This window comes from Streptomyces sp. NPDC008317 (assembly GCF_042955955.1).
Taxonomy (GTDB): Bacteria; Actinomycetota; Actinomycetes; order Streptomycetales; family Streptomycetaceae; genus Actinacidiphila.
Genome location: NZ_JBIBFQ010000009.1, coordinates 252,247 through 307,629, shown reverse-complemented (window position 1 = coordinate 307,629; position 55,383 = coordinate 252,247). Strand labels below are relative to the sequence as shown.

Genomic DNA, 55,383 nt, shown 5'->3' with positions numbered 1-55,383 from the left:
GGGAACGGCAACGGCCCGGCGTTCATCGAGCAGGTGAGCAACAACGGCCTGTTCCTGACGTTCGCCGCCCTGGCGGCCACGCTCCCGTTCTTCCTCCCGATGGCGATCGGGGTGATCGCGGGCGACTCGATCGCGGGCGAGGCCAGCGGCGGCACGCTGCGCTATCTGCTGGTGGCCCCGGCGGGCCGCACCCGCCTGCTGCTCGCCAAGTACGCGTCCGTGCTGGCCTTCTGCCTGGCGGCCACCCTGGTGGTCGCCGTCTCGGCGCTGATCGTCGGCTTCGCGCTCTTCCCGGTCGGAGACGTCACGCTGCTGTCGGGCACGACGATCTCCCTCTCGGACGGCATGCTGCGCTGCCTGCTGATCGCGGTCCTGGTCGCGGCCTCCCTGGTCGGCATCGGCGCGCTGGGCCTGTTCATCTCGACCCTCACCGACAGCGGCATCGGCGCCATGGCCGCCACCGTCGGCCTGCTCATCACCGTCCAGATCATCGACAACATTCCCCAGCTCCACGCCTTCCAGCCCTACCTCTTCCCCCACTACTGGCTCAGCTTCGCCGACATCCTCCGCGACCCCGTCACCTGGACCGGCATCGCCAAGAACCTCGGCCTCCAGGCCCTCTACGCCGCCGTCTTCGGCTCGGCCGCCTGGGCCCGCTTCACCACCCGCGACGTGACGGCCTAGGACAGGCCCCTAGCGCCCGTCAGGCGGGCGTACGCTGCCGGTATGGAGACCGGGGTCGGCGGGGGGCTGGGGGAAGGCGTGGACGTGCTGGCCGGGTTCCTGGCCGGGCGGCCGGCCGTGGTGCTCAGCGGGGCGGGGCTGTCGACGGAGTCGGGGATTCCGGACTACCGCGGGGTGACGGGGCGGCGGCGGACGTCGGCGCCGATGACGTATCAGGAGTTCGTCGGGGAAGAGGCGGCCAGGCGCCGGTACTGGGCGCGCAGCCACCTCGGGTGGCGGACGATCGCGCGGGCGCTGCCGAACGACGGGCACCGGGCGGTGGCGCGGCTCGTGCGGGCGGGCGCGGTGACCGGGGTGATCACGCAGAATGTGGACGGGCTGCACGCGGCGGCCGGTACGGCGGAGGCGATCGACCTGCACGGCAGGCTGGACCGGGTGGTGTGCCTGGACTGCGGCGACCTCAGCGACCGTACGCGGCTGGACGAGCGCCTGGACGAGGCGAACCCCGGCTTCCGCGCCACCGCCGTCGCCCACACCAACGCGGACGGCGACGCCGAACTCCCGGCGGGGAGCACCGAGCGGTTCCGGCTCGTGCCCTGCGAGGTCTGCGGCACCGGCACGCTCAAGCCGGACGTGGTCTTCTTCGGCGAGAATGTGCCGCCCGAGCGGGTCCACCGCGCCTTCGCCCTGGTCGACGCCGCCCCCGCCCTGCTCGTCCTGGGCTCGTCCCTCACCGTGATGTCGGGGCTGCGCTTCGTCCGCCGCGCCGCCCGCCAGGGCACCCCGGTGGCGATCGTCAACCAGGGCCCCACCAGGGGCGACGACCTGGCCGCGCTCACCCTCGACCTGCCCCTCGGCCCCACCCTCAGCGCCCTGACGGAGGCGTTGGGCGCGGCGGCCGTCTGAGCGGCGGGAGAAGGACATGGGCACCTGGCACGTCGGCCCCTTCGACAACGACACCGCGTGGGACCTCAGCGACACCCTCGACGAGGCGAGCCCCGACGCGCGCCCCGGCATCGTCCGCGACGCCCTCGTCCGCGTGATCGACACGACGGGCGACCTCGACGCGGACATCTCCGAAGAGGCCGTCGCCGCCGCCGCGCTGGTCGCCGCCCAGTGCCCCGGCGGTGAGCCCATCGACCCCGACTACGGGCCTAAGCAGCCGCTCGCGGACCTCACACCGCTGCGCGCCACGGCCCTCAGGGCCCTGGACCGGGTCGTCACCGAACCCTCCGAGCTGCTGGAGCTCTGGGACGAGCCCCCTGACGGCCCCTGGCGGGCGACCGTCACCCGCCTCCAGCACACGCTCACCCCTCAAGCGCCCACCTGATGCCGTAACCCGGCCCGCTCAGCGGCCCCCAGTGCTCGTCATCGACACCGACGGCTCGGGCACCGACCCGGCCGACCGGGGCCACCGCCTCCTGGGAGCCCTGCCAGGGGAACAGCGGTGACCACCCATCTGCGGGCGCCCGCAGCCCCGTTGGTGACGGCGCACGCCAAACGCGTCGTCGCCGATACCGGGGTCCTGAACCATCCGTACTTCCGCACGCTGGTCGACGGCAGCATGCCGTTGGCCCGCCGACATGGCGAAGGCCCCCGGTGGCGACTCCGGGGGCCTTCGCGTGGCGCGTGGTGCCTTAGTGAGCGAACTCGCCGTTTCGCGTACCCGCGAGGAAGGCGGTCCACTCGGTGGGCGTGAAGTAGAGGCTCGGACCGGCCGGGTCCTTGCTGTCCCGCACGGCCCGCCCTCCGCCGGCCGTGGCGGCGACCTCCACGCAGTTGTTTTCCGCCCCGGAGTACGAGGACTTCCGGAAGGGCCCTATTACCTTAGGGGTCACTTTGTGTCGTCCTTGCTTCTCTGTAGTGCGCCTCGGATGAGCCGCGCGCTTGCATCCGGGGCCAGTGCTGCCGATCGTAGTTGATCAAATGCGAGAGCGTAAGCGGTCAAATCCTCGGCGGCTTCCAGGATGGAGGCCCCCCGGAGATTGTCCAACGTGACTGCCTCGACCACGGGTTCGCTGTCGAAGGAGAAGCTCGAAAACGCGGCGGGCATTGACGCCTTGACTCCGGCTGAAATCGATAGCACCTGTAGCGTCACGTTCTGCCTTTGGCCGACCTCAAGAATATGGGCCAATTGCTGTTGGTAGACCTCGGGTTTGACGATCGAGTGGATGATCACCGGTTCCCAGATGATGACCGTGTAGTTCGCCGAGCCCTCGACCTCGTCGATTTTTACCTGACGGTCCTGCCGCACCTTGACGAGCTGCGAGACCCGCTCCGGGTCGATGAAGTGCGGAGCACTTGTGATCACCGCCTCCGCGTACGCGGGGACTTGGAGCAGTCCGGGGATCAGGTTGGGCTGCCACTCGCGGATGTACGTCGCGTCATCCTCAAGCGAGATGTGGTCCAAGTAGTCCGCGCGTAGGTGCGCAGCGTGCTCCAGCCACCAACCGCGCCGGTTCGACCCCTTGGCCAACTCTTCGAGCCGAGAACGCACTTCGGGATCGGTCACGCCGTACGCGTCGAGGAGCAGGCGCAGTTCGATGACGCGGGTGCTGATGTGGCCGGTTTCGATGCGGCTGATCTTGCTGGCGCTGACCGCGATCACCTCGGCGGCCTGTGGTTGATCGAGCTGAGCTGCGGTTCTGTACTTTTTCAGGGCCGACCCGAGTCGCCTGCTGCGCACGGTCGGCCGTCCCCCTGCGGGCATGGGTCGGCTCCCTCCTCGGCACGCCCGGTCACGTACCGGGCACAACTCTAGGGCCACGCGACGCCGTTGACGCACCGGATTGCACGCGTGCGCCTGTTCTGGTTGCGGCGCGGCCAATTCCGCGCCTACTCTCGTACTACGCGCTACTTCGCACCGCGATGCGGCGCGGTGCTTGGCGCTGCCAAGTACGTACCGATTCCCGTCGCGTGGGTGCCGCGCCCCGCGACGGGTGGCGAGGACCCCCGTGCGGCGCCACTCCCCGTGGGCGCCCGGGTGAGTCCTCCGTCGGGGCCCCCGACGTGGCGACAAGGGGGCCCCGGCGTCAATGGGATTCGGCGACGAGGGAAGGCACGGCCATGCACCGAGAACCACCTGGACAGTCCGACGAATCGGCGGGCGAGCCGCCCGGTGCCGAATCCCGAACGGTCGCCCGGTTGTGGCCGCGTACGCCGCGTTCGGTGGGGCGGGCGCGGCACGAACTGGAAACGGCCCTCAAGGGCTGGGGACTGGAAGACCTCACGGATTCCGCCGTCTTGATCCTGTCGGAGTTATTCACGAACGCCGTCGTGCACGCGCGGGTCGCCGGGCGCGATGTGCAGACGCGGTACGTGCGGACGCCGGGCGGTGTGCGGATCGAGGTGCACGACGCGGGGGACGGGCGGCCCGAGCCACGGGTCGCGGCGGAGAGCGACGAGGACGGGCGCGGGCTCGCGCTGGTCAACGCGGTCGCGGGGCCCGGGCATTGGGGCGTCGGGGAGCGGGACGGCGTCGGGAAGATGGTCTGGGCGGAGTGCGGCCTCGGGCGGTGACGCGCGGGTGAACGTGACCGCGCCCGCCGGGAACCGTACCGGCGGGCGCGGAGCCGTACACGAAGGCAGGGGTCAGCGGCGGCGCTTCCGCGCGCGGGTGGCGGTCACCGCGAGGGCCCCGGCGGCGACGAGGCCGCCCGCGACCATGGCGAGGGGACCGTCGGCGCCCGAGGCGGCCAGTTCGGGGCCGGTCTGCTGCGGCTGCGGGTGGTTGGCCGGGGGAGCGGGGTGCGGCTTGGGCGGCGTCGGCGTCGGCTTCGGCCTGGTGACGTCCACGCTCACCTTCACGAACTTCGGCTGCCCGTCCTTCGCCGTCACCTTGTAGATGAAGGAGTCCTTGCCCGCGTAGCCCTTGTCGGGCGTGTAGACGAGGTGGTCTCCCTCGACCGCGACCTTTCCGTGGTCCGGCGGCTCGGGGACGGTGACCGGGGTGTGGGGCGCGCGGTCGGGGGTGACCGGGACCCGGACCGGGCCGCCGTTCCCGGGGACGGTCACCGGCGGCGCGGGCTCGGGCGTACAGCCGATCCGGAAGTCGGCGCCGCGCACGTCACCGCCCGAGGTGTCGGCGGTCCGGCTGGTCGCGCCGGTCGCCGTGTACCCGGCGGGCACCGGCAGCACGACCCGGAAGCGGCCGGTGGCCACGCCGGAGAAGGAGTACGCGCCGTCGGCGTCGACGGCCGCCGCCACCGGCTGGCCCGCGCTGTCGAGCACGGCGGCGCCGGTCGCGGTGCGCAGCCGTACCGACGTGCCGGGCGGGATGCCGCAGTCCGAGGCGACCGTGCCGCTGATGTCGGCGTCCGGGGCGGCCATCCAGATCTGGTAGACCGGCGATCCGCTGAGCACGCTGTAGGTGAAGGAGACCGAGGTCACCGGGGCCGTCGGGCGGAACCAGCCGGAGGCGCCGTTGGTGTCGAGCACGTTGCCGCGCAGCGTCGAGGTCGCGGGGTCCCAGGTGGGCACGTCGGTGTTCGGGCCGGAGCCGCACGAGGACGGCTTCGGCGTGCCCACGCAGTAGTTGAAGGTCGACTGGAAGCCGAGCTGCGCCGCCGTCAGCCGTACACCGCCCGCGCCGGTCGCGCTGATCCGCACCTGGTCGGCGTCGATGTCGCCGAGGGTGAAGCCCCAGCCGACCGGGGTGGCGGCGGCGAAGGTGACGGTGGTGAGGGACGGCCGGCCGTTGGTGCCGCCGGTCGAGGGGCGCAGGGCGAGGTAGTTCTGCCCGCGCGAGCTGCCGTACTCGGCGCCGAAGGGGGTGGAGCCGTTGAGGAAGGTCGAGGTGCCGCCGGGGATGGACGGCGAGCTGCTGTCGGTGCTGAAGGTGGCATCGGGGAAGCCGGTCACGGGCACGTGCAGCACCTCGGGACTCCAGCTCCCGTAGGCGGAACCCGCCGCCACGGCCGGGCTCGCGGCCAGCGGGATCATGACGGCGGCCGTGGCCGCCGCGGCCAGCCCCCGGGCCGTTCTCGTGGTGAGTCTGTTGGCCGGCATGCGCACGACGCGTTCTCCTGCACTTCGGGCGGCCCGGCGCCTGACCGCCGGACGAGTACGTCCTTCGCATGACCCCTCGTCAGATCACCCAATCGGCGGCGGTGTCCGTGTCACCCGAGTGGACGTCGGCGCTCGCCCGTACGGCTCAGCCGGGCAGCGGGGAGTCGGTCGCCTCCGGGGACTCCACGACCGCCGGGGCCTGGCGCGCCGCGCGCGCTTCCGTACGCCCGCGGTGTGCGCCCCTGATCGCGTCCCAGGTGAGCAGGACGAGCGCCGCCCACACCATCAGGAAACCGGCCCAGCGCTCGGGGGGCATCTCCTCGTGGAAGTGGAGCACGCCGATCAGGAACTGGAAGACGGGCGTCAGATACTGCATGAGGCCGATGGTGGACAGCGGGAGCCGGGTCGCCGCCATGCCGAAACAGACCAGCGGCCCCGCCGTGACCAGGCCGCAGGCGGCCAGCAGGGCGGCGTGGCCGGGGCCGTGGTGGGTGAAGGTCGAGTCGCCGCGCGCGCCGAGCACGACGAGGAAGACCAGCGCGGGCAGGAACTGCACCGAGGTCTCGGCGGCCAGCGACTCCAGGCCGCCCATGTTGATCTGCTTCTTCGCCAGGCCGTAGACGCCGAAGGAGAAGGCGAGCGAGAGGGCGATCCACGGCAGCCGCCCGTATCCGACGGTGAGGACGACGACGGCCAGCGCGCCGACGCCGACCGCCGCCCACTGCACCGGGCGCAGCCGCTCGTGCAGGACGAGGACGCCGAGCGCGATGGTGACCAGCGGGTTGATGAAGTAGCCGAGCGAAGCCTCCACCACATGGCCCGCGTTGACGGCCCAGATGTACAGGCCCCAGTTGACGGAGACGAAGACGGCGGCGACGGCGATCAGGCCGAGCCGCCCGGGCTGCCTGACCAGTTCGGATATCCACGCCCAGCGGCGCATCGCCAGCAGGATCACGGCGACCACCACCAGCGCCCACACCATCCGGTGGGCCAGGATCTCCAGCGCTCCCGCCGGTTCGAGCAGCGGCCAGAACAGCGGGAACAGGCCCCACATGCCGTAGGCCGCGAAGCCGTAGACCAGTCCCGCGCGCCGCTCGTTCATCCCGACCCCTTCCCGTACCGCCCCGGCCGTACGACCCGCCGTCGGCGCGCGACGTGACGACGGTAGCGGCAGCCGCCCCGGCCTGTCATGTCCGTTCCGCTCCACGGTCATGACAGGCCGGTGGCCGGGGCCGGGCGGCACCGCCTTACGGCAGGAGGGCGGTCAGGCGGCGGCCGAGGACCGGGGCCAGCGCGTCGGCGTACGTCTCGGACATGTGGCTGTCGTCGCGGTAGACCAGGGTGTCGCCCGCGAGCACCGGGCAGGCACCGTCCGTGGCGCACAGCCAGGGCGCGGGGTCGATCACGGCGGCGCCTGCCGCCGTCGCCGCCGCCCGTACCGCGCCCTGCCGCGCCGGGTCCCGGAGCGCGTCGGGCAGCCGGCTCGCGCAGTGGCCGAGCCGCAGCGGGTGGGCCGCCGCGCACTCGACGGCGTCGGAGGCGGGCCAGGGGGTGTCGAGCAGGGCGGCGACCCGCGCGCCCGAGGCCGCGAGCGCGGTGAAGGTGGCGCGGAAGCCGTCCGTCCACTGCCGTACGGGATCGGCGGCCGGGTGCAGCGGGCGGCCCGCGTCCGAGGACGAGACGAGGACGAGACCGGGGCGGAGCGCGGCGATCCGGGCGACCGCCGCGCGGCGCCAGGTGTCGCAGACGGCGGGGCCGCCCTGGTAAACGGTCGTCACCGTCGCGGCGTTGCACGACGCCTTCGTCAACGACACCAGTTTCCAGTGCCGTTCGCGCGCCAGCCGGTCGAGCGCGGGGAACCACTGGGCGGCGTGCGAGTCGCCGAAGAGGACGACGGTGGTTGCCGCGGACGGGTCGCCGTAGACGCACGGGGGTGTGCTCGTACGCGCGTAGCCCGCGTGGCAGCCGTCCCGGTAGACCGCCGAGCGCACCGGCTTGACCTCGGCCAGGGGCGGGGTGAGATTGCTCGGCAGGCTCGGACCCGAGGTCCGCAGGAGCTGCCCGAGCCGCAGCGCGGGGTCGCGCGCCGCCGTCAGCTCCCGCCGCAGGTCGGGCGCGGGTCTGCCGGAGTCGACCGCGGGCGGGAAGTGGGCGGCGGTCAGCACGGCCACCGCGGCGCCCGCCGACAGGCCGCCGCCGAGCCGCAGCGCCAGGGCCGGACGGCGGCGGAAGGCGGCGTGGAACCGTATCGGGTTCTCCACCAGCCGCAGCGTCGCCCAGGCCAGTGCCAGCGCGACCGCGCACAGGGCCAGGGCGAGACCGGTGGAGGGCGCGGTGTTCAGCGCCGCGGGTCCGATGACCAGCAGGGGCCAGTGCCACAGGTACCAGCCGTAGGAGAGGCCGCCGAGCCGGGCGACCGGCCGCCGGGCGAGCAGGAGTCGGGCGCCGTAGCGGGCGGGGGAGGGGGTGTGGGTGTGGGTGCGGGTGCGGGTCGGGGAGTGGCCGTGGGCGTGGGTCGGGGAGTGGCCGGGGGATCGGCCGCCCGCGAGGACGAGGAGGGTGCCGACGACCGGCAGGAGCGCGTAACGGCCGGGGAAGGGCGTGGCGTCGTCGTACGTCAGCGCGGCCACGACGATGCCGGTCAGGCCCGCCCAGCTCAGGGCCGCCGCGAGGGGGGCTCGGATGTCCAGCCGGTGCGCGCCGAGGGCGAGCAGCGCGCCCGCGCCCAGCTCCCAGAAGCGGGCGGGGGAGCCGAAGTAGGCCCAGGAGGGGGAGGAGCGGGTGAGGGCGAGACTCAGCGCGAAGGAGGCCGCGCTGAGGGCGGTGAGGGCCAGGGCCGCCGGGAGCGCGGGGCGGCGGCGCCACCGCAGGCACAGGACGAGCAGCAGCGGCCAGAGCAGATAGAACTGCTCCTCCACCGCCAGCGACCAGAAGTGCTGGAAGGGGGAGGGCGGTTCGCTCGCGCCGAGGTAGTCCGTACCGGCGGCGGCCAGCCGGAAGTTGACGGCGTAGAGCGAGCTGCCGAGCGCGTCCCCCGCGTACTGCGCGAAGCGGATCTTCGACAGGAAGAGCCGGCAGCCCGCGAGCGTGCAGAGCACGACGAGGGTCGCGGCGGGCAGCAGGCGCACCGCGCGGCGGGCGTAGAAGTCCCTGACCGATATGCGGCCGGTGGCGCGGGACTCGCGGGTCAGCAGCGAGGTGATCAGGAAGCCCGAGACGACGAAGAAGACGTCGACGCCGACGTATCCGCCCGCGACCGCGCCGACGCCCGCGTGCGCGAGGACGACGAGGGTGACCGCGACGGCGCGCAGCCCCTGGATGTCCAGGCGCGGCGGGTCCCGCGGGTGCGGCGGTGCGGTGGCCGTGGTCACGGTGGGGTCCTCGGGGCGCTGCGTCGAGGCCGCCCCGCCGTCTGTTCACGAGGACGCGCCGTCCCGCGAAGACAAGCAACGCTCCGGGGCGGGGGCGTGAACGGGGGAGGTCCCCGGCCGGAACAGCCGGGGACCTCTGTCGTGTGCGGGGGTGGTGCAGGCCGGGGGCAGGTCGTGGTCAGGTCGTGGTCACGCCGGGTCAGGCCGTGGTCACGCCTTGGGTGTGTCCTTGGACGTGTCCTTGAGGGTGGCGGCCAGGGTCTCGCGGATCGGGGTCGTGGGGCGGCCGATCAGCCGGGACAGCTCGCCGTTGGTGCGCGCGAGCAGGCCGCGCTCGATGGCGTGGTCCACGTCGACCAGGATGGCCGCGAAGTCCGCCGGGACGCCCGCGCCTTCGAGGATCGACTGGCGCGTCTCGGCCGGGACGTTCTTGTACGTGATCTCCCTGCCGGTCAGCTCGGCGACCAGTGCCGCGTACTCGGCGAAGCTCCACGCCGTGTCGCCGCTCAGCTCGTACGCCGTGTTCTCGTGGCCCTCACCGGTCAGGACGGCGGCGGCCGCGGCGGCGTAGTCGGCGCGGGCCGCGCTCGCGACCCGGCCGTCGCCCGCGTTGCCGATGACGGCGCCGTGCTCCAGGACCGGGGCCAGATTCTCGGTCTGGACCTCGCTGTACCAGCCGTTGCGCAGGAACACGTAGGGCAGGCCCGAGGCCAGGATGTACGTCTCGGTCGCCTTGTGCTCGTCCGCCAGCTTCAGGTCGGCGTCCGGGCCGCCGAGGATGCCGGTGTACGCCAGCAGCGCCACGCCCGAGGCCGCCGCCGCGTCCACGACGGCGCTGTGCTGCGCGATGCGGCGGCCGACCTCGCTGCCCGAGATCAGCAGGACCTTGTCGCCCGCGTTGAAGGCGTCCTTCAGCGTCTCGGGGTGGTTGTAGTCCGCGATCCGCAGCTCCACGCCGCGCTCCGCCAGGTCGGCGGCCTTGGCCTCGTCCCGCACGACGGCGGCCACGTCCGTGGCCGGGACCTGCTTGAGCAGCTCGTCGATGACGAGGTGGCCGAGGTGCCCGGTGGCTCCTGTGACGACGATGCTCATGTCTTTTTGCTCCCTGTTTGCGGTGGTCCGGTGTATTCGGCTCCACCGTACGCCGGGCACTAACTCTTGGAAAGTACCCACCTTGAAGTAAGGTACCGACATGGACGTAAGTTGCCCCGAGCGGCTCATTCTCGAACACGTCACCTCCCGGTGGGGGGTTCTTGTCCTGTGCGAGCTGCTCGACGGGGCGGCGCTGCGCTTCAGTGAGCTGCGGCGGGCCGTCGGCGGGGTCAGCGAGAAGATGCTCACCCAGACGCTGCGCACGCTGGAGCGGGACGGCTTCGTCCTTCGCCGGGCTCTGCCCGTCATCCCGCCGCACGTCACCTACTCCCTCACCCCTCTCGGCCGTGAGGCCGCCGGTCAGGTCCGCGCCCTCTCCGTCTGGACGGCTGCCGCCGTCCCCGCCGTCCTCTCCGCCCGCACCGCCTACGACGCCGCCCACCCCCCGGTCGGCTCGCCGACCCTCTAAGACTCGCCGGGGCCCTGCCCGGCCCGCCCCCCACCGGGCTTTCAGCCCGAACGCAACCGCGTCTGCCCCGCTGGGGCCGGTTTTTTGGCGGTGCCACGGTCGTGGCTGGTCGCGCAGTTCCCCGCGCCCCTGAAGTCGGGCCCTTGCGTGGCGTGAACGCACCGGGGGGGTGGGCCGGTTTTTTGGCGGTGCCACCGTCGTGGCTGGTCGCGCAGTTCCCCGCGCCCCTAAAAGCAAGCCCCTGCGTGGGGTGAACGCGCCGGGGCGGTGGGCCGGTCTTTTGAGGGGCGCGGGGAACTGCGCGGCCCGCCCCCCGCCGGGCTTTCAGCCCGAACACAACCGCGTCTGCCCCTTTGGGGCCGGTGAGCGCGCAGTTCTCCGCGCCTCTGAAGACGGGCCCTTGGGGGGGTGGTGCCACGTGGTGCCAGGGTGGTGTCAGGGAGGGGGTTGCGGGTGGTGCCAGGGTGGTGCCACTATGGCGTCATGGACCTGACGCCGTATGTCGAGAATCTGCGCCGCGAGCTGGCGGTGGCCGCCGAAGCCGGAGGCGAAGAAGCGAGGGAGCTGGCGGAGCGCCTGACGGCACCGCTGGAGTCGGCGACGCGGTTGACGATGCTGAATGTGCTGTCGGCGGCCATGGACGAGATCACGCGGGACCTGGCACCGGGCTCGGTGGACGTGCGGCTCCGGGGCCTGGACCCGGACTTCGTGGTGACGCGGCCGTATGCGCAGGAGGAGGCCCCGGCACAGGCGCAGGCCCCGGCGCCGCCCGCACCGGTCGAGGGCGACGACGGCAGCACCGCCAGGGTGAATCTGCGACTGCCGGGCCACCTCAAGGCGCGGGCCGAGGAGGCCGCGACCCGAGAGGGCCTGTCGGTCAACGCCTGGCTGGTGCGAGCCGTCTCGGCGGCGGTCGGCGACGGCGGCGGCCAGCCGCGTACGACGGAGAAGACCCGTACCACCAGAACCGTCGGACAGAGCTTCAAGGGCTGGGTCCGCTAGCCGCGAAGCACGAAAAGCGCGAAAAGCGCGAGAAGCCCACCGCCTCCCACCTGCGGAGACGTCACAACGACCCAAGAGGACGGGACAACCATGCCTTCTTTCACCCCCTTCGACACCCCGGAACCCATCTCGGTGACGAGCACCGTGGAAGCCGGATCGATCCAGTTCACGGCCGAGGACCGCCTCGACACCCTCGTGGAGGTACGGCCCCGCGACCCGAAGCGGGACCAGGACGTCAAGGCGGCCGAGCAGACCGAAGTGCGTTACTCCGGCGGCCTGTTGACCATCAGGACCCCCAAGGGCCGCCGCCTCATCGGGCCTTCGGGCGCTGTGGACGTGGCGGTCGAACTGCCCACGGGCTCGGCGGTCGAGGTGACCGGCGCGTGGGCGCAGGTGCACGGCGAGGGCAGGCTCGGCGAGGTGCGGGTGAAGGTCTCGGTGGGCGACGTGCGGTTCGACACGACCGGGCCGCTCAATCTGGCCGTGTCGCACGGCAGCGTCACCGTGGACCGGGTCGAGGGCCCGGCCGAGATCGCCACCAGCTCCGGGAGCCTGCGGATCGGCACGGTCGACGGGACCGCCGTGCTGAAGAACTCCAACGGCACCACGACCCTCGCCGCCGTCACCGGCGAACTGCGGGTCAGCGGCACCAACGGCGGCATCGACATCGCGCGCGCCGAGGCGTCGGTCACCGGCACCACGTCCAACGGCCACCTGCGCGTCGCCGAAGTCGTACGCGGCGAGGTCCAGTTGGAGACCTCCAACGGCCCCATCGAGGTCGGCGTCCGCGAGGGCACCGCCGCGTGGCTCGACGTCAGCTCCAGCCACGGGCAGGTGCGCAACCGGCTCCCCGCCTCCGAGGCCCCCGGCCAGAGCGAGGACACCGTCTCGGTCCGCGCCAGGACCAACTGGGGCAACATCGAGATCCTCCGCGCGCGCGGCTGATCCGCCCGCCTCCCCTCGCCACGTACGGCCCGACGCACCGGGCCGCTTCACCGCGCACCGCCGATCGCGCGCCGATCGTCCACCGCCGATCGCCCACCCTTCACCGCGCACCGCGCATCCTTCACCGCGCGCCCCCCACCCCGCTCCTCTCACCACGCCCCGAAACGGGAGAGCTCCATGCCTTCTTCTGTCATGCCCATGCCCAGAAATGCCCGGGGCGCCGACCCGCGCCCGCCCGCCGTCTCCACCGCCGACCTGCGCAAGTCCTACGGCGACAAGACCGTCCTCGACGGCATCGACCTGCGCATCCCGGCGGGCACCGTCTTCGCGCTGCTCGGCCCCAACGGCGCGGGCAAGACCACCACCGTGCAGATCCTGTCCACCCTCATCTCCGCCGACGGCGGCCACGCCCAGGTCGCGGGCCACGACGTGGCCGGCTCACCGGACGGCGTCCGCGCCGCGATCGGCGTCACCGGACAGTTCGCCGCGCTCGACAACCTGCTCACCGCCGAGGAGAACCTGCTCCTCATGGCCGACCTGCTGCACCTCGGCAGGGCCGAAGGGCGGGCGCGGGCCCAGGAGTTGCTGGCCCGCTTCGACATCGCCGACGTCGCCAAGCAGCGCGCCGCGCTCTTCTCCGGCGGCATGCGGCGCCGCCTGGACCTGGCCATGACGCTGGTCGGCGACCCGAAGGTGATCTTCCTGGACGAGCCGACGACCGGCCTCGACCCGCGCAGCCGCCGCACGATGTGGGACACCGTGCGGTCACTGGTCGCGAGCGGCGTCACCGTCTTCCTCACCACGCAGTACCTGGAGGAGGCCGACCAGTTGGCCGACCGTGTCGCCGTGCTCGACGGCGGCCGGATCGTCGCCGAGGGCACCCCCGACGAGCTGAAGGCGCGTATCCCCGGCAGCCACGTACGCCTGCGGTTCACCGACCCCGAGCAGTACGAACGGGCCGCCGCCGCCGTCCCCGGCGCGGTCCGCGACGACGGGGAGCTGGCCCTGCGCGTGGCGGGCGACGCCGGACTCGACGCGCTGCGCTCGCTGCTCGACCGGCTCGACGCCGCCGGCGTGCGTACCGCCGACTTCTCCGTGCACACCCCCGACCTGGACGACGTCTTCCTCGCCCTGACCGGCGACGGTTCCGCCCCTCACCCCAAGGAGACCTCGCGATGAGCAGCACCCTCACCTACGCCGTGCGCGACTCGACGACGATGCTGCGGCGCAATCTGAAGCACGCGATCCGCTACCCGGCGGTCGGCTTCGGCACGGCCGCGATGCCCATCCTCATGCTGCTGCTGTTCGTGTACGCCTTCGGCGGGTCGATCGGCGCCGGACTCGGGGCGGGCGGCGGCCGGAGCGTGTACCTGGAGTACCTGACGCCCGGCATCCTGATCATGGCGGTGGCCGCCGGGGCCATGTCCACGTCGATCGCGGTCTGCACCGACATGACCGAGGGCATCATCAACCGCTTCCGCACGATGAACATCTCGCGGGCCTCGTTCATGACCGGCCATGTCGTCGGCAGCGTCATCCAGACCATGACCAGCCTCGTCCTCGTCATGGGCGTGGCGCTCGCGGTCGGCTTCCGGCCCGACGCGAGCCCGCTGGAGTGGCTGGCGGCGGCCGGGCTGCTCGCCGCCGTCGCCTTCGCGGTGACCTGGCTGTCGGCGGCGCTCGGCCTGATCTCCAAGACGGTCGAGTCGGCGAGCAACAAGCCGCTGCTCGTCCAGTTCCTGCCGTTCCTGGGCTCGGCCTTCGTACCGGCCGACTCGATGTCCCCCGGTCTGCGCTGGTTCGCCGAGTACCAGCCGTTCACGCCGATGACCGAGACCCTGCGCGGGCTGCTGACCGGCTCGGCGATCGGCCACGACGCCTGGATCTCGCTCGCCTGGTGCGCCGGTATCGGCCTGGCCGGGTACCTCTGGTCGCGCTCGCTGTTCAACAGCGGGACCACGCGGTGAGCACGGGAGAGACGGACGAGGGCGGGGCGCGCACCGATGAGGGTGCGCGCCCCGCCCTTGTGCGGTCCCGTGCCTCAGCCGACGACGGTCCAGGTGTCCCGCCCGGTCAGCAGCCCGGCGAGGTCGCCCTTGCCCTGCTGCACCACGGCCTTTTCGAGCTGGTCCGACATCTCCGTGTCGTACACCGGGCGCGTCACGTCCCGCAGCACACCGATCGGCGTGTGGTGGAGCGTGTCGGCGTCCGCCAGCCGCGACAGCGCGAAAGCGGTCGTCGGGGACTGGGTGTGCGCGTCGTGGACGAGCACTCCCGCGCTGCCCTCCACGGTCACGTCGATCACCTTCAGGTCACCGGTCGCCGGGTCGCGTACGACGCCCTTCGAACCGAGTCCGTCCTCGGCGGGGGCGCCGAAGCGGATCGGCTGCCCCTGCTCCAGCCGGATCACGGCGTCCTGCGCGGTCTCGCGCTCCTTCAGGACGTCGAAGGCGCCGTCGTTGAAGATGTTGCAGTTCTGGTAGATCTCCACCAGCGCCGTGCCCTCGTGCTCGGCCGCCGCCCGCAGCACCGACTGGAGGTGCTTGCGGTCGGAGTCGATCGTGCGGGCCACGAAGGACGCCTCGGCGCCGATCGCCAGCGACACCGGGTTGAAGGGCGCGTCCAGCGAACCCATCGGCGTCGACTTGGTGATCTTGCCGACCTCGGAGGTGGGGCTGTACTGACCCTTGGTGAGCCCGTAGATCCGGTTGTTGAACAGCAGGATCTTCAGGTTCACATTGCGCCGCAGCGCGTGGATCAGGTGATTGCCGCCGATGGAGAGCGCGTCGCCGTCACCGGTGACGACCCACACGCTCAGGTCGCGGCGCGAGGCGGCGAGCCCCGTCGCGATGGCCGGGGCGCGGCCGTGGATGGAGTGCATGCCGTAGGTGTTCATGTAGTACGGGAAGCGGGACGAGCACCCGATCCCGGACACGAACACCACGTTCTCGCGGGCCAGGCCCAGCTCCGGCATGAAGGACTGGACGGCGGCCAGGATCGCGTAGTCCCCGCAGCCCGGGCACCAGCGCACCTCCTGGTCCGACTTGAAGTCCTTCATGGACTGCTTCGCCTCGGCCTTGGGCACCAGCGACAGCGCCTCAATCATTCGCACTCTCCTCCACGAGGGCCTTCGCGAGCTGTTCCGACTTGAACGGCAACCCGGTGACCTGCGTGTACGAACGGGCGTCGACCAGATACTTGGCGCGCAGCAGGTGGGCGAGCTGGCCGAGGTTCATCTCGGGCACCACGACCTTGTCGTACGCCCGCAGGACCTCACCGAGGTTGGCCGGGAAGGGGTTGAGATGGCGCAGATGGGCCTGCGCGATCGTGCCGCCCTCGCGCCGGATGCGGCGCACGGCCGCGGTGATCGGCCCGTACGTCGAACCCCAGCCGATGACCAGGGTCCGCGCGGCGCCCTCCGGGTCGTCCACGATCAGGTCGGGCACCTTGATGCCGTCGACCTTGGCCTGCCGGGTGCGGGTCATGAAGTCGTGGTTGGCCGGGTCGTACGAGATGTTGCCGGTGCCGTCCTGCTTCTCGATGCCGCCGATGCGGTGTTCGAGGCCGGGCGTGCCGGGCACCGCCCACGGGCGGGCCAGCGTCTCCGGGTCGCGCAGATACGGCCAGAAGTCCTCGGTGCCGTCCTCGGCCGTGTGGTTGGGCCCGGTCGCGAATTGCACCCGCAGGTCGGGCAGGTCCTGGACGTCGGGTACCCGCCACGGCTCCGAGCCGTTGGCGAGATAGCCGTCGGAGAGCAGGAAGACCGGGGTGCGGTACGTGACCGCGATCCTGGCCGCCTCCAGCGCCGCGTCGAAGCAGTCCGCCGGGGTGCTGGGCGCCACGATCGGCACCGGCGCCTCGCCGTTGCGCCCGTACATCGCCTGGAGCAGGTCGGACTGCTCGGTCTTGGTGGGCAGCCCGGTCGAGGGGCCGCCGCGCTGGATGTCGATGATCAGCAGCGGCAGCTCCAGGCTGACGGCGAGCCCGATCGTCTCCGACTTCAGCGCCACACCGGGACCCGAGGTGGTGGTGAGGGCCAGCGACCCGCCGAAGGACGCGCCGAGCGCCGCGCCGATCGCGGCGATCTCGTCCTCGGCCTGGAAGGTGCGGACGCCGAAATTCTTGTGCTTGGACAGCTCGTGCAGGATGTCGGAGGCCGGGGTGATCGGGTACGAGCCGAGGAAGAGCGGCAGTTCGCTCTGCCTGCTCGCGGCGATCAGGCCGTACGACAGCGCCAGATTCCCGGAGATGTTGCGGTAGGTGCCCGCGGGGAAGGCGCTGGAGGCGGGCTGCACCTCGTAGTTGACCGCGAAGTCCTCGGTGGTCTCGCCGAAGTTCCAGCCCGCGCGGAAGGCCGTGACATTGGCCTCCGCGATGTCCGGCTTCTTGGCGAACTTCCTGCGGAGGAAGGACTCGGTGCCCTCGGTCGGCCGGTGGTACATCCACGACAGCAGGCCGAGCGCGAACATGTTCTTCGCCCGTTCGGCGTCCTTGCGCGCCAGGCCGCTGTCCTTGAGCGCCTCGACGGTGAGCGTCGTCAGCGGCACCGGGTGGATCGCGTACGCCTCCAGGGACCCGTCGTCCAACGGGTTGGCGGCGTATCCGACCTTCGCCATCGCGCGCTTGGTGAACTCGTCGGTGTTGACGATGATCTCGGCGCCGCGCGGGAGGTCGGCGACGTTCGCCTTCAGCGCGGCCGGGTTCATCGCGACCAGCACGTCGGGCGCGTCGCCGGGCGTGAGGATGTCGTGGTCAGCGAAGTGGAGCTGGAACGACGACACGCCCGGCAGGGTGCCTGCGGGGGCCCGGATCTCGGCCGGGAAGTTCGGCAGCGTCGAGAGATCGTTCCCGAAGGACGCGGTCTCCGAGGTGAAACGGTCCCCGGTGAGCTGCATTCCGTCCCCGGAGTCACCGGCGAACCGGATGATCACCCGGTCGAGGCGTTTCGTCTCTTTCGCCGGTTTGCGCTGTTCGCCCAGGACATCGCCGATCACCGGCGGATGCGCGGGCTGCTCCGTGGGCACGGGGCTGCTGCTGCTGACCTGGCTGGTCACTGAAACGGACCTCCCTAGAGGCGGCGGCTCACCGGTCATCGTACGTCGGTAAGGGTCGCCTTCCCCGTACGTCCCGGAATGTGGATGCGGGAGCGCGGCCCCGACCTGCGGACTGCCGGACATGTGTGTGGCATGTGCATGTAACGGAGCGGTGCCCGTGGGGCCCGCGCCGTCAGGCGTCTGCTGTGAGACAGAGTGTCAACAGATCAGGAGTTCAGATAGGTGAGCACCGCCAGGACACGACGGTGATCCCCGTCACTCGGCGCCAGGCCCAGCTTCAGGAAGATGTTGCTGACGTGCTTCTCCACCGCGCCGTCGCTCACCACGAGCTGCTTGGCCACCGCCGAATTCGTCCGGCCCTCCGCCATCAGCCCCAGCACCTCGCGCTCGCGCGGCGTCAGCCCCGCCAGCACGTCCTGCTTGCGGCTGCGGCCCAGGAGCTGCGCGACCACCTCGGGGTCCAGCGCCGTGCCGCCCTCGGCGACCCGCACCACCGCGTCCACGAACTCGCGGACCTCGGCCACCCGGTCCTTGAGCAGATACCCCACCCCGCGGCTGCTGCCCGCCAGCAGCTCGGTCGCGTACTGCTCCTCCACGTACTGCGACAGCACCAGCACGCCCACGCCGGGGTGGTCCCGGCGCAGCTGCACCGCCGCCCGCACCCCCTCGTCGGTGTGCGTCGGCGGCATCCGTACGTCCGCCACCACCACGTCGGGGGCCGCGCCCTCGTCCGCCAGCTCCCGTACGACCTTGATCAGCGCCTCGGCGTCACCGACGCCGGCCACCACATCGTGACCGCGATCGGTCAGCAATCGGGTCAGTCCCTCCCGAAGCAGCACCGAATCCTCGGCGATGACCACCCGCACCCTGTCCTCCACCCGTTCCAGCCCCCCACATCCGACCCTGTCTTCCCCAGCATCCCAGCAACGACGCGCTGATGGGGAATACGGTTCCGGTGGGCAAGGTTGCGCCCGGAAGGTCGGCGGGGGTCGCGCGTCAGCGGCTCACAGGCAAGAGGAGAGCGTGTGCGCGCGGTCGGATTCGACGTCAACGGTGGCCCGGAAGTGCTCCGGCCGGTGGAAATCCCCGTCCCGGAACCGGGCCCCGGGCAGGTGCTGATCCAGGTCGCGTACGCGGGCGTCAACCACGGCGAGGTGCTGCACCGGCTCGGCGACTACGGTCCGCCGGACGGGATCGCCGTGCCCGGCCTCGAGGTCTCCGGCGAGATCGCCGCGCTCGGCGCGGGCGTCACCGGGCTCGCCGTCGGCGACCCCGTCGCCGCCTATCTGCCCGACGGCGGCGGATACGCCGAATACGCGGTCGCGCCCGCCGACTTCGCCTTCCCGCTCGACGGGATCTCCCTCCGGGACGGGGGCGGGGCGGCGCTCGTCCTCACCACCGCGTACGGGGTGCTCGCCGGGGCCGCGCGGCTCACCGCGGGGGACACCGTCCTCATCCACGCCGCCGCGGGCGGGGTCGGCTCGGTCGCCGCGCAGATCGCCCGCGCGCTGGGGGCCGCCGCCGTGTACGGGACGGTCCGCACGGCCGAGAAGGCCGAGTACGCGAAACGTTTCGGCTACGACGCGGTGCTGCTGCGCGAGACCTTCGCCGAGGAGCTGGCCGCCGCCCGCACCGAGATCGACGTGCTGCTCGACCCCATCGGCGGGGGGACGCGGCTGGCCGGGCTCTCCCTTCTGGCGCCCTTCGGCCGTCTGGTCGCCTACGGCGAGGCCGCCCGGCAGCCCGACCTCACGCTGCCGGTGCTCCCCTTCTCCGAGCGCAACCGCGCTCTCACCGGCTACTCCATCCACGACCTCGCGCTCCGCGCCCCGGCCGTTCTGCGCGGCCACGCCCTCGCCGCCCTGTCCCTCCTGGCCTCCGGAGCCATTCGGCTCGACATCACCGCCGAGTTGTCGCTTGCCGCGGCCTTCCAAGCCCATCAAGCCCTCCAGGCCGGCACCAACCGCGGCAAAGTCCTCCTCACCCTGACCTAGCCGCCCCCTGCCGGGCGGACGCCGATCTCTCAGGGGCGCGGCCCCGGTGGGGCAGACGCGGTTGTTTTCGGGCTGAAAGCCCGGTGGGGGCTGGTCGCGCAGTTCCCCGCGCCCCTGAAAAGATCGGCGGACCGCCTCTTGGAGGGGCGAGCCGTTTTGGGCGGGGCGCGGGGAGGGGTAAGGGGACCGGCCCGGAGGGGTTAGACGCGCCAGGGGAGTTCGGTGGTGATGTGGGTGGGGCCACCGGGCGGCGAGGCCACGGCGAGGACACCGTCGACGGAGTCGAGCCGCTCGGCGAGCCCGGCGAGCCCGGACCCACCGGACACGGCGGCGCCCCCGCGCCCGTTGTCGGACACCTGCATCATGAGCCGGTCACCGACCCGCCACACCTCCACGGTCGCGCGCGAAGCGCCACTGTGCTTGCTGACGTTCTGCAGCAGCTCGGACACCGTGAAGTAGGCGATGCCCTCAATGGCCGGCACCGGCCGCGCCGGCAAATCGACGGTCACGGCGACCGGCACGGTGCAGCGCGACGCGACCGACGACAGGGCCGCGTCCAGCCCGCGGTCGGTGAGGATCGCCGGGTGGATGCCCCGCGCCAGATCCCGCAGCTCCTGAAGCGCGATCTTCACCTCCCCGTGCGCCTCCTCGACCATCACGGCCCCGGCCGACGGATCTTCGAGCAGCTTCTCCTTGGCCAGGCCCAGGTCCATCGCCAGCGCCACCAGCCGCGCCTGCGCCCCGTCGTGCAGGTCGCGCTCGATGCGCCGCAGGTCCGCCGCCGCCGTGTCGACCACGACCCCGCGGTCCGACTCCAGCTCGGTGACCCGCTCCGCCAGCCGCGAAGGCCCGAGCAGACCGCTCACCAGAATCCGGTCCACGTGCGCCATGCCCCGGTAGACCCACGGGCTGCTCAGCACGAGCGCGCCGCCGACCACGACGCACAGCAGCATGTCGGCCGGGGTGTGCAGCCACCAGCCGTGCCCGTGCCCGTCGCCGTACATCTGGAGGCCGTCCTGCCCGAAGTAGACCGGGAAGACCCAGCGCCACAGCGGATACGTCAACAGGCCCCAGCCGTACGTGAAGAAGCTGATGGCGACGGAGAAGGTGAAGATCCCCCACGGGAAGTGGATCAGGGTGTAGGCGGCGTGCCGCCAGTTGACGCCGCTGCCGAGCTGCGCACCGAGCCGGGACAGGAAACCGCCGTTCCTGCCGCGCACCGGCCGCGGGTCCTCCACGTCCAGCCAGAGCAGCGACCGCGCGCGGGCCCGCTCCACGGCGCCGATCGCGCGGCAGCCGCCGAGCGCGAGCACGAGCACCGGCAGCCCGATGAAGGTGACCAGCAGCCCGGCGCCGAGCGAGAACATCGTCACGGTCCAGACGAAGCCGACGATGCACATCGGCAGATTGATCAGCAGGTAGGCGAACTCGCGCCAGGCGCGTGCCTCGACCGGCGCGCGCAGCGCCGTCGGCAGGCGGTGCTCGCGCTCGCGCTCGTGCGCGCGCTCGGCGGGCGGGAAGCCGTAAGCCATGGTCGGTCCGTCCTCTCTGCTTTTCTCTGTGACTCCATGCTGGCTGGTGCGTGCACCCATCCCCATGGTGCGGATCGGCGTCTTGGGGGTGGGGCTAGCCCCACCGCCCCGGCTTCCGCGCTCAGCGCCCCGCCCGGTGCTTGACTCCGCTCAGCGCTTGGCCGCGCTCAGCGCCCCGCTCGGTGCTTGACTCCGCTCAGCGCCTGGCTCCGCTCAGCGCCTGGCCCCGGCCTTGCGGAACTCCCGGTCGCGCCACGGCAGTTCGGCCGTGACCACGGTCGGCCCCGCCTCCGGTGAGCTGACCACGAAGAGCCCGTCCACCGACCGCAGCCGTTCGCCGAGCCCGGCCAGACCCGTACCGCCCGACACGTCCGCGCCGCCGCGCCCGTCGTCCCGTACCTGCACCATCAGCCGGTCGTCGGCGCGCCACACGTCCACCGAGGCGTGCCGTGCCCTGCTGTGCTTGCTGACGTTCTGCAACAGCTCGGAGACCGTGAAGTACGCGATCCCCTCGATCGCCTCCGCGGGCCGCGCGGGCAGGTCCACGGTCACCGCGACCGGCACCGTGCAGCGCGACGCGACCGACGACAGGGCCGCGTCCAGGCCGCGGTCGGTGAGGATCGCCGGATGGATGCCGCGCGCCAGATCCCGCAGCTCCTGAAGGGCCACCTTCACCTCGCCGTGCGCCTCGCCCACCATCTTGGCCGCCGCCTCCGGGTCCTCCAGCAGCTTCTCCTTGGCCAGGCCCAGGTCCATCGCCAGCGCCACCAGCCGCGCCTGCGCCCCGTCGTGCAGGTCGCGCTCGATCCGCCGCAGGTCCGCCGCCGCCGTGTCGACCACGACCCCGCGGTCCGACTCCAGCTCCTCGATCCGCCGCTCCAGCTCGTCCGACGGCTGGAGCAGCCCGCGGACCATCGCCCGGTCGACCATCGTCAGCCCGCGCGCCAGGAACGGCAGCACCGGCCACAGCACGAACAGCGAGACCAGCGTCAAAGTGAAGGTGAGGATGCCCCACGGCAGCCGGATGCCGTAATAGAGGGCGTGCCGCCACGCCACCGGGTCCTTCAGCGACGCCCACAGCCACGGCAGGAAACCGAAGGTGCCCCGCTTCAGCGGGCGCGGCTCGTCGATGTGCACGCCCAGCAGGTCGCGCGCCCGGCTCCGCTCCACCCGCCCCAGCAAACGGCACCCGGCGAGTCCGTACGCCAGCAGGGGCAACCCGATCACCGTCACCGACAGGCCGAGGCCCACCGTCACGACCGTCACGACGTAGACGAAGCCGATGATCGACACCGGCAGATTCAGCAGCAGATACCCGATCTCCCGCCACGTCACGCGGTCGTACGCGAAGCGCACGGGTGGCAGCGGGGCGGGGGCGGCGGGCTGACGGGACGCGGGCGAGGTGTTCATGAGTCCAGCCTGCCGGGGAAGCGGCGGGGCGCGCCATGGGGTGCGTAGGTCAGGCGGCGGTGGGGTTATCCCCCGGTACGGGCGAGGGCGTGCGACGGGGCCGCCGCCGATGCGCGCACCGGTGCCCGCACGGGGGGCGTGCGCCTGTGAGGCCAGGGCCTAGACTCCCTCCCGTATAGATCGTCTAAAGAGATCCACAAGGATCGCTGGACACCACCGGTCAACGAGTGAACGAGGGGCGGACGGACGTGGACTACTTCCACGGCTACTCGGTCGTCGGCCTGGTCGCGGTCGTCGGTGTGCTCTTCGTGACCGTCGCCTTCGCGTCCGGCCGCCTGCTGCGGCCCGTCGTGCCGACGCGCGAGAAGATGCTCACGTACGAGTGCGGGGTCGACCCGGTCGGCGAGGGCTGGGCGCACACCCAGGTCAAGTACTACGTGTACTCCTTCCTCTACGTCATCTTCGCGGTCGACGCGATCTTCCTGTTCCCGTGGGCCACGGTCTTCGCCGCGCCCGGCTTCGGCGCGACGACGCTGGTGGAGATGTTCGTCTTCATCGGCTTCCTCGCGATCGGGCTGCTCTACGCATGGAAGAAGGGCGTCCTCGAATGGACGTGAACCCGCAGGCGATTCCCGAGGCCCCTGCGCAGGACCTTCCCGAGCCGCGCCGTCTCGGCGTGCTGTCCCGGCTGGCGCCGGAGCCGATGAAGGTGGTGCTCAACTGGGGCCGCCGCTACAGCCTGTGGGTCTTCAACTTCGGCCTCGCCTGCTGCGCCATCGAGTTCATCGCCGCGTCGATGTCCCGGCACGACTTCATCCGGCTGGGCGTCATCCCCTTCGCGCCGGGACCGCGCCAGGCCGACCTCATGGTCGTCTCCGGCACCGTCACCGACAAGATGGCGCCCGCCGTCAAGCGCCTGTACGAGCAGATGCCCGAGCCGAAGTACGTCATCTCCTTCGGCGCGTGCTCCAACTGCGGCGGCCCCTACTGGGACTCGTACTCCGTCACCAAGGGTGTCGACCAGATCATCCCCGTCGACGTCTACGTGCCCGGCTGCCCGCCGCGCCCCGAAGCGCTCCTCCAGGGCATCCTCAAGCTCCAGGAGAAGATCGCGCGCGAGTCGCTGGCGGAGCGGTACGGCTCCGCCGCGGGCCCGCGCCCGTCCGTCGCCGCCTTGACGAGCGGCCTCGTCACTCCGCCGGAGGGGCCGAGGTGACCGGTTGGCTGCCGCGGGAGGCCGCGGAGATCTTCGGCGAGGGCGCCGTCGCGCAGGAGGCGTACGACCTCCTGACCGTCGATGTGCCGGCCGGTGAGTGGGTCGCCTCGCTCACGGCCGCGCGGGACGCGCTCGGCTGCACGTACTTCGACTGGCTGAGCGCCGTCGACGAGCCCGGCACCGGCTTCCGGGTCTGCGCGCACGTCGTCGCGCTGGACGGCGGCGTCCGGCGGCTGCTGCTGCGGACGACCGTGCCGCACGACGCGCCCGTCCTCGCCACCGCCACCGGCGTCTACGCGGGCGCGGCGTGGCACGAACGCGAGACCCACGAGATGTTCGGCGTCGACTTCACCGGGCACCCGGGCCTCGCGCCCCTCCTGCTCCCCGACGAGTTCGAGGGGCACCCTCTCCGCAAGGACTTCGTCCTCGCCGCCCGCGTCGCCAAGGCGTGGCCCGGTGCCAAGGAGCCCGGCGAGTCCCACGACGGCGGCCCCAAGCGCCGCCAGATGCAGCCCCCCGGCGTCCCCGACCCCAACGACTGGGGCCCCCAAAAAGGCCAACTCCCCCCGCCCCCCGCCCGCCCCGCCCGCGGCCCCCGCCCAACGGCCTCCCCGGCCGACCGCCCGGCGCGTACAACCCCGTCGGCCGACCGCCCGGCCCGCCGCACCCGCAGCGTGACCGAAGGCTCCACCAGCCAAACCCCTGCCGGGGCCCCCTCCGGCCACACCCCCGCGCCCCCACGCAAGCGCGTCCCCGACGCCCCATGGGAACAACCCCCAACCGCCACCCCCGCGGGGCGCGGCGACGCTGCGCCGACCAAGAAGCCCACCGCAAGCGAACCGCCCGCCCCAGGCGGCACCCCTGCTGCGGTCAGCGAGCCCGCCGCTGGCGGCAGTTCCGCCAGTGGCGGCGAGCCCGCGCCCTCTGAGACGCCCGCTGCGAGCGAACCGCCCGCCGCAGGCGAGAGGCCCACCGCAGGTGGCACCCCTGCCGGGGGTGGCGAGCCCGCGCCGTCAAAGAAGCCCGCAGCAGGAGGCAGTTCGGCCGGGGGCGGCGAGCCTGCTGCGAGCGAGCCGTCCGCCGCAGGCGAGGGGCCCACCGCAGGTGGCACCCCAGGCCGGGGTAGCGAGCCCGCGTCGTCCGACGAGCCCGCCGCAGGCGAACCGCTCGCTGCGAGCGAACCGCCCGCCGCAGGTGGCACCCCAGGCCGGGGTAGCGAGCCCGCGTCGTCCGACGAGGCCGCCGCAGGCGAATCGCCCGCTGCAAGCGAGGGGCCCGCCGCAGGCGAGAAGCCCACCGCAGGTGGCACCCCCGCTCGGGGTGGTGAGCCCGTGTCGTCCGACGAGGCCGCCGCAGGCGAGACGCCCGCTGCAAGCGAACCGCCCGCTGCGAGCGAGAAGCCCGTCGCAGGTGGCACTCCCGGTCGGGGTGGGGGGTCCGCGTCGTCTGATGAGCGCGCCGCAGGCGAAGACGGTGGGCGGGGAGGTGAGGGACGTGGGTGACGTGGTGGACGTCGGGCTGCGGCTTGTGGGCGTGCTCGTTGTGTTCCTGGTGTTTCCGCTGGTGGTGGGGCAGGCGGAGCACAAGGTGATGGCGCATATGCAGGGCCGATTGGGGCCGATGTATGCGGGCGGGTTCCACGGGTGGGCCCAACTGGTGGCGGACGGAGTGAAGTTCGCGCAGAAGGAAGACGTGGTTCCGGCCGACGCGGACCGGCGGATCTTCCAACTCGCCCCCGCCGTCGCGCTCCTGCCCTACCTCGTCGTGCTGATCGCGATCCCGGTGGGACCGCACGGCTTCGTCGGCCAGGCCCTGGACGCGGGCCTGATCTTCGTCCTGGCCATGATGGGCATCGGCGTGCTCGGCTCGCTGATGGCGGGCTGGGCGTCGGCGAACAAGTTCTCCCTGCTCGGCGGCCTGCGCACGGCGGCGCAACTGATGGCGTACGAACTGCCGATGCTGCTCACCGCCGCGTCGGTCGCGATGGCGGCGGGCACGCTGTCACTGCCGGTCATCGTGGGGGAGTACCACTGGTGGTGGACCCCCTGGCAGCTCATCGGCGGCCTCGTGTTCTTCACGGCGGGCCTCGCCGAGCTGCAACGGCCCCCGTTCGACATGCCGGTGGCCGACTCCGAGATCATCTTCGGCGCGTACACCGAATACACCGGCCTGCGCTTCGCCCTGTTCCTGCTCGCCGAGTACGCGGGCATCGTCGTGCTGTGCGCCCTGACCACGGTGCTGTTCCTCGGCGGCTGGCACGGCCCCTGGTCCGGCAGCGTCGGCTGGCTGTGGACGCTGGTCAAGACCGGCCTCCTGGCCTTCGTCGTGATCTGGCTGCGGGTCAGCTACCCGCGCCTTCGCGAGGACCAGCTCCAGAAACTCGCCTGGACCGTACTCATCCCGCTCGCCCTCGCCCAGATCGCCCTGACCGGCGTCGTCAAGGTGGTGATCTCCTAGCATGGCCATCCCCGGAACCGGCCTCGCCAAGGGCCTGGCCGTCACCCTGCGGACGATGACGAAGCGTTCCGTCACCGACCAGTACCCGGACGCGCTGCCCGCACTCCCGCCGCGCTCGCGCGGTGTGATCGCGCTGTTCGAGGAGAACTGCACGGTCTGCATGCTGTGCGCCCGCGAGTGCCCCGACTGGTGCATCTACATCGACTCCCACAAGGAGACGACACCGGCCGCCGCCCCCGGCGGGCGCGAGCGCAGCCGCAATGTGCTGGACCGCTTCGCCATCGACTTCTCGCTGTGCATGTACTGCGGCATCTGCATCGAGGTGTGCCCCTTCGACGCGCTGTTCTGGTCGCCGGAGTTCGAGTACGCCGAGACCGACATCCTCGAACTCACCCACGAGCGCGACAAGCTGCGCGACTGGATGTGGACGGTGCCCGCGCCTCCCGCGCTCGACCCGGCCGCCGAGGAACCCAAGGAGATCGCCGCCGCCCGCAAGGCCGCCGACAAGGTCATCGCTGCCCAGGCCCAGGCAGAAGCCCAGGCCCAGGCCCCGACGGCGGCCGACCCGGCGACCGAAGGACCCTCCGCGCCGGGGGAGGGCGACTCGTGATCGTCCACGAAACCATCCACAGCCAGGGCGGCTTCCTCTCGCCCACCGGCGTCGAGATCGCCTTCCTCCTCATCGGCCTCGTCACCCTCGGCGCGGCCGTCCTGACCGTCACCACCCGGCAGCTCGTGCACGCGGCCCTGTGGCTGGTCGTCGCCCTCGGCGGCCTCGCCGTCGAATACCTGCTGCTCACGGCCGAGTTCATCGCCTGGGTGCAGGTGCTGATCTACGTCGGCTCCGTCGTCGTCCTCCTGCTGTTCGGACTGATGCTGACCAGAGCGCCCATCGGCCGCTCGCCGGACGCCGACTCCGAGAACCGCTGGGTCGCCCTCGGGGTCGCCGTCGCCGCCGCGGTCACCCTGGTGTGGGTGGTCGTGGACGCCTTCCGCTCCACCTGGATCGACCTGCACGGCGTGGTCCAGGGCTCCTCGCACGCCACCGGGCAGACCCTGTTCCGCTTCTGGGTGCTGCCCTTCGAGGCGCTGTCGGTGCTGCTGCTCGCCGCCCTCGTCGGCGCGATCGTCCTCTCCCGCCGCGAGACCGCCGAGGACCGCGCGGGCACCGGGACCGCGAAGGACACCGGGACCGCTAAGGGCGCCGGGACCGGCACGGGCGGCCGCACCCCCACCGGCACCCCCACCGGCAGCCCCAGCGGCACCCCCACCGGCCAGGGCAAGGAGAACTGATGCACCTCGTCTACCCGGCCGTCCTCGCCGCCCTCCTCTTCTGCGTCGGTGTCTACGGCGTCCTCGCCCGCCGCAACGCGATCCTCGTCCTGATGTCCGTCGAGCTGATGCTCAACGCCGTCAATCTCAACCTGGTCGCCTTCGACGTGTGGCTGCGCGACACCCTCCACTCCGGCCAGGCCCTCACCCTGTTCACCATCACGATCGCCGCCGCCGAGATCGGTCTCGGCCTGGCGATCGTGCTGCTCGTGTACCGCAACCGCGGCAGCTCCGACATCGACCGGCTCACCGACCTCGCCGAGCCGCCCGAGCACGCGTCAGCCGAGCACGCATCAGCCGAGCACGCATCAGCCGAGCACGCGTCGTCCGAGCACACCGCGTCCGACCCGGACGGCACGGCCGCCGACAAGAAGGCCGAGGCCGCCGCGTGACCCTGACCGCCCTTGCCGCGCTCGTCCCCCTCCTGCCCTTCCTCGGCGCGGTCACCGGACTCCTGCTCGGCCGGCGCGCACCCGGCTTCGTACGCCCGCTGGCCGTACTGCCCACCGCCACCGCCTTCGTGCTGGCCGCGGTCGTCGCCGCCCGCCAGGGCACCGGCGCGCCGACCGACGCCGTCCACAAGCTCACCGACACCGGCTCCGCGCCCGTCTACCTCGCCCTGCACCTGGACGGCTTCGCGGTCCTGATCGCCGTCCTCGTCGGCCTCGTCGCCACCTGCGTCCAGCTCTACTCCACCGCCTATCTGCGCGACGACCCGCGCTATCCCTCGTACGCCGCCCTCGTCTCGCTGTTCACCGCCGCCATGTTCCTGGTCGTCTACTCGGGCGACCTGATGGTGCTGCTGGTCGGCTGGGAGATCATGGGCATCTGCTCGTACTTCCTGGTCGGGCACTACTGGGAGACCGAGGCCGCCAGGACGGCGTCGATCAAGGCGTTCCTGGTCACCAAGCTCGGCGACGTCCCCTTCCTCATCGGGGTGTTCGCGCTCGCCGCCGACGCCGGGACCTTCCGGATCAGCGGCATCCTCTCCGCCGCGGCGGACGGCCGGCTCCACCACCCCACGGTGATGGCGCTGCTGCTGCTCGCCGGGGTCGCGGGCAAGTCCGCGCAGTTCCCGCTGCACACCTGGCTGCCCGACGCGATGGCCGGTCCCACCCCGGTCTCCGCGCTGATCCACGCCGCCACCATGGTCGCCGCCGGCATCTATCTGGTGGCCAGGCTGCTGCCGGTGTTCACCGCGTCCGCCGCCGCGCTGGCCGTCCTCGCCGTGATGGCCGCCGTCACCATGATCGGCTCGGGCCTGGCCGCCCTCGCCCAGGACGACATCAAACGCGTGCTGGCGTACTCCACCATCGGCCAGCTCGGCTACATGGCGGGCGCCCTGGCCGTCGCCGACCGCGACGCCGCCGTTTTCCACCTCCTGTCGCACGGCGCCTTCAAGGCGCTGCTCTTCCTCGGCGCGGGCGTCGTTATCCACGCGGCGGGCACCAACTCGCTCACCGCGATGTCCCGCATGGGCTCGCTCGCCAAGCGCGTCCCCGACGCCATGTGGACGATGGGCATCGCCCTCGCCGCCCTCGCGGCCCTCCCTCCGCTGTCCGGCTTCTTCTCCAAGGAGTCCGTGCTGCGCGCCGCCGAGCACGCCTCGGCCGGGCACACCGCGCACGTCCCCTCGGCCGTCGGCTGGACCGTCTTCGTCGCGGGCCTGACCGCCGCCGTCCTGACCGCCGGATACGCCACCCGGCTGTTCCTGCTGGCTTTCCGCGGCAGCGGCCCCGAGGCCCCCGACCACGGCAGGCAGCCGGTCGTGATGACCTCCGTGCTGTGGGTGCTCGCCGTCCCCACCATCGCCTTCGGCGGCCTCGCCTACCGCGAGCTGCCCGACTGGTTCGGCGGCGCCCCGCTCGGCCCCACCCTGATCACCTCCGTCCTCGGCACCGGCCTGGCCCTGGTCGGCGTCCTGATCACCTACGGCGCCTGGAAGGCGGCCACCGCCACCCGGCTCGCCGTCCCCGTCGGAGCCGTCGTCACCGCCGACGGCGACCCCGGCGCGGAACCCGCCCTCGTCGAGGCCGAGGCCACCGCCACCCACGAGGCGATCTACGGCGACATCGCGTCCGCCGACGACCCGGGCGACCCCGGCCGTCTGCTGCTGGGCAGGCTGCACCGCCACGCGGCCCACGGCTTCCACCTCGACGCCCTCTACACCGCGCTGTTCGTCCGCCCGGTGCTGGCCGCCGCGCAACTCGTCCGCTTCCTGGACCGCGAGGTCATCGAGACCTACGTCCGCGGCGCGGGCGGCACCCCCCGGCTGCTCGGCGCGGCCGTCCGCAAGGCCCAGACCGGAAACGTCCAGACCTACCTCAGCGCGCTGCTGGCCGGTGCGGTCGTCCTCGCCGTCCTCGTCGCCGTCGGAGGCTGAGCCCGAAGTGAACGACACCGCCCTCCAGTACGTCCTCGCGGCACTCCTCGTGCTGCCGCTGCTCGGCGCGGTCGGCGCCCTGCTCCCGCCGCCGCCCGGCCTGAAGGGCCGTGACCCCGGCCAGGCCGTCCTGCGGCACGGCGTCACCGTCACCGGCGCCGTACTCGTCCTGGCGATCGTCCTCGCGGCCGGCTTCGACCACGACCACCCCGCCAGGACCCAGGCCACCACCGACCTCAACTGGATCCCCGCGCTCAAGATCCATCTCCACCTCGGCGTCGACGGCATCTCGCTCCCCCTCCTCGTCCTGACCGCGCTGCTGACCTTCCTCTGCGCGCTCTACAGCTACTTCAAAATGCCCGCGGGCCCCGGCCCCAAGGCGTTCGTCGCCCTGCTGCTGCTCCTGGAAGCGGGCACGCTGGCGACCTTCGCCGTGCTCGACCTGATGCTGTTCTTCCTCGCCTTCGAGACGGTCCTCATCCCGATGTACTTCCTCATCGCCCGCTGGGGCGGCGGGGACCGCGAGCGATCCGCACTGCGCTTCATCGTCTACACCCTCCTCGGCTCCGTGATCATGCTGCTCGGCCTGCTCCTCATCGGCGTGAAGGCGGGCACATTCGACATGGTGGCACTCGCCACTGACAACGGGTCATCACTCAGTCACTCCACGCAACTGATCGCGGTCCTCGCGATCGGCCTCGGCCTGGCCGTGAAGGCCCCGATGTGGCCGCTGCACAGCTGGCTGCCCGACGCCCACACCGCCGCCCCCACCGTCGGATCGGTGCTGCTCGCGGGCGTGCTGCTGAAGATGGGCACCTACGGCCTGGTCCGGATCGTCCTGCCGATGGCCCCCGACGGCATCCACACCTTCGCGCCCTACCTGGCCGCCTTCGCCGTCGTCGGCATCGTCTACGGCTCGCTCGCCTGCCTCGCGCTGGCCCGCCGGGGCAACGGCGGCGACCTCAAGCGGCTGATCGCGTACTCCTCCGTCGGCCACATGGGCTTCGTCCTGCTCGGCATCGCCTCCCTGACCCCCACCGGCGTCAACGGCGCGCTCTTCGCCAACATCGCCCACGGCCTCATCACCGGCCTGCTGTTCTTCCTGGTCGGCGCCCTGAAGGACCGATACGGCTCCAGCGACCTCGACACCCTCGCCGGCGCCACGGGAGCCGCGCTCTACGGCAAGGCGCCGCGCCTGGGCGGCCTGGTCGCCTTCGCCGCCGTCGCCTCCCTCGGACTGCCGGGCCTGGCCGGATTCTGGGGCGAGATGCTGTCGATGTTCGGCGCCTTCAAACCCGCCGCGGGCCTCAGCCGCCCCGCGTATCTGACCTTCACCGCCGTCGCCGCCTTCGGCACCCTGCTCACCGCCGCCTACCTGCTGGTCGTGGTCCGCCGGGTCTGCATGGGCGACCGCGAGACCGTCGACGCGCAGCCCGCGCTCGCCGACGTCCAGGCGTACGAATTCGCCGCCTGGACGCCGCTCGCCGCGCTCACCGTCCTGGCCGGACTGTGGCCCGCCGTCCTGCTCGGCCTCACCGATCCGGCCGTGCACACCCTCCTCGGAGGCAACTGATGCCGTCCCTCGTGCAGTCCGTCGACTGGACGGCGCTCGCCCCCGCCGCCATCCCGGCGGTCCTCGCCCTCGTCGTCCTGGTCGCCGACCTCTTCCTGCCCAAGGCCCGCAAGGAACTGCTGGCCTGGATCACCGTCGCGGGACTCGTCCTGGCCGCACTGGCCCTGATCCCGCTGCGGGCGGGCCGCCACGCCACCTTCTGCGTGACGGTCGTGCACCCCGGCACCGCCGCCGACCTCCCCGCGGGCGGCGGCGGGTGCTCGTACGCGGCCGACCACTTCACCCTGGTCATCCAGGCCCTGGTGCTCGGCGGCGCGCTGCTCACGGCCCTGCTGTCGGTCAACACCCAGGACGACCTCCCGGCGGGCGAGTACTGGTTCCTGCTGCTCGCCTCCGCCTCCGGCGCCGCGCTGCTGCCCGCCTCCCGCGACCTGGCGACCCTGATCGTCGCCCTCGAGGTCGCCACCCTGCCCGCCTTCGCGCTGGTCGGCCTGCGGCGCGGCGACAAGCTGTCCAGCGAGGCCGCGCTCAAGTTCTTCCTGTCCTCGGTGACCGCGACCGCCGTCTCGCTGCTCGGCATCAGCTTCGTCTACGCGGCCACCGGCACCATGCACCTGGCCGCCGTCGCCGACGGCCTCACGCACGCGCCCGCGCAACTCGTCACCGTGGCGAAGGTCGGCGCGGCCCTCACTCTGGTGGGGTTCGCCTTCAAACTCGCCGCGGCCCCCTTTCACTTCTGGGTGCCCGACACCTACGCGGGCGCGCCGCTGCCGGTCGCCGCGTATCTGTCGGTGGTCGGCAAGGCCGCCGGTTTCTCCGGCCTGATCCTGGTGTCGGTCATCGCCTTCAAGCCCTACCACGACGTGTGGGGCCCGGCCTTCGGCGTACTGGCCGCGCTCACCATGACCGTCGGCAACGTCGGCGCGCTCCGGCAGCGGCCCGGCGTGCCGCGCGGCGCCGTACGCCTGCTGGCCTGGTCGTCCATCGGTCAGGCGGGTTATCTGCTGGTGCCGCTGGCCGCCGCGTCCTCCGCCGCCGACCCGGCGCACGAGATCGGCACCACCGTCGCGTACGCCCTGATGTACGCGGTGGTGAACCTCGGCGCCTTCGCCGTGGCCGCCCTCGTCTCGCGCACCGCCCCGCAGGGCCGGCTCAGCGACTACCGGGGCCTGTACGCGACCCGCCCGCTGGCCGCCCTCGCGCTCGGCTTCTTCCTGCTGTGCCTGGCCGGACTGCCGCCGGGCGTCATCGGCCTGTTCGCCAAGGTCGCCGTCTTCTCCTCCGCCGTCGGCACCCAGCACGGCTGGCTCGCGGTGATCATGGCCGTCAACGTCGTCATCGCGCTCGTGTACTACCTGCGCTGGACGGCGCTGCTCTTCACCCGCCCCGAGGGCGCCCCCGAGCAATCCCCGAGCGCGGTCACGACCGGCGGCGCGAGCGGCGTCACGACCGGCGGCGCGCTCGCGGCCGTACCCGTCGCCCGTACGCCCGTCGGCCTCGTCGCCGCCATCACGCTGACCGCGCTGGCCGGGGTCGCACTGTCCGGCGCGCCGCAGCTCGTCCTGCGGTACGCGCAGGGCTCGCTGTTCTGACCGGGCCCTCCCTCCGGCCCTCTGACCAGCACGTCCGTCCCCGGCCCCGACCGGCCGGGGGCCGTATCCGTACGCCCCGCGCCGGTAGCGCTGCGTGCGCATAAGGGAACTAGCGGCGCTCGGGTGGCGTTGTTGTGGGCAGGAGGTTCTCCTAGGGGGAGAGGTTCCCCCCGACGCACACTTTGGAGGGCGCACCGTGCACCGCCGGCACAACGGGTTGAAGACCGCCGTACTCCTCGGCGGTCTGTCGGCCCTCATCCTGGTCATCGGCAGCTTCTTCGGCCGGACCGGACTCATCGTGGCCCTGGTCATCGCGGTGGGGACGAACGCGTACGCGTACTGGAACAGCGACAAGCTGGCTCTACGCGCGATGCGCGCCCGCCCCGTCAGCGAATTCGAGGCGCCCGAGCTGTACCGGATCGTGCGCGAGCTCTCGACCACCGCCCGCGAGCCCATGCCCCGGCTGTACATCTCGCCCACCGAGGCGCCGAACGCCTTCGCGACCGGCCGCAATCCGCGCAACGCGGCGGTCTGCTGCACCCAGGGCATCCTGGCCATCCTCGACGAGCGCGAGCTGCGCGGCGTCCTCGGCCACGAGCTGAGCCACGTCTACAACCGCGACATCCTCATCTCCTCGATCGCGGGCGCGCTCGCCTCCGTGGTGATGTTCCTGGTCAACTTCGCGTGGCTGATCCCGATCGGCCGCTCCGACGACGACGAGGGCCCCGGCATCCTCGGCATGCTGCTGCTGATGATCCTCGGCCCGCTGGCCGCCTCGGTCATCCAGTTGGCCGTCTCCCGCTCGCGGGAGTACGAGGCCGACGCCTCGGGCGCGCGCCTGACCGGCGACCCGCTGGCCCTGGCCTCCGCGCTGCGCAAGCTCGAAACGGGCACACAGCAGCGGCCCCTCGCGCCCGAACCGCGCCTGGAGACCGCCAGCCATATGATGATCGCCAGTCCATTCCGCGCGGGCGACGTCTCCAAGCTCTTCTCGACCCATCCCCCGATGGCAGAACGCATCTCCCGCCTCGAAGACATGGCAGGCCACCGGTGAAGACCATCCTGAACGTCATCTGGCTCATCCTCTGCGGTGTGTGGATGTTCCTCGGCTACGTCCTGGCAGGGGCAATCCTCTGCGTCACGATCATCGGCATCCCGTTCGGCATCGCCGCCTTCCGCATCGGCGTCTACGCGCTCTGGCCGTTCGGCTACACCGCGGTCGAGCGCCGGGACGCGGGCACGGGCTCCTTCGTCGGCAATGTGCTGTGGGTGATCCTCGCGGGCTGGTGGCTGGCCCTCGGCCACATCGTCACCGGCGTGCTGCTCTGCGTCACGATCATCGGCATCCCGTTCGGCATCGCCAACTTCAAGCTGATCCCGCTGTCGCTCATGCCCCTGGGCAAGGAGATCGTGCCGACCGACCGGCCGTTCGCCTCGCGCTGAGCGCCTTCCGGCCGTCCGCCGCGCCGAGCGCCTTCGGGCCGCCCCTCGGACCGAGTGCCTTCGGGCCGAGCGCCTTCCGGCCGTCCGCCGTACCTGACGGCCGGTCAGGTGGCCGTCCCTGCTACCCTCACCTGCGGAGGTGCCGGGTGGACGACTACGCGCTCAGTGTCGAGACGGCGGACGCCGAACTGCCGCCCGCCCTCGCCGTCTACGCGGCGCATCTTCTGCGCCGCGCACACATCCGTGCCAACCGGGTCGCCGATCACCTCGCCCCGGAGTTCGGCGTCGCGGCGGGCCAAGGCGCCTCAGGCGCGCGCGACTTCCAGATACTCGACGCGCTCGACGCCCCCGTCACGTACTCCCAGCAGGATCTCGGCGAGCGGCTCGGCATCAACCGCACCACCATGGTCAAGCTGATCGACCGGCTGGAGCAGGCGGGCCAGGTCACCCGCGCCCGCAACCCCGGCGACCGCCGCTCGTACGTCCTCGCCCTCACCGACGACGGCCGCAGCGCCGTCAAGGCCATGGAACCCGCGATGGCCGCGGGCGACGACCACCTCACCGCGGCCCTGACCGCCGCGGAACGCGTCCGCCTCGACGCGCTGCTGAGCACCCTGCTGGCCCGTACCCCGCCCGAGCGCGGTGTACGGCGTACGAGCCCGCTGATCGCCCAGGCCCACCATTTCGTACGGCGCCGGATCGAGGACGCGCTGACCGACGTCGGCCTCCAGGCGCGGCATTTCGGCGCGCTCACCGTCCTGGCCGACGAGGCGAGTTCGCAGCAGCGGCTCGCCCGGCGGCTCGGCATCAGCGAGCAGGCGATCCTCCAGATCGTCGACGACCTGGAGAGCGCGGGCCGGGTGGTGCGCGAGCGCGACCCGCGCGACCGGCGGCGGTACGCGCTGCGGCTGACCGACGCGGGGCGCGACGCGCTGGCCACCGCCCGGCGGGCCGTCGAGGCCGCCGAGACCGACATGGGCACGAGGCTCGGCACCGACGGCCGGGCGGAGTTGAAGGCGCTGCTCACGAAGATGCTGCGCGCGGACGTCTGACCACCGGCTGTCGCGCGCGGGCCGCCCGTACCGTTTCCGCCCCCGACGCCCCTCGCGGACCGTGTCCCCCGACCCGCATACCCGGCCCGCATCCCCGACCGCATTCCCGACCCGCATTCCCGACCGTATCCCACCGAGGAGACGTCATGGCCATTCTTCACGTCGGCGCCAAGGCACCGGACTTCACCCTTCCCGACCAGACGGGCAAGCCCGTCACGCTCAGCGATGTGCTGGGCGAGAAGGTCGTGGTGCTGTACTTCTACCCGAAGGACAACACCAGCGGCTGCACCACCGAGGCGTGCAGCTTCCGTGACAGCTACGAGAGCTTCACCGACGCGGGCGCCGAGGTGATCGGCGTCAGCTCCGACTCGGTCGAGACGCACGAGAAGTTCGCCGGCCGCCACGAACTGCCCTTCATCCTGCTCGCCGACACCGACAAGGCCGTCCGCAAGCAGTACGGCGCCACGAGCCTGGGCGTCGTGCCCGGCCGCGTCACCTTCGTCATCGACCGCGAGGGCGTCGTCCGGCACGCGTTCTCCTCGATGATGAACATCGGCGGGCACATCGGGGACGCGCTGAAGGTGGTCAAGGAGCTTCAGTAGCCGCTCGGTTCGGCTCGGAAATGGTTCAACTCACGGATAGATATGCGGATTGACGATTCGGCAGGCTGACTATAGCCTCGGTGTGGCGATTCCTCCTGATCCACTGGTTCACCTAGTTCCAGGGAGACACGTTGATGACCACTCCGCACCAGCCGGGCGAGACCGTCGATCTGACGATGATGTACGCCTTCCACGACGGACTGCGGCGCGACGTGGCGATCATCGCCAAGTCCGCCGCCGTCACGGGCGACGACCCGTCCCGGCTCACCGCCACCCACTTCGGGTGGGATCTGTTCAAGCGGTTCCTGACCATCCATCACACGGCCGAGGACGACGTCCTGTGGCCGAAGCTGCGCGGCCAGTTCGCCGACCGCCCCGACGACCTCGAACTCCTTGAGGCGATGGAGGCGGAACACGACCGGATCGACCCGCTGATCGCCGCGATCGACGCGGCGCTCGCCGACGAACAGGGCGGCCACACCGCCCTCGGCGACGCCGCCGACGCCTTCGCCACCGAACTGAACGCCCACCTCAGCCACGAGGAGAGCGACGCGCTGCCGCTCATCGAGCGCGAACTGTCCCCGGCCGACTGGGCCTTGTTCGCCGACAGCCAGCGCAATCAGATCGGCCTCGGCCTCGCGCCGCGCTACATCCCGTGGCTGCTCGACGGCGCCACCCCCGAGCGCGTCGCCGAAGTCCTGGCGATCTTTCCCCCGCCGCTGGCGGCCCAGTACCGCACGGCCTGGAAGCAGCAGTACGCCGAACTCAACCCGTGGGCGGCCGATTACGGCAAGCCGTGACGTACCGCGCCGTCGGTTCAGCCCCTCGGCCCGGATCGTCGCTTGAGCCCCTCGGTCCAGCCCTCGGTTCAGCCCGCGGTTCGGCCCTCGCTTGCGCCCGCGCTTGAGCCCGCGCCGCCGGAGACCCGCACTGCTAGGGTCGAACGCCGACGGCCGGACCCGATGGCCGCACCCACACCCGAGGGGGAATTCCCGTGCCTGCTGGGGCCTACGAGGGTGCGCCGCGCGACGGCGTGACGTACGAGGGCGTGACGCACGACGGGGTGACGTACGAGGGCGCGGTCGCGGAACCGGCGACGCGCGAGTGGTGCGCGCGGTCCCGCGGGCGGCTGCGGGCGCTGCTGATCGTCAGCGCCGCGGGCATCCCCGGCTGGGCCCTGGTCTTCGCCTTCCTCGACGTCTTCCTCGACATCGACGTCACCTGGCTCGCGTACGTCCTCATGACGGCCTCGATGCTCGGCCTCGGCTGGTGGGCCCTGATACAGCCCCGCTACAAGCGGTACTGGCGGGTCCTTCAGGTCTACCCCTGGCAGCGCCTGGACGGCGTCGCCCAAGTGGCCGATAACGGCGTGCCGTTCTTCCGGCTGCCCGTGCCCGACAACCCGGACAAGGACGTGAGCATCCGGGTCCGCTTCCCCGACGTCCGCCGCTGGCGGCGGGTGCTCGGAGAGAACGCCAAGCGCGAGGTCTGGTTCGCGGGCGACCCCAGGATCGGGGGAGTGCTCGCGCTGCCGGGGCCGCGCGGGGTGAGCCTGGTCAGGCAGGGCGGGGCCGCCGGAGCCGCCGAGCGGACCGATGAGGCCCGCGGCGGCGGCCCGGCGATCCGGGACATCGGCGATGAGGCGCTGCGCCGGGCGCGGGCCGCCGGTTTCGGCGACCCGCGGTACGACGTGGCCGTACGGCGCGGCTCGTAGCGGTCGCGGGCCCCGGTCTGTCCGGCCTCTGGTCTGTCCGGCCTCTGGTCTGTCCGGCCCCCGGTCCGTCCGGCCCCCGGTCTGTCCGGCTCCTGGCGGTGAACCGGACCCGGCCCGCTCGGGTGAACCTCCCGCTCAGTGCCGGCCGGTGCGGTAGCCGCCGCCCGAGTTGCCGAAGCCGGTGAGCGTGCCGAAGCCGATGTTCTCGATGGTGAAGTCCTTGCCGAAGACCGTGCTCTTGACGGTCTCCTTCGTCACCGACGTCACCAGCCCCTTCGTGGCGCCGATGAGCGTCTTTCCGCGCTGCGTCAGGCCGTTCATGTCCATCGACAGGTGGCCCAGCGCCCGGCGTTCGGCGCCCGACATCGCGGAGATCGGGCCGCTGTAGTAGAGCCGGGGGATCTTGGCGAAGCCCTTGTCGACCAGCGGGGAGAGCCCGGCGCCGATGGTGTTGCCCGCGACGTTGGCCAGGAAGTTCTTCTTGACGTTCGTCCAGCCGCCGTTCATGGCGTCCTTGAGGGTGTCCTTGCCCAGGCCCTTGGCGAAGCCGAAGGCGACCTTGCGGAATCCGCTGAGGTCTTCGCCGTACTTCCACACCTTGATGACGTTCTGGTACTTCCGCTCGGCCTGGAGGATCTTCACCGCCCACTTCAGCTTGCCGATCTCACCCGCCTTGACCAGCATGCTGACCTTGCCCATCACCGGGATGCAGTCCAGCGCGGCGAACAGCAGATCGCCCCAACCCGCCTTGCCCTGAATGAATTTCACCAAGGTGTCGGCGAAGACCAGCAAGGCCGCGGCCAGCACGATCCAGGCCAGCGGGCCGCCGATGAACAGCAGCAGGATGCCGCCGATGGCGACGATCACCTTGAGGATCGGGAGGATGACGCTCCACGCCTTGACCAGGAAGTCCCCGAGCTTCTGGTACCACTTCTTGTTGTGGATGCCGACGTCGGAGGCGTGGTCGAGGTCCTTCTTGAGGACATCCACCGCCGTGCCGTGGTTGGTCCCGGCGTCCTGCGCCTTCTTGCGCAGCTCGGCCAACTGCTGCTGAATCCCGGAGACCTGGCCCGCGACCTGGTCCTTGTGGGCGTCGGCCTGCTGGGCGTTGCGGACCGCCTGACGGACCTTGTCCGGGTCGGGCGGCGGTACGTTCCCGCCGGCGCTTCCGGCTGACCCCTTGGAGCCGTCGAGCTTCGCCTTGGCGTCGCCCGCCGTGGTCGCGTCGACCTGCGCGCGGGCCAACTCGGTCTGCTTGGCGGCCAGATCGTTGCGCAACAGGCGCGCCTGGGACAACGCGCCGTCAGCGGTGGACTGTTCGGTCTCCACCGAGTCGGCGAAGGTCACCAAGGCGTCGCCGGCCGCGCCGTAGGAGTCGTGGAGCTTGCCCAACTGTCCAGGCAGCTTGCCTATTTGACCGCGGAATGCCTCGGCGGCCTTGCCGTTCCACTCGGCGAGCGCCTGGTCCTTGGCCGCGCTGCTGAGCAGCGAGTGCACGGTCGCCACGTCCTCGGCGAAGGCCTGGAAGCGCCTGCCCTCGGCCCTGATCTCGTAGACGTCACCGGGAGTCGGGTCGCTGTCGAGGTCGAGATTGTGCCAGTCGGTGGGTCGGGTCACGGCTCAGCTCACCTTCTCGGCGGACCCGGCGGGGTCGTCGTCGGCGTACACGAAGCGGAAGGTCTCGGTGATGCCGTCGAACAGCTCCAGCATCGGCTCGGCGAGGGCGAGTTGGGAGGTCGCCCCGCTGATCACCGCGACCCGAGGGTCGCCGCCGGGGAACGGTACGAAGGTCTGCATCAGCACCATCCGGACCGTACGGTCGTCGTCCGGCAGCTCGATGTCGTCGATCCCCTCGCTGCGCGCGGCGGAACCCGCGTCCGGCAGCTCCACCAGCTTGATCCGGCGCCACGGGTCGGTCGGCCTGCGGCCCGCGGCGACCGGCTTGAGCGCCGCCACCAGCGCCGCCAGATTGCCGCCCGCCCCGCCTGCCCCGCCGCCGGGCCGCTCGCCGTCCGCCGTGCCGTCCGCCCGGTCGTCGGCTTCCAGGACCGCGATCGTGACGCTCGCCGTCAGCGGTGCCTCGTCGCTCAGGTCGGCCAGCGCGCCGAAGTACAGCACCCCGGTCTGCCAGGCCTCGTCCGCCGTACGGGTCAGCGTGCGGATGAGCGCCGTCCTGGAGTCGGCCAACTCCGGCCGTTCCTGGACCCGTTCGCGTACGACCTCACGTATCGACGCGTCGCGCGTGGCCGGATGGATGTCGAACTCGTACCAGGAGCTGGGCACCAGGATGTTCACCCCGCGCACCGGCGACGTGCCGGAGGGGGCGGAAGAGGACACGGTCACGGCTGACCGCCGCCCTCGTGCTTGGCCAGCGCGTCCTTCAGCTCCTGGTCGGTCTTGGTGAGCTCGTCCACGACGGCCTGCGCCATCTTCGCGACGCTCTCCAGACCGCTGTCGATCTCCTTACGGCCGTCCTTCCAGCCGTGCATGAAACCGTCGAGCGCGTCATGCGCCCTGGACGAGCCCAACTCCCCGTTGCCGAGAGCGCGATCGACCTGCCCGGTGTCGTCCATCCGCGTCTTGACCGATCTCAGCCCCGTCGCCAGGTCGCTGAGCCCGATCAGACTTATCGTCAGATCTCCTTTGGCGGACATGCCTGGTACTTCCCCGTTCCCCGTTGCCTGTCTTGGCCAGGCAGCCTATCGCCGGGGGCGCGGGGCGCCACAGGGATTCGGCGTCCACGGGGATGGGGGCGGCCACGGGGATGGGGCGCCGACGGGGATGCGGCGGCCACAGGGGTGCGGCGTCCACGGGGGAAACCGGCGGGAGGGCCGCGACGCGGGCCGCGGCCTCCCGGCTTGGAATCAGCGGTAGTTGACGAACTGGAGGGCGAAGTCGAGGTCCTTGCCCTTGAGCAGGGCCTGGACGGACTGGAGGTCGTCGCGGCTCTTGGAGCTGACGCGCAGCTCCTCGCCCTGGACCTGGGCCTTGACGCCCTTGGGACCCTCGTCCCTGATGATCTTCGCGACCTTCTTGGCGTTCTCCTGGGAGATGCCTTCCTCGATCGAGGCGAAGATCTTGTACTCCTTGCCGGAGAGCTGCGGCTCGCCCGCGTCCAGCGCCTTCAGCGAGATTCCCCGCTTGACCAGCTTGGTCTCGAAGACGTCCAGGATCGCCTTGACGCGCTCCTCGGAGTTCGCCTCCATCAGGATCTTCTCGCCCGACCAGGCGATCGAGGCCCCGACGTTCTTGAAGTCGTACCGCTGCGAGATCTCCTTGGCGGCCTGGTTGAGGGCGTTGTCGACCTCCTGCCGCTCGACCTTCGAGACGATGTCGAAACTGGAGTCGGCCATCTTCAGTGGGCTCCTTGGGTATCGCTTGTCTGTCTTCCATCACATCCGCGGCCCGATCCCCGGACCACCATCCCCAAAGACTAGGGCCTGTCGTGTGGATCTCCGCGGGGAAGGAGCGGTGTCCGGTGCGCGCGGACACAAGGCGGAGGCGGTGATCAATCCGGTGGCGAACCACCCCTCCGGATCGGGTATCGTTTACGTCGTCGCCACGGCACCCCGCACCCAGCGGATCCGCGGCTTCATCCCATGGCGGTATGCCCGAGTGGCCAATGGGAACGGACTGTAAATCCGTCGGCTATGCCTACCGTGGTTCGAATCCACGTGCCGCCACGCTGCCTGAGGGGCCTGTGACCAGCATCTTCGCTGGACACAGGCCCCTCAGTCGTTCTCGACGACTGCTGTGCCGGAATGGTGAGAGCTGACGGGGGGCATCGCATGAGCAAGCGGCGGTATGTGGCGCGGGGTGTCCCGGGTGGATACCGCATCTGGGACAACAAGGGGCGACGCTGGTGGGGCGACCTCTATGAGCTGTGCCCGGACGACCTCACGGCAGAACTCAACGGCGGGGCCGACCCCGGCAGGATCACCGCACTCATGAAGCGCTACCGGGCGCTGAAGCGGTAGCCGTCACGCCTGATCAGCTACCGCCAGCGCATCAGAGCGGCGTCGATCCGGTCGTTCGCCATGCTGGTGGCTCCGTCCAGGCACTTGGCGTAGACCTTGAGCAGCACGGCGACCGAGTGGCCGGCGCGGCGTGCGACCTCGACAGGGTCGACGCCGGAGTTCAGCCACAGCGACACACACGCGTGGCGCAAGTCATACGGGCGGGCACCGAGAGGCGACGCCAGTTGGTCCGGCGTGAACGACTGCTTCCGGGCCCGCGCCCACACCTCGCCGTACCCGCTTTCCTGGACGATGCCGCCGCCTGCTTGCCGTCGAGCCGGAGCGTGAAGCCAGTCAGCACCTTCCGCAGCAACAGCGGGTCGTCCAGGGCGCTGACAGGGACGGTGTGGGCCGCGACCCAGACTGGCCTGGCCGGCCAACCGCATTCGGCGGCGGCCAGCGCTCCGTCTCACGGGCCTTGATCCGGTCGGCCGGGTGGGCGCGCCGGCGCTGCTCGACGGGGCGTCCGGCCCGTGCCATGTAGCACTAGGGGGTGCGCGGGCAGCACCGGGGATCAGGCCGCATCGTCGGCCTCCCGCACGCACGGGACGCACAAGCGGTGCCGAGTGGAGATCACGTACGGCCGCACGGTCCGGCACGCGGGGCAAGTACGGCTGGCGCGCATCGTCGCGTGATGCGCACGCCACTGCAGGTGGATGACTACGCCGACCCAGAATTCGCTCTTGCCAGGGACGTGTGTCGCTGGTGGCAGTGAGCACCTTGCAGATCGACACAATCGTCTCGGTCACGAGGATCATGGATTCGTCCAGCCTCAGAGCAGTCCTGAGGGATGGATCGACAGTGCGCCGGTACATGGCAGCTCTCGATTGAATAAGTGGCGACGGGCACCGGGTCCTGCACCGCGGCGCCTCTTTTCCCTCAGGTCCATGCACCACCTCAGCGGTACCGACGAGGTGCTCCACTTGACACAGAATTAGTGCCGCAACCGGCTCGCCCACTACGCCACCGTAGTTGGAGAATCTGACACTGGCGTCGTCCTTCCAACCCTGCGCCAGCGCAGTTGTGATTGAAGAGCTACGAACCTCTTGCGACGACCGCAGGTCGACTCTGATGAATGTCAGCCTGGGTTGGTAGAAGTACTTGTATGCCTCTCTCGCCGCAAGCACCAGGCCAGGACGTCCCCTTCGACCAGCTCAAGCACTCTGATCTCGCGGTGGACGCTGTCTACGCCGGCGGAGCGTCAGGGCACTCCGGCGACGACGCGCTCGCTCAGTTGCTGCCAGGTACTGGTAACCAGGGTGGGTTCCGCTACGCCGGCTCGCCGGCCAAGGGGACTGTCCGGCTGGTCGTTCTGTACACCAGCGGGGGAGAGGTGGACTGGCCTGACTATCTGGACACCGGGACAGGGACATTCACCTACTACGGCGACAACAAGACGCCGGGCAAGGGCCTGCATGAGACTCCGCGCAAGGGCAATGTTCTCCTGCGGGATGCCTTCGAGCACTCCCACGGGACGGCCCTGGTCCGGGGTGCCAAGGTGCCGCCTTTCCTGCTCTTCGAGAAGGCCCGAGCCAAAGGGCGGGCGGTGCGTTTCCGAGGCCTGCTTGCCCCGGGGGGACCCACTCTGACCGCGGATGACGAACTGGCGGCGATCTGGCGGTCAACCGAGGGGAAGAGATTCCAGAACTACCGCTCGCGCTTCACGGTGCTGGATGTCGAGCTGGTCCCCCGCAGTTGGATCGGTCACGTCCTGGGAGGCGGCGATGTGCTTGGAGGAGAGTGCCCTGAGGCGTGGAAGGCATGGGTGCAGAGTCGTGTCTACCGGCCGCTGCTGGCGCCGGCCACGACTGCCATCCGTTCCACTGCGGACCAGCTCCCTTCTGACAAGACAGGGCAGGCTGTGCTGGATGAGATCCGGCAGCACTTCCGCGGGAGGGAAAGTGACTTCGAGGCGTGCGCAGTGGCCGTTTGGCGGTTGATTGCCCCGTCTACTGGCGCAGTCGATGTGACGCGGCCCAGCCGCGACGGCGGTCGTGACGCTGTAGGCGTCTACGTGCTCGGCGCTCCGGCAAACCCGATCAGCATCGATTTCGCACTTGAGGCCAAGTGCTACGGCCCGGGCAACGGCGTTGGAGTCCGCGAGGTCTCGCGTCTGATCTCGCGAATCCGTCACCGCAATTTCGGCGTGCTGGTCACCACGTCCTACTTCAACCGGCAGGTACAGAGCGAGGTCCAGGAAGACGGACACCCGATCGCGCTTGTCTGCGGGCGCGACATCGCGGACGCACTCCGGCAGCACGGCAGGGCCACCGTCGCTTCGGTGCGTGACTGGCTCCAGCAGAGCTTCCCCCGGCTATAGCAGGCACGTGGCCATCTCGGGCGAAGTTCTGCCCCCGGCATGTAACGGCCGGGGGCAGAACTTCGACGGCATCCGGTGAGGCATGCAGACAGCTAGTCGCCGGCTGCTTTGCGGCGCTTCCGCTCGCGCTCGTATGCCTTGACCGCGGCAGGTGCTCCTTCGGGAGGCCACGGTTCCCAGGAGCGCAGCTCGTAGGTCACCGAGGTCACGCCGTTCTCCTTGAACCGGTGGGCAATGATCTCCCACCCCAGGATGAACCGCAGTTCGCGCAGCCGCTTCATCGGGTCTCCCCGGTGCGTCTCGCGCGCCACGATGTGGATGAGCTCCACTGGGGTTGCCTCCCCTCTGCTCGCGAAGGCCTTGAGGAGCTCTCCGATCCGTTCCCAGGGATTGGTGCGGTAGATGGCCTGTCCGAACGCCTCTCTGTAGGGCGCCAGAGACTTGAAGAAGGCGCGCTTGCCGTTGTTGTGCGGCTGGCAGAGCGGTTCCAGATTGTCCAGCTCCGTCTCCCCGCCCCAGGACCGCGGAACGATGTGATCGATCTGGAGCCGGGCATCCTGCGGCCCGGCACCGCACATCGCGCAGAAACGCCCTTTCACGGTGAAAACCTCTGCCTGAAGCCGCGGGCTGATCCTCCCTGAGTCGCTGGCCGGCGTCTCACTCCACGCGTCGAGCCGGTAGACCCACTTCCCGTCTCCTTCCCGCCGGTAGGAAGTCACTGTGAAGTGGTCACGGACCTCCCGTAGGCGGCGCTGGGCTTGTACGTTGCCCTTCCCGAAAACGTCACGAGAGCGCTCGACCCACTCATCCATGGTCGGCGGATCGTCGCGGCGCTGCAGCAAGAAGCGGCATGCTTCGGCCGTCTCCCGGCTCGAAAACAGCGCCTCAATCTCCGGGCTGTCCCACTCTGGCAGTGGCCGTTCCGCAGCCTCACCTATGGCCGTCACTCGCGCCTCCCTGACGAACGCCGATTGAAGTGCCGACAACGAGAGATTGTAGGAGGGCGGCATGACGCCTGGCAACGCATTTCTGTCATGCCGCCTAGGCGCGACAGAGTCTCAAACAGCCTCAGAGCTGCGCCTTTGGGTACTTTACCGCCGCCGGACTGCTCTCCCGACTGCTGGTTTTCCGGCGGCGAGATGGATGCAGGACCGACTGTTCGGGCCACGCAGAGGGGATTGCACGGGTGGGGCGGAGGAGGTTTCAGCGGAGCCAGCTCATGTCAGCGGGAGGCAGGTTTGTCCGCTGAGGCCGTACCAACGCCAATTCCATGATCATCCCCCGTGTGTGTCCCAACGGGGCCTCCTGAAACCAAAACTGCTGCTCGGATGGGGTGAAACCGGCGCACTGTAAATCCGTCGGCTCTGCCTACCGTGGTTCGAATCCACGTGCCGCCACATCATGAGAACGGCCCCCCGGCCTGCTGAAGAGCAGGGCGGGGGGCCGTTTTGGTGTGTGTGCGGGGGAGGGGGAGGGGTTAGGGGAGGGCGGCGGTGCGGAGGGCTTCGGGGATGGTGTCGGTGCCGGAGACGAGTTCGAGGGTGAGGCCGGCGGTCGAGGGGGTCAGCAGGAGGCCGGCCAGGACGGCGGCGACGTCGTCGCGGGGGATGGAGCCGCGGCCGGTGGAGGGGGCGAGACGGACGCGGCCGGTGCCCGGGTCGTCGGTCAGGGCGCCGGGGCGCACGATCGTCCAGTCCAGGTCCGTACGCGCGCGGATGTCGTCGTCGGCCGCGCCCTTGGCGCGCAGGTACTCGGTGAAGACGGGGTCACCCCCGCTCGCCCGGGCGTCGGCGCCCATCGAGGAGACCACCAGATAGCGCCGTACGCCCGCCTGTTCGGCCGCGTCTGCGAAGAGCACGGCCGCCGCGTGGTCGACGGTGTGCTTGCGGGCGGCCCCGCTGCCCGCACCCGCGCCCGCCGCGAAGACGGCCGCCTCGGCGCCCTCCAGGACGGCGGCCACCTCCGCGACCGTCGCCGATTCGAGGTCCAGGACGACCGGCTCGGCGCCCGCCGCCCGCAAGTCGTCGGCCTGGGCCGGGTTACGGATCAGCCCGACCACACTGTCACCGCGCTCGGCGAGCAACCGCTCAAGCCGCAACGCGATCTGTCCATGTCCACCAGCGATCACCATGCGCATGGACGTGACGCTACGCCTCGCGGTGCGACTGACGCGGGAGGTCGAGCGCGGCCTCGCTGGCCGAGTCGCAGTATTCGCGCACCGCGCTCGTCCGCGAGACCACCCGGCCCCGGTGGATGACGATCCGGCTGTACGCCAGGGAGAGCACCGCCTCGACACCCTCCCCGCGCACCGCCAGCAGCTCGGCCGGGAAACCGGCCTCGACCCGTACCTCCGGCAGCCCGAGCACGGCCCGCGCCCGGCCGCTGACCGCCGCGTACGCCTGCGCCGCGCCGCACTCGCCGTAGGAGGCGAGCAGGAAGGCGGCCTCCAGCGGATCGCCGCGGCCGACCGGATTGGCCAGGTCGCCCAGCGCCCCGCTGCCCGCCGTGACCCGGACGCCCGCCGCGCGCAGCCGGCGGACCGGGGTGTGCGGACCGCCGCCGCGGCGTACGGAGTCCAGCGCGCCGCAGCCGCCCTGGGGGAGCGCGGTGACCGAGATCCCGGCGGCGGCCAGCCGCTGCGCGGCGGAGTCGATCGCCTCGGGAGGCAGCGCGCCGAGACCGTGGCACGGGCCGAGGGTGACGCCCGGCCGCAGACCGCCCGCCATCGCGGCGAGCCGGGCCAGCCGGGCCGGGTCGTCGGCGGCGGTGTGCAGGTCGACCGGGAGCCCGAACTCGGCGGCGAGCGAGAAGACGGCCTCGGCGTACCCGCTCGGGTCCGGGTCCAGATCGGGGCAGCCGCCGACCACCGCGGCGCCCATCTTCAGCGCGTCGCGCAGCATCGCGAGCCCGTCCGCGCCCGCCGCGCCGGTCAGCAGCCGTGGTACGGCGACGGTGTGCAGGTCGACGAGCCCGCGTAGCGCCCGCCGCGCCTGGAGCACGGCTTCGAGCGCCTGCAACCCCTGGACGTCGCCGATCCGCACATGGCTGCGCAAAGCGGTGGCGCCGTGGCCGAGTTGGAGCAGCGCGGCCTCGGTGGCGCGCCGCTGCACATCGGCGGGGTCGTCGGACGGCGGCCCCGCGGCGCCCGCGGTCAGCGCCAGGTCGAGGTGGGCGTGCGGCTCGGCGGGCGCGGGCAGCAGCAGATATCCGCGCAGGTCGATACGGGTGCCGTCGGCCGGACGGCGTGACCCGTCGGCGGTACGGCCCGCGGCGGGCGCGAGGCTGCCGGCGGTGCCCACGGCCTCGATCCGGGGGCCGCTGAGCCGTACGTCCACGGTCCGGCCGTCGGTCAGCCGGGCGCCGCACAGCAGCAGGGTGGCGGTTTCTGCGGCGGTGCGGGCACTGTCGCGAGGGCTGTCGGTCATCGCGCTCCTCCGGTGCGTGCAGGGCGGGCGGCGGGAGGCAAGATCACGCAAAGCCGAGCTTAGGGGTCAGCACGGCACACACCTGACAGGAGGGCATTAGTCGTACCGGTGGGGGTCGTGAGACGGGGCACACGGTACGGCCGGCGCCGCGCGGGGGAGCGGACGCGCTCGCGTTCCGGTGCGCCCGGAACTCGTACGCGCCGGCGCGCGGTTCGCGGGTGCGGGCGGACGCGGTTCCGCGCGGAGAGCGAGGGCGGGTACGGCTCCTGGCAGGCGCGACTCGGGCGGTCGCGGCGGCGCGGGCGGACGCTCGTGGCGGCGGCGCGAACAGGCCCTCGTACGGGGCCCGTCGGCCACCCGGCGCGCGGCGGCCGGGAGGTGATCACGTCCTGATCAGGGGGTGGGCGTGACGCCCCGCGACGCCCGATGTGCCCTGCCCGATACGGATTTCACGTATCGCGGCGGACCGTGTAATGTCTTCCTCGCTCGCCCCAATAGCTCAGTCGGTAGAGCGTCTCCATGGTAAGGAGAAGGTCTACGGTTCGATTCCGTATTGGGGCTCAGATGGATCGGTTCCCCGCCGCCAGGCGGGGACCAGTTCGTCAAAGCGGCGTAGCTCAGTCGGTAGAGCAAGCGGCTCATAATCGCTGTGTCACCGGTTCAAGTCCGGTCGCCGCTACTCACCGTAGCCGATTGTGGGATCGGTCCCTCAGTCGGCTACTATTCTCATGTTCAAATCACCCCCGTTCGTCAAGGAGCACTCACGTGGCCGCCACAGACGTCCGCCCGAAGATCACGCTGGCCTGCGTGGAGTGCAAGGAGCGGAACTACATCACCAAGAAGAACCGGCGCAACGACCCGGACCGTCTTGAGATGAAGAAGCACTGCCCGCGTTGCAACGCGCACACCGCGCACCGCGAAACGCGCTGACTCCAGGCCGTAGCAGTACCGCGAGGCCGTCCCCGTCACCGGGGGCGGCCTCGACGTATTGCCCGGTGGGAGCCGTACGGATCAGCTGAACCGTTACGCCTCCGCTAGCGACCCCCCGCGCCCGTACGACTTCCGTACGTATGTCGTACGCTGCCCCCGATCCCGCCCGCTTCCCGCCCGCTTCCCGCACCGGAGGTGCCGATGGCTCTGGACCAGTCCTTCGTGGGGCGGAGTTATCCGCCCACCGCCGCCTATGAGGTGGGCCGGGAGAAGATCCGCGAATTCGCCGAGGCGGTCGGGGACACCAACCCGGCGTATATGGACGCGGACGCGGCCAAGGCGCTCGGGCACCGCGATGTGATCGCCCCGCCGACCTTCGCCTTCTCGATCACCTTCAAGGCCGCCGGCCAGGTCGTCCAGGACCCGGAGCTGGGCCTCGACTACAGCCGGGTCGTGCACGGCGACCAGAAGTTCGCGTACACGCGCCCGGTCATGGCCGGTGACCGGCTCTCGGTCACCTCCACCATCGAGGCGATCAAGTCCCTGGCGGGCAACGACATCATCGACATCCGCGGCGAGGTCCACGACGAGTCCGGCGAGCACGTGGTGACCGCCTGGACGAAGCTGGTCGCCCGCGCGGCGGAGGACGACCCGCGCAGCGGCAGCGGGAACGGCTCGGGGAACGCTTCGGCGAACGCGGAGGGCGCGGCATGACGGCGACGATCGGTTACGCGGACGTCGAGGTCGGCACCGAACTGCCCGCGCGGACCTTCCCTGTGAGCCGCGCCACGCTCGTGCAGTACGCGGGCGCATCCGGCGACTTCAACCCGATCCACTGGAACGAGAAGTTCGCCCGCGAGGTCGGCCTGCCCGACGTCATCGCGCACGGCATGTTCACCATGGCCTCGGCGATCCGGGTCGTCACGGACTGGGCCGGCGACCCGGGGGCGGTCGTCGAGTACGGCGTACGGTTCACCAAGCCCGTCGTCGTGCCCAACGACGAGCAGGGCGCGCTCATCGAGGTGACCGCGAAGGTCGCCGCCAAACTGGACGACCAGCGGGTGCGGGTCGACCTCACCGCGACGTCCGCGGGCCAGAAGGTGCTGGGCATGTCCCGCGCCGTGGTCCGGCTCGCCTGAGACGTAGAAGCGCAGGTAAGGGGTGCCCATCCAGGTGGGTGCCCCTTACGTTTGCCCGTGTCTCCCGTACCGCGGTTGACAGGTTAGTTATGGACCACTAACTTACTCGTATGGTCAGGATGAGCGCAGAGGAGAGGCGCGAGAGCGTCATCCGCGCGGCGATGAGCGAATTCGCCCGCGGCGGCTACAACGGCACGTCCACCGAGACGATCGCCCGCCGGGTGGGCGTCTCGCAGCCGTATCTCTTCCGCCTCTTCCCGAACAAGGAGGCCATGTTCCTGGCGGCGGCCACCTACTGCCTGGAATCGACGCGCCAGGTCTTCGCCGATGTGGCCGAGGACGAGACGGACCACGAGGGCAAGCTCAAGGCGATGGGGAACGCGTATCAGACGCTGATCTCCGACGACCCCGAGCGGCTGCTGATGCAGATGCAGATGTATGTCGCGGTCGCCGCCGCCGAGGCGTCCGGGGACCACGAATTCGGCCGTTCCATCCGTGAGGGGTGGGAGGCGCTGTGGGAGACCCTGCATCTGGAGCTGGGCGCGGACGTCGAGCAGACCACGCAGTTCCTCGCCTACGGAATGTTGATCAACACCCTGGTGTCGCTGGGCTTCCCGGCCGACCACCGCATCTGGGAAGGGCTGTACGAGACGGCCCGTCCCGAGTGAGGCGCCGCGCCTTTCGGGGCGCGGAGTCATCGGTTTTTTCTGTCCGCTGAAGTTAGTCATCCATAACTAACCACGACGGCTCGAAGCCGTCGCAGTACGCACTCCACAGGGGGAGTCATGACCCAGCAAGCAGCAGAAGGCCGCAGGCCAGGCACCGCCGCCTGGGCTCTGATCATCACCAGCGTCGCCGGATTCATGGCGGCCCTCGACAATCTCGTGGTCACCACCGCGCTGCCGTCCATCCGCAAGGACCTCGGCGGGGCGCTGTCCGACCTCGAATGGACGGTCAACGCCTACACGCTCACCTTCGCCGTCCTGCTGATGTTCGGCGCGGCGCTGGGCGACCGCTTCGGCCGCCGCAAGCTCTTCCTCACCGGCCTCACGATCTTCACCGGCGCGTCCGCCGCGGCGGCCCTCGCGCCCACCATCTCCATGCTCATCGCCTTCCGCGCGCTCCAGGGCGTCGGCGCCGCGATCATGATGCCGCTCACGCTGACGCTGCTCACCGCGGCGGTCCCTGCCGAGCGGCGAGGCGCCGCGTTCGGGATCTGGGGCGCCGTCAACGGCCTCGCCGTCGCCAGCGGGCCGCTCATCGGCGGCAGCCTGACCGAACACATCTCCTGGCAGTGGATCTTCTGGCTGAACGTTCCGCTCGGCATCGCCCTCATCCCGCTGGCCCGGCTGCGCCTCAACGAGTCCACCGCGCCCGGCGCCCGGCTCGACCCGCGCGGCACCGCGCTCATCAGCCTCGGGCTGTTCGGCGTCGTCTACGCGCTGGTCAACGCCACGACCAAGGGGTGGACCAGCGGGCCGGTGCTCGGCGGGCTCATCGGCGGCGCGGCGCTCGTCGCGGCCTTCATCCGGCACGGGGCGACCTCGCCGAACGCCATGCTGCCGATGCGGCTGTTCCGCAGCCGCGGGTTCTCGGCCATCAACGCGGCCAGCATGCTGATGTTCACCGGGATGTTCGGGTCGATCTTCCTGCTCAGCCAGTTCCTGCAGAACGTCGTCGGCTACTCGCCGACCGAGGCCGGGCTGCGCATGCTGCCGTGGACCGGTATGCCGATGATCGTCGCGCCGATCGCCGGGATTGTCTCCGACCGGATCGGGGGGCGGCCGGTGGTCGCGGCCGGGCTCGCCCTTCAGGCGATCGGGCTCGGGTGGTTCGCGACGATCATCTCGCCGGACGTCTCGTATCTGGCGCAGCTTCCCGCGCTGATCATCAGCGGGGCCGGGATGGCGCTGTTCGTGGCGCCGGCCACGGCGCTGGTGATGGGGAGTGTGCGGGGGGCGGAGCAGGGGATCGCCTCGGGGGCCAACAACGCGCTGCGTGAGGTGGGGGGAGCGCTGGGGATCGCGGTGCTGGGCTCGATCTTTTCCGCGCAGGGCGGGTACGGGTCGGCTGACGCCTTTGTCGACGGGTTGACGCCTGCGCTGTGGGTTGGTGCCGCTGTGCTCGGTGTCGCCACGGTCGCGGCCCTCCTCCTTCCCCGCCGTCCCTCTCCCACCTCCCTCGACTCCACCCCGTCCTCCTCCCCCCGCGACCTCCAGCCCACCGCCTAGCCCGTTCCTGGCCGTCCTGGCCGTTCCTGGCCCTCTTGACCCCCGTGCCCGGCTTGGGTGCGGGGGTCAGCCCTTTCTTCCACCGCCCTGTCCCTGGTGTCGGTCCCGGGCCGGGGCACCTCCTCGAGCTGCGTGCTGCCTGCTCCTTTCCCATTCGTCCACGCCCTGTCGGCACGCAAATCTGCGGGGGCACCCCGCCCCGTCCCCTCCGGCCCGTCTGCGAGTGACGGTTCGTGGTGGGTGGGGGGAGGGGGTGGGGGCGGTCCGCCGTGGGTGGGGGGCTAGCGGGGCGGTTCGCCGTGGGGTGGGCGGAGGGGGGTGGGTGGGTTCCGGGCCTTCCGGCCCGTCTGCGGGTGACGGTTCGCCGTGGGGTGAGGGCTGGGAGGGGGCGGTTCGCCGTGGGGTGGGCGTCGGGGGCGGTGGCACATGCTCGTTCGGTACGGGTGCGGGTGGTGTTTGTGGTGGGGGTGGGGGCGGCCCTTTTGGTACGGGTGCGGGTGGCGGGGCGTGGGGGGTGGGGGGCCTTTGGTTGGTTGGCGGGCGGGGGGCTCGGGGCCTTCACTTCTGGGGGGCGGTTGCGCGGGGCGGTACGCCGCGAAGGCTCCCTCCCTCCTCAGCTACAGCGGACAGGCGGGCGCCGACGGACCGGAGGGGACGGGCCGGGGTGCCCCCGCAGGGGGACGAACGGGCAGGGGCAGAAGCAGGCGCAGGTGGCCGCAGGTTCGTCGCCCGAGGAGGTGCCCCGGGCCGGGACCGACCAGGCACGGGCGGCACCCGCAGACGAAGAAAGCACCCGCACGGGTGGGCGGGTGGGCAAAGACGCCCCCCCACGCAAGCGGGCCGGGAAAAGAAGGGAGGGGGCGGGCCCCCTAGGGTGAGGGGGTGGACGTAATGGAGAAGGCGCCGCTGGCCCCGTTGACAACCTTCCGCGTAGGCGGCCCCGCGCACCGCCTGATCACGGCGGCCTCGGACGCCGACGTCATCGCCGCCGTCGCCGCGGCGGACACCACCGGCGACCCCCTCCTGATCGTCGGCGGCGGCAGCAACCTCGTCGTCGGCGACCGCGGCTTCGAGGGAACGGCGCTACGGATCGCCACCCGCGGCGTGACCCTCGACGGCACCTCGCTTGAGGTCGCCGCGGGCGAGACCTGGAGCGACGTCGTGGCGCGGACCGTCGCCGCCGGCCTGGCCGGAATCGAGTGCCTGGCGGGCATCCCCGGCTCGGCGGGGGCGACGCCGATCCAGAACGTCGGCGCCTACGGCCAAGAGGTGTCGACGACGATCACCGAGGTCGTCGCGTACGACCGCCGGACCCGCGAGACGGTGACGCTGGCGAACGACGCGTGCGCCTTCTCGTACCGCCACAGCCGCTTCAAGGCGGAGCCGCACCGCTACGTCGTGCTGCGCGTCCGCTTCGGACTGGAGGACGCGGGCGGGCTCTCCGCCCCGGTGAAGTACGCGGAGACCGCCCGCGCCCTGGGCGTGGAACCCGGCGACCGGGTGCCCCTGGAGAAGGCGCGGGAGACGGTGCTGGCGCTGCGCGCGGGCAAGGGCATGGTGCTGGACGAGGCCGACCACGACACCTGGTCTGCGGGCTCCTTCTTCACCAACCCGATCCTGACCGCCCCGGAGCACGCCGCGTTCCTGGAGCGGGCGAAGGAGCGGCTCGGCCAGGACACGGCGCCGCCGTCGTACCCGGCGGGCGAGGCCGGTCAGGGCCTCACGAAGCTCTCGGCGGCCTGGCTGATCGACAAGGCGGGGTTCACCAAGGGGTACGGCAGCGGCCCGGCGCGGATCTCCACCAAGCACACGCTGGCGCTGACCAACCGCGGCGGCGCGACCGCCGAGGATCTGCTGGCGCTGGCCCGCGAGGTACGCGACGGCGTCCACGCGGCGTTCGGCGTGACGCTGGTCAACGAGCCGGTCCTGGTGGGCGTCAGCCTGTAGACCCGACGACCCTCCCGGCAGAGCCCACCGCACCCTCGGGAGAGCCCGCCCCCTCGGGAGAGCCCGCCCCCTCGGGAGAGCCCGCACCCTCACGAGAGCCCCCGGCCCCCTCCGGTGTCGCCTCCCACTCGGCGATCCCCGCCAGCAGCCGCCGGCGTACGTCCTCCGGCGCGCGGGAGCCCCGTACGGACTGCCGGGCCAGCTCGGCCAGTTCGGCGTCGGTGAAGTCGTGCGAGGCGCGGGCGATCTCGTACTGGGCGGCGAGCCGGGAGCCGAAGAGCAGCGGGTCGTCGGCGCCGAGCGCCATCGGCACGCCCGCCTCGTACAGGGTGCGCAGCGGTACGTCCTCGGCCTTCTCGTACACGCCGAGCGCGACGTTGGAGGCCGGGCAGACCTCGCAGGTGATGCCCTTCTCGGCGAGGCGGCGCAGCAGCCGAGGGTCCTCGGCGGCGCGGACCCCGTGCCCGATACGGCCCGCGTACAGGTCGTCGACGCAGTCGCGGACGCTGGAGGGCCCCGCCAGCTCCCCGCCGTGCGGGGCCGCGAGCAGGCCGCCGTCGCGGGCGATGGCGAAGGCGCGGTCGAAGTCCCGTGCCAGACCGCGCCGTTCGTCGTTGGAGAGCCCGAAGCCGACCACGCCGCGGTCGGCGTACCGGACGGCGAGCCGGGCCAGCGTACGGGCGTCCAGCGGGTGCTTCATGCGGTTGGCGGCGACGACCACGGCCATGCCGATCCCGGTGTCCCGCGAGGCGGTGTGCACGGCGTCCAGCACGATCTCCATCGTGGGGATCAGCCCGCCGAGCCGCGGCGCGTACGAGGTCGGGTCGACCTGGATCTCCAGCCAGCCGGAGCCGTCCGCCGCGTCCTCCTCGGCGGCCTCGCGGACCAGCCGCTGGATGTCCTCCGGGGTGCGCAGGCAGGAGCGGGCGATGTCGTACAGCCGCTGGAAGCGGAACCAGCCGCGCTCGTCGGTGGCCCGGAGTTTGGGGGGTTCGCCCGAGGTCAGCGCCTCGGGGAGGTGCACGCCGTGCCGGTCGGCCAGTTCCAGGAGCGTGCCGGGGCGCATGGAGCCGGTGAAGTGCAGATGCAGATGTGCCTTGGGGAGCTGACGGACCTCGCGTGCCATTCCAAGATCCTGCTATACGACAGCCCCCGTCCGGTACCACTTTCTCCGAACGGGGGCTTGCCCGAATGCAAAAACGGATCGCCGCAGCGTCCGAAGGGGCTCAGTCCTTCGCCTCGCCCAGCAGCTTCTGGAGCCGCGAGACGCCCTCTTCCAGGTCCTCGTCGCCGAGCGCGTACGAAAGCCGCAGGTAGCCCGGGGTGCCGAAGGCCTCACCAGGCACGACCGCGACCTCCGCCTCGTCCAGGATCAGCGCGGCCAGCTCGACGGAGTCGGCCGGGCGCTTGCCGCGGATCTCCTTGCCGAGCAGCGCCTTCACCGACGGGTA

Annotated in this window: 54 protein-coding genes, 3 tRNA genes and 1 pseudogene (2 of these 58 cut by a window edge); 37 read left to right on the top strand and 21 right to left on the bottom strand. The window is 71.5% G+C overall.

The window, feature by feature from the left end:
* The 3 genes in view from ACFY9V_RS28035 to ACFY9V_RS28025 are tightly spaced (at most 42 nt apart) and all read left to right on the top strand, a layout consistent with a single transcriptional unit that may run on beyond the window.
* A protein-coding gene (locus ACFY9V_RS28035) for an ABC transporter permease subunit (protein WP_355340408.1) crosses the window boundary here: on the top strand, positions 1–684 show its 3' portion. The gene continues 207 nt to the left of window position 1, outside the view; only the last 684 of its 891 coding nucleotides appear in the window; the start codon falls outside the window, past its left edge; it ends in the stop codon at positions 682–684.
* A gap of 42 nt (positions 685–726) precedes the next feature.
* Complete coding sequence (locus ACFY9V_RS28030; RefSeq protein WP_391163488.1) at positions 727–1,590, top strand: NAD-dependent protein deacetylase; 864 nt, start codon at positions 727–729, stop codon at positions 1,588–1,590.
* Positions 1,591–1,606: 16 nt separating this feature from the next.
* On the top strand, positions 1,607–2,014 hold the full coding sequence (locus ACFY9V_RS28025) for a DUF4259 domain-containing protein (RefSeq protein WP_391163486.1): 408 nt from the start codon (positions 1,607–1,609) through the stop codon (positions 2,012–2,014).
* A gap of 307 nt (positions 2,015–2,321) precedes the next feature.
* Here the strand turns inward: ACFY9V_RS28025 and ACFY9V_RS28020 are convergent, their stop codons facing one another.
* Complete coding sequence (locus ACFY9V_RS28020) at positions 2,322–2,522, bottom strand: DUF397 domain-containing protein (RefSeq protein ID WP_355340402.1); 201 nt, start codon at positions 2,520–2,522, stop codon at positions 2,322–2,324.
* Positions 2,519–3,394: a helix-turn-helix transcriptional regulator gene (locus ACFY9V_RS28015; RefSeq protein ID WP_355340399.1), complete on the bottom strand. Its 876-nt coding sequence runs from the start codon at positions 3,392–3,394 to the stop codon at positions 2,519–2,521. Before ACFY9V_RS28015 ends, ACFY9V_RS28020 begins: the two co-directional genes overlap by 4 nt.
* A gap of 356 nt (positions 3,395–3,750) precedes the next feature.
* Here ACFY9V_RS28015 and ACFY9V_RS28010 point away from each other — a divergent pair, with 356 nt between their 5' ends.
* Entirely contained in the window at positions 3,751–4,203 is a 453-nt protein-coding gene (locus tag ACFY9V_RS28010; RefSeq protein ID WP_355340396.1) for an ATP-binding protein, read from the top strand.
* Positions 4,204–4,275: 72 nt separating this feature from the next.
* Here ACFY9V_RS28010 and ACFY9V_RS28005 read toward each other — a convergent pair whose 3' ends face one another.
* From ACFY9V_RS28005 to ACFY9V_RS27990, 4 genes are all read right to left on the bottom strand, one after another.
* A complete protein-coding gene (locus ACFY9V_RS28005; protein WP_391163483.1) occupies positions 4,276–5,691 on the bottom strand; it encodes an Ig-like domain-containing protein in 1,416 nt (471 codons plus the stop codon).
* Between the two features lie 145 nt (positions 5,692–5,836).
* Entirely contained in the window at positions 5,837–6,793 is a 957-nt protein-coding gene (rarD, locus tag ACFY9V_RS28000; protein WP_355340390.1) for an EamA family transporter RarD, read from the bottom strand.
* A 145-nt stretch (positions 6,794–6,938) separates the two neighbouring features.
* Entirely contained in the window at positions 6,939–9,062 is a 2,124-nt protein-coding gene (locus ACFY9V_RS27995) for an SGNH hydrolase domain-containing protein (protein ID WP_391163480.1), read from the bottom strand.
* A 210-nt stretch (positions 9,063–9,272) separates the two neighbouring features.
* Complete coding sequence (locus tag ACFY9V_RS27990; RefSeq protein WP_391163478.1) at positions 9,273–10,154, bottom strand: NAD(P)H-binding protein; 882 nt, start codon at positions 10,152–10,154, stop codon at positions 9,273–9,275.
* Positions 10,155–10,254: 100 nt separating this feature from the next.
* Between ACFY9V_RS27990 and ACFY9V_RS27985 the strand changes: the two genes are divergently transcribed.
* The 5 genes from ACFY9V_RS27985 (at position 10,255) to ACFY9V_RS27965 (ending at position 14,537) form a co-directional block, all read left to right on the top strand.
* Positions 10,255–10,623, top strand: coding sequence for a winged helix-turn-helix transcriptional regulator (locus ACFY9V_RS27985; protein ID WP_391163476.1), 369 nt, complete (start codon positions 10,255–10,257; stop codon positions 10,621–10,623).
* A 483-nt stretch (positions 10,624–11,106) separates the two neighbouring features.
* Positions 11,107–11,625 (top strand): toxin-antitoxin system HicB family antitoxin, encoded by a 519-nt coding sequence (locus tag ACFY9V_RS27980; RefSeq protein WP_355340378.1) that lies wholly within the window; start codon positions 11,107–11,109, stop codon positions 11,623–11,625.
* 90 nt (positions 11,626–11,715) lie between these two features.
* The gene (locus tag ACFY9V_RS27975; protein ID WP_355340375.1) at positions 11,716–12,570 is read left to right on the top strand and encodes a DUF4097 family beta strand repeat-containing protein; all 855 of its coding nucleotides are present in this window, start codon (positions 11,716–11,718) and stop codon (positions 12,568–12,570) included.
* Between the two features lie 192 nt (positions 12,571–12,762).
* Entirely contained in the window at positions 12,763–13,749 is a 987-nt protein-coding gene (locus tag ACFY9V_RS27970; protein WP_391163554.1) for an ATP-binding cassette domain-containing protein, read from the top strand.
* The gene (locus ACFY9V_RS27965; protein ID WP_355340372.1) at positions 13,746–14,537 is read left to right on the top strand and encodes an ABC transporter permease; all 792 of its coding nucleotides are present in this window, start codon (positions 13,746–13,748) and stop codon (positions 14,535–14,537) included. The genes ACFY9V_RS27970 and ACFY9V_RS27965 overlap by 4 nt, the downstream gene beginning before the upstream one ends.
* A 74-nt stretch (positions 14,538–14,611) precedes the next feature.
* Here the strand turns inward: ACFY9V_RS27965 and ACFY9V_RS27960 are convergent, their stop codons facing one another.
* The 3 genes from ACFY9V_RS27960 to ACFY9V_RS27950 all read right to left on the bottom strand — a co-directional run bounded on the left by ACFY9V_RS27960 (position 14,612) and on the right by ACFY9V_RS27950 (position 18,490).
* The gene (locus ACFY9V_RS27960) at positions 14,612–15,676 is read right to left on the bottom strand and encodes a 2-oxoacid:ferredoxin oxidoreductase subunit beta (protein WP_355340369.1); all 1,065 of its coding nucleotides are present in this window, start codon (positions 15,674–15,676) and stop codon (positions 14,612–14,614) included.
* Positions 15,669–17,624 carry a 2-oxoacid:acceptor oxidoreductase subunit alpha gene (locus ACFY9V_RS27955; protein WP_391050402.1) on the bottom strand — a complete coding sequence of 652 codons (1,956 nt, stop codon included), beginning with the start codon at positions 17,622–17,624 and terminating at the stop codon, positions 15,669–15,671. The genes ACFY9V_RS27960 and ACFY9V_RS27955 overlap by 8 nt, the downstream gene beginning before the upstream one ends.
* 206 nt (positions 17,625–17,830) lie before the next feature.
* The gene (locus tag ACFY9V_RS27950) at positions 17,831–18,490 is read right to left on the bottom strand and encodes a response regulator transcription factor (protein ID WP_355340363.1); all 660 of its coding nucleotides are present in this window, start codon (positions 18,488–18,490) and stop codon (positions 17,831–17,833) included.
* A 159-nt stretch (positions 18,491–18,649) separates the two neighbouring features.
* Here ACFY9V_RS27950 and ACFY9V_RS27945 point away from each other — a divergent pair, with 159 nt between their 5' ends.
* Entirely contained in the window at positions 18,650–19,618 is a 969-nt protein-coding gene (locus ACFY9V_RS27945; protein WP_355340360.1) for a zinc-binding dehydrogenase, read from the top strand.
* 200 nt (positions 19,619–19,818) lie between these two features.
* On the opposite strand, the gene ACFY9V_RS27940 is transcribed toward ACFY9V_RS27945, so the two are convergent.
* Together ACFY9V_RS27940 and ACFY9V_RS27935 are read right to left on the bottom strand one after the other, a co-directional pair.
* Positions 19,819–21,150 (bottom strand): sensor domain-containing protein, encoded by a 1,332-nt coding sequence (locus ACFY9V_RS27940; RefSeq protein ID WP_391163473.1) that lies wholly within the window; start codon positions 21,148–21,150, stop codon positions 19,819–19,821.
* A gap of 213 nt (positions 21,151–21,363) precedes the next feature.
* Complete coding sequence (locus tag ACFY9V_RS27935; protein ID WP_355340354.1) at positions 21,364–22,560, bottom strand: sensor domain-containing protein; 1,197 nt, start codon at positions 22,558–22,560, stop codon at positions 21,364–21,366.
* A gap of 227 nt (positions 22,561–22,787) precedes the next feature.
* Here ACFY9V_RS27935 and ACFY9V_RS27930 point away from each other — a divergent pair, with 227 nt between their 5' ends.
* From ACFY9V_RS27930 to ACFY9V_RS27855, 16 genes are all read left to right on the top strand, one after another.
* Positions 22,788–23,177 (top strand): NADH-quinone oxidoreductase subunit A, encoded by a 390-nt coding sequence (locus ACFY9V_RS27930; protein WP_188283994.1) that lies wholly within the window; start codon positions 22,788–22,790, stop codon positions 23,175–23,177.
* Positions 23,168–23,776 carry an NADH-quinone oxidoreductase subunit B family protein gene (locus ACFY9V_RS27925; protein ID WP_355340351.1) on the top strand — a complete coding sequence of 203 codons (609 nt, stop codon included), beginning with the start codon at positions 23,168–23,170 and terminating at the stop codon, positions 23,774–23,776. The genes ACFY9V_RS27930 and ACFY9V_RS27925 overlap by 10 nt, the downstream gene beginning before the upstream one ends.
* The gene (locus ACFY9V_RS27920; RefSeq protein WP_391163470.1) at positions 23,773–25,278 is read left to right on the top strand and encodes an NADH-quinone oxidoreductase subunit C; all 1,506 of its coding nucleotides are present in this window, start codon (positions 23,773–23,775) and stop codon (positions 25,276–25,278) included. The genes ACFY9V_RS27925 and ACFY9V_RS27920 overlap by 4 nt, the downstream gene beginning before the upstream one ends.
* Complete coding sequence (locus ACFY9V_RS27915) at positions 25,271–26,233, top strand: NADH-quinone oxidoreductase subunit H (protein WP_391163468.1); 963 nt, start codon at positions 25,271–25,273, stop codon at positions 26,231–26,233. The genes ACFY9V_RS27920 and ACFY9V_RS27915 overlap by 8 nt, the downstream gene beginning before the upstream one ends.
* 1 nt (position 26,234) lies before the next feature.
* The gene (locus tag ACFY9V_RS27910; RefSeq protein WP_391163466.1) at positions 26,235–26,843 is read left to right on the top strand and encodes a 4Fe-4S binding protein; all 609 of its coding nucleotides are present in this window, start codon (positions 26,235–26,237) and stop codon (positions 26,841–26,843) included.
* Positions 26,843–27,526: an NADH-quinone oxidoreductase subunit J gene (locus tag ACFY9V_RS27905; protein ID WP_391163553.1), complete on the top strand. Its 684-nt coding sequence runs from the start codon at positions 26,843–26,845 to the stop codon at positions 27,524–27,526. The genes ACFY9V_RS27910 and ACFY9V_RS27905 overlap by 1 nt, the downstream gene beginning before the upstream one ends.
* Positions 27,526–27,957, top strand: a complete 432-nt coding sequence (nuoK, locus tag ACFY9V_RS27900; RefSeq protein ID WP_391163465.1) for an NADH-quinone oxidoreductase subunit NuoK — start codon at positions 27,526–27,528, stop codon at positions 27,955–27,957. Before ACFY9V_RS27905 ends, nuoK begins: the two co-directional genes overlap by 1 nt.
* Positions 27,954–29,948, top strand: coding sequence for an NADH-quinone oxidoreductase subunit L (locus ACFY9V_RS27895; RefSeq protein WP_391163463.1), 1,995 nt, complete (start codon positions 27,954–27,956; stop codon positions 29,946–29,948). Before nuoK ends, ACFY9V_RS27895 begins: the two co-directional genes overlap by 4 nt.
* A gap of 7 nt (positions 29,949–29,955) precedes the next feature.
* On the top strand, positions 29,956–31,521 hold the full coding sequence (locus ACFY9V_RS27890) for an NADH-quinone oxidoreductase subunit M (RefSeq protein ID WP_355340330.1): 1,566 nt from the start codon (positions 29,956–29,958) through the stop codon (positions 31,519–31,521).
* Positions 31,521–33,113, top strand: a complete 1,593-nt coding sequence (locus tag ACFY9V_RS27885; protein WP_391163461.1) for a proton-conducting transporter membrane subunit — start codon at positions 31,521–31,523, stop codon at positions 33,111–33,113. The genes ACFY9V_RS27890 and ACFY9V_RS27885 overlap by 1 nt, the downstream gene beginning before the upstream one ends.
* Before the next feature lie 196 nt (positions 33,114–33,309).
* The gene (htpX, locus tag ACFY9V_RS27880) at positions 33,310–34,167 is read left to right on the top strand and encodes a zinc metalloprotease HtpX (RefSeq protein ID WP_188284004.1); all 858 of its coding nucleotides are present in this window, start codon (positions 33,310–33,312) and stop codon (positions 34,165–34,167) included.
* Complete coding sequence (locus tag ACFY9V_RS27875) at positions 34,164–34,556, top strand: YccF domain-containing protein (protein ID WP_391163459.1); 393 nt, start codon at positions 34,164–34,166, stop codon at positions 34,554–34,556. The genes htpX and ACFY9V_RS27875 overlap by 4 nt, the downstream gene beginning before the upstream one ends.
* A gap of 146 nt (positions 34,557–34,702) precedes the next feature.
* Entirely contained in the window at positions 34,703–35,608 is a 906-nt protein-coding gene (locus ACFY9V_RS27870) for a MarR family transcriptional regulator (RefSeq protein WP_355340319.1), read from the top strand.
* 146 nt (positions 35,609–35,754) lie between these two features.
* A complete protein-coding gene (locus tag ACFY9V_RS27865) occupies positions 35,755–36,210 on the top strand; it encodes a peroxiredoxin (protein WP_355340316.1) in 456 nt (151 codons plus the stop codon).
* Positions 36,211–36,344: 134 nt separating this feature from the next.
* Positions 36,345–37,010: a hemerythrin domain-containing protein gene (locus ACFY9V_RS27860; protein WP_355340313.1), complete on the top strand. Its 666-nt coding sequence runs from the start codon at positions 36,345–36,347 to the stop codon at positions 37,008–37,010.
* 194 nt (positions 37,011–37,204) lie between these two features.
* A complete protein-coding gene (locus ACFY9V_RS27855; RefSeq protein ID WP_391163457.1) occupies positions 37,205–37,924 on the top strand; it encodes a hypothetical protein in 720 nt (239 codons plus the stop codon).
* A 135-nt stretch (positions 37,925–38,059) separates the two neighbouring features.
* On the opposite strand, the gene ACFY9V_RS27850 is transcribed toward ACFY9V_RS27855, so the two are convergent.
* From ACFY9V_RS27850 to ACFY9V_RS27835, 4 genes are all read right to left on the bottom strand, one after another.
* A complete protein-coding gene (locus ACFY9V_RS27850) occupies positions 38,060–39,541 on the bottom strand; it encodes a putative T7SS-secreted protein (RefSeq protein WP_391163455.1) in 1,482 nt (493 codons plus the stop codon).
* A 3-nt stretch (positions 39,542–39,544) separates the two neighbouring features.
* Positions 39,545–40,267, bottom strand: coding sequence for a hypothetical protein (locus ACFY9V_RS27845; RefSeq protein WP_391163453.1), 723 nt, complete (start codon positions 40,265–40,267; stop codon positions 39,545–39,547).
* The gene (locus tag ACFY9V_RS27840; protein WP_355340301.1) at positions 40,264–40,578 is read right to left on the bottom strand and encodes a hypothetical protein; all 315 of its coding nucleotides are present in this window, start codon (positions 40,576–40,578) and stop codon (positions 40,264–40,266) included. Before ACFY9V_RS27840 ends, ACFY9V_RS27845 begins: the two co-directional genes overlap by 4 nt.
* Positions 40,579–40,788: 210 nt before the next feature.
* Positions 40,789–41,277 (bottom strand): YajQ family cyclic di-GMP-binding protein, encoded by a 489-nt coding sequence (locus ACFY9V_RS27835; RefSeq protein WP_188284013.1) that lies wholly within the window; start codon positions 41,275–41,277, stop codon positions 40,789–40,791.
* Between the two features lie 248 nt (positions 41,278–41,525).
* Between ACFY9V_RS27835 and ACFY9V_RS27830 the strand changes: the two genes are divergently transcribed.
* Both ACFY9V_RS27830 and ACFY9V_RS27825 read left to right on the top strand, forming a co-directional pair.
* Positions 41,526–41,607, top strand: a tRNA-Tyr gene (locus ACFY9V_RS27830).
* Positions 41,608–41,712: 105 nt separating this feature from the next.
* Positions 41,713–41,901 (top strand): hypothetical protein, encoded by a 189-nt coding sequence (locus ACFY9V_RS27825; RefSeq protein WP_355340298.1) that lies wholly within the window; start codon positions 41,713–41,715, stop codon positions 41,899–41,901.
* A 17-nt stretch (positions 41,902–41,918) separates the two neighbouring features.
* Here the strand turns inward: ACFY9V_RS27825 and ACFY9V_RS27820 are convergent.
* A pseudogene (locus ACFY9V_RS27820) lies at positions 41,919–42,212 on the bottom strand (site-specific integrase); the annotation flags it as partial.
* Between the two features lie 833 nt (positions 42,213–43,045).
* Between ACFY9V_RS27820 and ACFY9V_RS27815 the strand changes: the two are divergent.
* A complete protein-coding gene (locus tag ACFY9V_RS27815) occupies positions 43,046–44,260 on the top strand; it encodes a restriction endonuclease (RefSeq protein WP_355340295.1) in 1,215 nt (404 codons plus the stop codon).
* Between the two features lie 92 nt (positions 44,261–44,352).
* Here ACFY9V_RS27815 and ACFY9V_RS27810 read toward each other — a convergent pair whose 3' ends face one another.
* The 3 genes from ACFY9V_RS27810 to ACFY9V_RS27800 all read right to left on the bottom strand — a co-directional run bounded on the left by ACFY9V_RS27810 (position 44,353) and on the right by ACFY9V_RS27800 (position 47,685).
* Positions 44,353–45,246, bottom strand: a complete 894-nt coding sequence (locus ACFY9V_RS27810) for an HNH endonuclease (RefSeq protein WP_391050413.1) — start codon at positions 45,244–45,246, stop codon at positions 44,353–44,355.
* Positions 45,247–45,737: 491 nt separating this feature from the next.
* Positions 45,738–46,397, bottom strand: coding sequence for an NAD(P)H-binding protein (locus ACFY9V_RS27805; protein WP_391163450.1), 660 nt, complete (start codon positions 46,395–46,397; stop codon positions 45,738–45,740).
* A 10-nt stretch (positions 46,398–46,407) separates the two neighbouring features.
* Entirely contained in the window at positions 46,408–47,685 is a 1,278-nt protein-coding gene (locus ACFY9V_RS27800) for an amidohydrolase family protein (protein ID WP_355340286.1), read from the bottom strand.
* 488 nt (positions 47,686–48,173) lie between these two features.
* Between ACFY9V_RS27800 and ACFY9V_RS27795 the strand changes: the two genes are divergently transcribed.
* The 8 genes from ACFY9V_RS27795 to ACFY9V_RS27760 all read left to right on the top strand — a co-directional run bounded on the left by ACFY9V_RS27795 (position 48,174) and on the right by ACFY9V_RS27760 (position 53,932).
* Positions 48,174–48,246: transfer RNA gene (locus ACFY9V_RS27795), tRNA-Thr, on the top strand.
* 45 nt (positions 48,247–48,291) lie between these two features.
* Positions 48,292–48,364: transfer RNA gene (locus ACFY9V_RS27790), tRNA-Met, on the top strand.
* An 86-nt stretch (positions 48,365–48,450) separates the two neighbouring features.
* Positions 48,451–48,615 carry a 50S ribosomal protein L33 gene (rpmG, locus tag ACFY9V_RS27785; protein WP_004571794.1) on the top strand — a complete coding sequence of 55 codons (165 nt, stop codon included), beginning with the start codon at positions 48,451–48,453 and terminating at the stop codon, positions 48,613–48,615.
* A gap of 201 nt (positions 48,616–48,816) precedes the next feature.
* Complete coding sequence (locus ACFY9V_RS27780) at positions 48,817–49,329, top strand: MaoC family dehydratase N-terminal domain-containing protein (protein ID WP_391163447.1); 513 nt, start codon at positions 48,817–48,819, stop codon at positions 49,327–49,329.
* Positions 49,326–49,754 (top strand): MaoC family dehydratase, encoded by a 429-nt coding sequence (locus ACFY9V_RS27775; RefSeq protein ID WP_355340280.1) that lies wholly within the window; start codon positions 49,326–49,328, stop codon positions 49,752–49,754. The genes ACFY9V_RS27780 and ACFY9V_RS27775 overlap by 4 nt, the downstream gene beginning before the upstream one ends.
* Before the next feature lie 110 nt (positions 49,755–49,864).
* Positions 49,865–50,422: a helix-turn-helix domain-containing protein gene (locus tag ACFY9V_RS27770; RefSeq protein ID WP_355340277.1), complete on the top strand. Its 558-nt coding sequence runs from the start codon at positions 49,865–49,867 to the stop codon at positions 50,420–50,422.
* Positions 50,423–50,539: 117 nt separating this feature from the next.
* On the top strand, positions 50,540–51,985 hold the full coding sequence (locus ACFY9V_RS27765) for an MFS transporter (protein ID WP_355340274.1): 1,446 nt from the start codon (positions 50,540–50,542) through the stop codon (positions 51,983–51,985).
* A gap of 891 nt (positions 51,986–52,876) precedes the next feature.
* Positions 52,877–53,932 (top strand): UDP-N-acetylmuramate dehydrogenase, encoded by a 1,056-nt coding sequence (locus tag ACFY9V_RS27760; protein WP_391050447.1) that lies wholly within the window; start codon positions 52,877–52,879, stop codon positions 53,930–53,932.
* Here the strand turns inward: ACFY9V_RS27760 and ACFY9V_RS27755 are convergent.
* Positions 53,922–55,058, bottom strand: a complete 1,137-nt coding sequence (locus ACFY9V_RS27755) for an adenosine deaminase (protein WP_391163445.1) — start codon at positions 55,056–55,058, stop codon at positions 53,922–53,924. The two genes, ACFY9V_RS27760 and ACFY9V_RS27755, sit on opposite strands and share 11 nt — an antisense overlap.
* 100 nt (positions 55,059–55,158) lie before the next feature.
* Positions 55,159–55,383: the end of a pyridoxal phosphate-dependent aminotransferase gene (locus ACFY9V_RS27750; protein ID WP_355340268.1), read on the bottom strand. Its footprint extends 1,014 nt past the window's final position; only the last 225 of its 1,239 coding nucleotides appear in the window; its start codon lies beyond the right edge, outside the window; its stop codon occupies positions 55,159–55,161.

Bases quoted from the DNA above. Each gene is read 5' to 3' on its own strand.
- ACFY9V_RS28030 (WP_391163488.1), top strand. From the start codon at position 727: ATGGAGACCGGGGTCGGCGGGGGGCTGGGGGAAGGCGTGGACGTGCTG.
- ACFY9V_RS28025 (WP_391163486.1), top strand. From the start codon at position 1,607: ATGGGCACCTGGCACGTCGGCCCCTTCGACAACGACACCGCGTGGGAC.
- ACFY9V_RS28015 (WP_355340399.1), bottom strand. From the start codon at position 3,394: ATGCCCGCAGGGGGACGGCCGACCGTGCGCAGCAGGCGACTCGGGTCG.
- ACFY9V_RS28010 (WP_355340396.1), top strand. From the start codon at position 3,751: ATGCACCGAGAACCACCTGGACAGTCCGACGAATCGGCGGGCGAGCCG.
- ACFY9V_RS28005 (WP_391163483.1), bottom strand. From the start codon at position 5,691: ATGCCGGCCAACAGACTCACCACGAGAACGGCCCGGGGGCTGGCCGCG.
- rarD (WP_355340390.1), bottom strand. From the start codon at position 6,793: ATGAACGAGCGGCGCGCGGGACTGGTCTACGGCTTCGCGGCCTACGGC.
- ACFY9V_RS27990 (WP_391163478.1), bottom strand. From the start codon at position 10,154: ATGAGCATCGTCGTCACAGGAGCCACCGGGCACCTCGGCCACCTCGTC.
- ACFY9V_RS27985 (WP_391163476.1), top strand. From the start codon at position 10,255: ATGGACGTAAGTTGCCCCGAGCGGCTCATTCTCGAACACGTCACCTCC.
- ACFY9V_RS27980 (WP_355340378.1), top strand. From the start codon at position 11,107: ATGGACCTGACGCCGTATGTCGAGAATCTGCGCCGCGAGCTGGCGGTG.
- ACFY9V_RS27975 (WP_355340375.1), top strand. From the start codon at position 11,716: ATGCCTTCTTTCACCCCCTTCGACACCCCGGAACCCATCTCGGTGACG.
- ACFY9V_RS27970 (WP_391163554.1), top strand. From the start codon at position 12,763: ATGCCCATGCCCAGAAATGCCCGGGGCGCCGACCCGCGCCCGCCCGCC.
- ACFY9V_RS27965 (WP_355340372.1), top strand. From the start codon at position 13,746: ATGAGCAGCACCCTCACCTACGCCGTGCGCGACTCGACGACGATGCTG.
- ACFY9V_RS27960 (WP_355340369.1), bottom strand. From the start codon at position 15,676: ATGATTGAGGCGCTGTCGCTGGTGCCCAAGGCCGAGGCGAAGCAGTCC.
- ACFY9V_RS27940 (WP_391163473.1), bottom strand. From the start codon at position 21,150: ATGGCTTACGGCTTCCCGCCCGCCGAGCGCGCGCACGAGCGCGAGCGC.
- ACFY9V_RS27935 (WP_355340354.1), bottom strand. From the start codon at position 22,560: ATGAACACCTCGCCCGCGTCCCGTCAGCCCGCCGCCCCCGCCCCGCTG.
- ACFY9V_RS27925 (WP_355340351.1), top strand. From the start codon at position 23,168: ATGGACGTGAACCCGCAGGCGATTCCCGAGGCCCCTGCGCAGGACCTT.
- ACFY9V_RS27910 (WP_391163466.1), top strand. From the start codon at position 26,235: ATGGCCATCCCCGGAACCGGCCTCGCCAAGGGCCTGGCCGTCACCCTG.
- nuoK (WP_391163465.1), top strand. From the start codon at position 27,526: ATGCACCTCGTCTACCCGGCCGTCCTCGCCGCCCTCCTCTTCTGCGTC.
- ACFY9V_RS27885 (WP_391163461.1), top strand. From the start codon at position 31,521: ATGCCGTCCCTCGTGCAGTCCGTCGACTGGACGGCGCTCGCCCCCGCC.
- ACFY9V_RS27865 (WP_355340316.1), top strand. From the start codon at position 35,755: ATGGCCATTCTTCACGTCGGCGCCAAGGCACCGGACTTCACCCTTCCC.
- ACFY9V_RS27860 (WP_355340313.1), top strand. From the start codon at position 36,345: ATGACCACTCCGCACCAGCCGGGCGAGACCGTCGATCTGACGATGATG.
- ACFY9V_RS27840 (WP_355340301.1), bottom strand. From the start codon at position 40,578: ATGTCCGCCAAAGGAGATCTGACGATAAGTCTGATCGGGCTCAGCGAC.
- ACFY9V_RS27835 (WP_188284013.1), bottom strand. From the start codon at position 41,277: ATGGCCGACTCCAGTTTCGACATCGTCTCGAAGGTCGAGCGGCAGGAG.
- ACFY9V_RS27825 (WP_355340298.1), top strand. From the start codon at position 41,713: ATGAGCAAGCGGCGGTATGTGGCGCGGGGTGTCCCGGGTGGATACCGC.
- ACFY9V_RS27815 (WP_355340295.1), top strand. From the start codon at position 43,046: ATGCCTCTCTCGCCGCAAGCACCAGGCCAGGACGTCCCCTTCGACCAG.
- ACFY9V_RS27805 (WP_391163450.1), bottom strand. From the start codon at position 46,397: ATGCGCATGGTGATCGCTGGTGGACATGGACAGATCGCGTTGCGGCTT.
- ACFY9V_RS27800 (WP_355340286.1), bottom strand. From the start codon at position 47,685: ATGACCGACAGCCCTCGCGACAGTGCCCGCACCGCCGCAGAAACCGCC.
- ACFY9V_RS27780 (WP_391163447.1), top strand. From the start codon at position 48,817: ATGGCTCTGGACCAGTCCTTCGTGGGGCGGAGTTATCCGCCCACCGCC.
- ACFY9V_RS27775 (WP_355340280.1), top strand. From the start codon at position 49,326: ATGACGGCGACGATCGGTTACGCGGACGTCGAGGTCGGCACCGAACTG.
- ACFY9V_RS27770 (WP_355340277.1), top strand. From the start codon at position 49,865: ATGGTCAGGATGAGCGCAGAGGAGAGGCGCGAGAGCGTCATCCGCGCG.
- ACFY9V_RS27765 (WP_355340274.1), top strand. From the start codon at position 50,540: ATGACCCAGCAAGCAGCAGAAGGCCGCAGGCCAGGCACCGCCGCCTGG.
- ACFY9V_RS27760 (WP_391050447.1), top strand. From the start codon at position 52,877: ATGGAGAAGGCGCCGCTGGCCCCGTTGACAACCTTCCGCGTAGGCGGC.
- ACFY9V_RS27755 (WP_391163445.1), bottom strand. From the start codon at position 55,058: ATGGCACGCGAGGTCCGTCAGCTCCCCAAGGCACATCTGCATCTGCAC.